Genomic DNA, 55890 nt, shown 5'->3' on the forward strand with positions numbered 1-55890 from the left:
GCACTGGTCATCCTCCACATCGAGCACAACCGAACCACCTGAGCCGAGTACCGGCACTACACCCAGTCGCGAACCGTTACTCGCAAAGGCTCAGTGGCACGACGACACCCGCGCGGTGTGGGAGCGGCCGTCGTGATCCGCTGGTTGTTCGCCGCCGTACCGCTGGGCCGGGTCGCCGCGCTGCGTACGGTCACCTACCTGTTCATCGTGTTCGACCTGCTGGTCTACACCTCGTGGGTACGTACCCGCGGCGACGTACCGGTCGACCTGTACGAGCCGCTGGCGATCGCCCGGGCGTTGCACCTGCCGCCGCCGTCCGGGGTCGTCGTCGACGTCGTCTGGTGGGCGCTGCTGCTGCTCGCCCCGCTGGCGGCGACCGGCCGCCGGCCACGGCTGCTCGGCTGGGCGGTCTTCACCTTCTACTTCGCGTGGATGATCATCGCGATGAGCTACGGCAAGGTCGACCACGACAGGTTCGCGTTCCTCATCGCGCTCGCCGTGCTGCCGACCGTCGGCGCGGCCCGTCACGGCGACCGCCGACCCAGCGAGGCCGCCGGCTGGTCACTGCGTGTCATCCAGATCGCCGTCGTGTGCACCTACTTCCTCGCCGCGTACGCGAAGATTCGCCTCGGCGGCTGGGGCTGGATGACCGGAAGTGTCCTGGCCCGCGCGTTCCTGCGCCGCGGCTCGGAGCTCGCCGACCTGATCGCGGTCGTCCCGTACGCGCTGATCGCCGCCCAGATCGGCATCGTCGTGTTCGAGGCGCTGAGCCCGCTGGTGTTCCTGACCCGGGGTCGGCTGCGGTACGCGGTCATTGGCTTCTTCTACTCGTTCCACCTGTTGTCGTTCGCCACCATCTCGATCTCGTTCGCCCCGCACCTGGTCGCGATGGGCGCGTTCCTGCCGTTGGAGAGGGTCCGGCCGGTCGTCTGGGCGCGGCGGGTGGCCAGCCGCCGCCCACCGGCCGGCGAACCCCCGCCGGGGACTGACCGGTCACATCCGGTGGCGGCGCCGGCCCGCGCCGCAGGACAATGAGCGGATGAGCGGAAACGGCCAGCCGGACGGCACGTTCGTCTACGACGGCGACTGCGCGTTCTGCACCATGTGTGTGCGGTTCATCGAGCGTCGGGTGCCGAACACCGCCACGATCGTGCCGTGGCAGTGGGCCGACCTGCCGGCGCTGGGGCTGACCCGGGAGCAGGGCCTGACGGCGGTCCAGTGGGTGCCGGCCGGCACGGCGGGCTCGGCCGGTGCCGGGCCGACGGCGATCGCCGCGCTGCTGCGGACCAGCAACCCGCCGTGGCGGGCCGCCGGCACCGTGCTGGGTCTGCGTCCGGTGACCGCGCTTGCCTGGCCGGTGTACCGGTGGATCGCCGACAACCGGCACCGGTTGCCCGGCGGCACCGCCGCCTGCGCCGTGCCGCGCCAGCCCACCGGCACCTGACCTGGCGGGTCTCCCGAGGCGCCCACGAACCCTGCGGGCGCCTCGGTACGCGTCCGACTGGGCTACGGGCGGCGGCGGCTGCTGCGGCGCTCACGGTCTGCGCTGCGCTCACGTGCCTGTGTCACCAGTCGCGTCACCTCGGCCGCGGTGGCTGGGCCCGGGTTGACCACGCTCGCCCACCCCTGCACGGCGTAGGCCGGATGTGGCATCAGCCGGTCGGTCTCCGCGAAGTCGAGCCCGTCGCTGTGTGCGGCGAACTCCTGCGGGCCGTAGCCGAACAGGTCGCGGAACTCGGCGCGCCCCACCTCGATGTTGAGCCGGTACCGGCCAGGCTCAGCCAGACGGGACCGTTCGTCGAAGTCCGGGACGTCGTGCCCGACGATCGTGGCGAACGGCCGCATCCGGTCCGCGCCGGCGAAGAAGAACCGGTCGCCCCAGGTGTAGGGCGGTGTGTCGGGGCCCGGCGGGATCCGGGTCTCGCTCACCCCGGGAAGGCCGGCGATCCGGGCCGCGTCGGCGGCGCCAGGCTCGGAGCCGATGTGCAGAACCGCGTCGCAGGTCTCGACCGTGGCTGTGTCCAGCGGGGAGTACCCGAGCAGGTCCGCCACGCGTTCGCGCAGATCGCTGCCGACCGGTGGTGGAAAGATGCCGGTCTGCGGGCCGAGACGTTCCTCGTAGGTGCCGGGCTCCGGCTGCCCGAGGCCGACCGGCCCGCTCGCTCCGAGACTGCCGGCCACGTACACGTACCTGTCCCCGAGCAGCGGCGACACGATCGAACCGGCGCCGTTCCACTGCGCTGCCAGGTCCTGGCCTTCCCAGTGGGTGTCCCACCGACTCGGGTGCCGTTGCAGGTGGGCGTTGTTGGCAGACACCAGGGTCGGCCCGCGGTCCCGCTCGTGGGCGAGAATGTCGAGCAGATTCTGCGCCATCAGCGCGTCCCGCACCGCCAGCAGGCGGCCGATCCGCTGCGACTGGCTGCCCGGTTCGGCCATCGCGGCATGGTAGGTGAGCAGACCGATGGCCGTGGTCGCCAGCACCCTGGCCCGGTGCCAGGACTCCGTGGACGTCTCCTCGATGAGGCGGGGCCCGTCGGCGTACAGCTGCGTCCGTAGGTCTTCGGCGAGGCCGCGCAGCGCGGCAGCCTCCGGTGACCGGCCGGGAGACCGCGTCGCGTCGAACATGATGTCCTGCGCGCTCCAGCGGCTCTCGTCGCCGACCAGACGGTCCAGGTCGGGCGCCGGCATGCCGAGGTATTCGCGCAGCTCCCGCAGGATCGGACCGGGGGCCGGCGCGCCGGTGATCTCGGTGGGGGCGTCGAAGCCGTGGAAGGCGATGCGCTCGCCGGGCGGCAGCTTGCTGTTGTGGGCGCGCAGCCAGTCGACCAGTTCGCCGGTGGCGGGGTGGGTGCCCCAGCCGTGACTGATGCCGGTGGTCAGGTCCACATCGTCGCGCCGGCCCTGCACGTAGTCGTCGACGGCGAGACCGGCGGCCCGGTCCGACTCGATCGCGATCGACCGGAAGCCGTGCCCGGCGAGTGCTTCAAGGATCCGGTTGCGCAGACGAGGGAAAGCCGGCTCGCCGTGGTAGGGCTCGCCGATCGCGAGCAGGTACGGCCGGCGCGCGGCGACGAGGGACTGCAACTCGGTGTCAAAAGCCATGACCTCAACCGTATCGTTGAACAAGCGGTTGAAACTTCGGCCGCGTCGACCTGGAGCAGATCCCGATGAAGTCTAAAAACGGGGTGTACCGGCCGGTGGATCTGGCGCGGGCACATGGGCTGTCCGCGCAGGCGGTCCGCAACTACGAGCGGGCCGGGGTCATCCCGCCGGCGGCCCGGACGGCGAACGGCTACCGGGTCTACACCGACGACCATGCGGGCGCGCTGGACGCCTACGTCGCGCTTGTCCCGGGGTACGGCTACCGCGCGGCCGGCGAGATCATGAGGTCGGTTCTCCGCGGTGACCTCCCGACGGCCCTGGCCGTGCTCGACACCGGCCATGCACAGCGTCAACGCGACCGGGAGACCGTGGACCGGGTCGCTTCGGCGGCTGTCGTGCTGGCGTCGTCCACACCGGCCGCGTCAGGCCCGGACCGGCCTGTCTCGGTCGGCGTCCTCGCCCACCGGCTCGGCGTCACCCCGGCCACACTGCGCAAATGGGAACGCGCCGGGATCCTGGCCCCGGCCCGGTCCCGGACCGCGCGGTCCTACTCACCCGATGACGTGCGCGACGCCGAACTCGCCCATCTGCTGCGGCGCGGCGGTCACCCGCTGGCGCGCATCGCGGCCGTGATCGAGCAGGTTCATGCCGCGGGCGGTCCCGGACCGCTGGCCGGCTCGATCGACCAGTGGCGGGAGCGGCTCACGGCCCGCGGCCGGGCGATGCTCACCGGATCCGCCCGCCTCGCGGACTACCTGGCCTTCCTCGAGCGGACCCACCGTGACAGTCCCGTCTCGCCCGATCCGTAGCCGGGTCCCGGCCCGCTACGCAGACGGTGCCGCGCACTCACCCGGATCTTCCGCTCACCTGGGCGACCAGAACCGGGCCAGGGTGCTGGTGGCCGGGTCGTCGCAGCCGAGCAGCCTCGCCCACAGGTCCGCGGCCGTGGCGTCGACTCCGGCGTAGCCGGCCAACTCGCCCGGGTCCACCGACCCAGGTCGCGACGAGTCACCCGGGGGCGGGCTCTCGGCGGACGGGCCGCCACCGAGCAGGTCCGCGTCCGCCCACGGCCAGCCGTCCACCGGGGTCGGCACCCCGGCCGCGTCCAGCTGCGGCGGGAACACCGCCGCCGGCCACTCGTCGGCGCCGGCCGGCACATCCGGGTCGACGCCCGGCAGCGGGTCGGCCGCACCGAAACCCTGCTCGGCCGGCGGGGCCGCACCGAAACCGTCCTCGGCCACCTCGTCGGTGCCACTGTCAGCCGCGTCGTCGGCATCGTCCGGACCGTCCGCCCAGGACAGGTCGTCACCGTAGTCCAACGCCGCCCCCGCCCCACCGCCGAAGTCGGCACTGTCGTCGTCGGCCGCCAGCTCATCGGCGGCACCGAAGCCCGCCACGTCGTCGGCCGGGCCGAACCCCTCCACCGGCAGCGGGTCGTCGGCGGGCAACCCACCCAGGTCGGCGGTGTCGGCGTCGTCACCGGGATAGTCGTCCCCGGTCCAGTCGGTGAAATCGTCGCTCATCGACCCGCCACCGCCTGCGCCGTCGGTGCCGGGGCCAGCGACCGGGCCCTGGCCAGCACCTCGTCGACCTGCTTGACCCGGGCCCGGATCGCGTCCCGCTGCGCCTGCACCGCCGTCCGCCGCCGCGCCCGGTCCGCCTTGTCGCGCGCCAACGCCTTGTCGATCTCGGCGATGTGCGCGTCCAACTGCGCCAGCCGTCGTTCGATGGCGTCGTCCAGCGCCAACGTCAACGCGTACTGCAGGTCGGTGAACCGCTGCGCCAACTCGTCGGTCAACGCCGCCCGCGCCTCACCGAGGACCTCCCGCAGCCACACCCGGGCCTGCTGCCGGTCGGTGGCGACCCGCCGCCGGTACAGGATGAACGCCCCGGCGGCCAACCCCAGGCCGAGGCCGGCGACCGGGATCAGCAGCCCACCGCCGACGACCGCCCCCGCGCCCAGCGCCGATGCGCCGGCCGCGACACCCCGACCCGCCATGAACGCCATCCCACCGGCCGACATCGCGATCATCACGTTGTCGGCGCCGCCGCCGTCACGCCGCGGCCGGGTCGCCAGGGCGTGCCGCAGCGAGCCGTTGATCCGCGCCAGCACGAACTGCAGCTCGGCCGGCGCGAACACCTGCGCCAGCGTCCGCTCGGCGACCTTGCGGAACCGCAACTCCAGGTCGTGGGAGAACCGCAGCGACAACGCGTGCAACGCCCGGTCCACCTCGGCCGGCAGGTTCTGCAACGCCTCACCCCGGGCGGCGTCGATCCGGGTCAGGAACTGCTCCTGCAACCCGCCGACGGCGCTGCGCAGCCGACCGGTCGCCTCCACCCGGGCCCGCTGCGTCTCGGTGGTCAACGCCAGCGTCCACTGCCGCGACTCGGTCCGCTTACGTGCCGCCAACCCGGCACGTTCCTGTCTGATCCGTTCGGCCGCACCCGACGGTGGATCACAGGCGGCGATCCGTTCACCGGCGGCCAGGTCCAGGCGCACCAGTTCACTGCGGACCGTCCGCAGCACGTTCGCCTGCGCCAACAGGTGCCCCTTGCCGGCCAGCTCGACCAGCGCGTGCTGCAGCGGCGCCACCCGCGACTCGGCGACCAGCTCACCGGCCGCGGCCGGCGGCAGCGTCAACGCCAACTCGGCCAGCCGCGCCGACACCGGGAACCAGGCGGCGGTCGCGAACCGCGGCGCGTACGCCTGCAACTGGGCCTGGTTGTCGGCCAGGATCGTCCGCCACCCCGGATAGGCGTCGACCTTCGTCAACGCGAACACCACCACGTTGACCCGTTTGCTCGCCTCGATCAGGAAGTCCAGTTCGGGCCGGGTGAACGGGCTGGCGGCGTCCACCACGAACAGCAGCGCCGCCGCCTGCGACACCGCGTCCAACGCGATCTCGGTGTGCGCCGGGTCCAGCCCACCGGTGCCCGGCGTGTCGACCAGCGACAGGTACTGCAGCAGCGGCGCCGGATGCGTCACGGCGATCCGCCGCGGCGGGCGCGTCCCGTCCGGCAACGCGCCCAGCACAGTGCCCCAGTCCCGTAGCCGCGCCACCGGCACCGGCACCGGTTCGGCGACGCCCGGCACGAACGCCACCGCGGCCGCCGCCGGCCCGTGACCGAACTCCAGGTACGCCGACGTCGCCACCGCCGCGTCGACCGGCGACAGACCGGGCACCCCGATCAACGCGTTGACCAGAGAACTCTTTCCCCGTTTCGTTTCCCCGACCACCACCACCGACGGCCGGGTCACCTCCCGGCGCCGCTGAGAGTCGATCTCCGCGGCCGCTTCCGGGTCCGCCTTGCGCACGAAACCCAGACAGGTGTCGACCGCCCCGGCGAGCAGGGTCCCCAACGCCGCCGGCGCGCCCGCGCCGCCGCTGCCACCGCCGGCGCTCACCGGGCTGCCGTCCGTACCTGCTGCGACAACAGGTGGAACCCGCGGTGGGCGACCAGCGCCACCCGCGACTGCGCCGGCGACGCCCCGGCGACCGCGAACACCCGCCACCGGGTGGCCGCCTCGACCGCCGCCGCCGCCAACTGCTCAACCGACGCCGCCGGCAGGTCCAAAACCCACCGCGGATCGGTCGACAACGCCAACCGGGTCAACTCCTGCTCCATCGCCTCCGGCAACTCGACACTGCCCGTCGTCACCTGCTGCGCCACCTCCAGCAGCCGCAGCCGGTGATACTCCGGCTGGTGCAGCAGCCGCTCGATCGCGTCCCGCAACATCTCCCGGTCACCCGGATGCGCCGTGTGGCTGGCCAGCCTCGCCAAGCTCGACAACGCCCAGCCCGCCTTGATCGCATCGGTGCGCCACCGGAACGCCTCGTCGAGGGTGTGCCGCAGCCGGGGGAAACCCGACGCCGCGTACAACGCCCGCACCAGATCACCGGACGCCAGCCGCGGCGCCGCCTGCAACTGCGCCACCGCGAACCCGACCCCGTACAGGTCCAGCAACCCCAGCAGCCGCTCCCGCTGCGCCGCCGGCACCGGACAGTCCCGGGACACGAACAGATCCACCGACGCCAGCAGCACCATCCGCTGCGCCGGCGGCAACCCGGCCAGCACCCGCAACGCCTCACAGTCGGCGGCGGTCAACCGGCCCGCCTCCGTCGTCTCCGCCAGCAACCCCACCGCCGGCACCACGTCGGAGACCATCCGCCGCAGCACCCGCGTCTGATCGGCCGCCAGCGGCGCCGCCACCGGCCACGGGTCGGCCCCACCGGCCACCAACTTGTCGACCTTGTTGAACAGACCCACCGAGTTGATCGGGTTGCTCGACAGCCGCGCCGACACCGACCGGAACGCCTCCAACGCCCGTACGTCGTCGTCGCGCACCGACTGGGTGAACACGTACACGATCGCCTCCGCACCGGACACCGCGCCGACGGAGTCGTCGTCGATCCCGGCGTCGAACGGAGCGGTGCTGTCCACGTCCGGCGCGCCGTCGGATGTGGACTCGGCGAACAGGAACCGCCGCGCCGAGTCACTGACCCCGGCGCTGGTCGACGACAACCCCGGCGTGTCGATCACCGTCAACTCCCGCAGATGGTCGCTGGTCAACGTCACGTCGACGAACGAGATCTGCGCCCGTGGCACCCCCAGCCGACGCGGGATCATCCCCGCCGCGTCCAACGGCAGACTCACCCGTACGCCGTCGCGCCGCACCACATCCACCCGGTCGGCGGTGCCGTACCGGAACTGGGTCACGATCCGGGTGCACTCACCGACCTCGGTCGGCGCCACCCGCCGCCCGATCAACGCGTTCACCAGGGTCGACTTGCCCGCCTTGAGCCGGCCGGCGATCGCCACCCGCAGCGGCTCGTCCAACCGCCGCCGTACCCGCAACACCTCACCACCGACCCCCGGACCCACCCGCGGACCCACCTCGTCGCACAACGCCGCGACCCGGCCACTCAACGGACCAGCTCCCATGACTGGTCACCGCGCCGCGCGGTCGGCGACAATGACAGACGCCCCACGGTGGTACACACTCATCTCGCTGGTCGTCCTCCCGACAGCACGGCACGGGGTGGTGCGCCCACCGCCGACATCCACGGTACGAATATCCTCACCGGCGCAGGATCCCATGTTCGTGCCACCTTCGCCCGGCGGGGCGGCGAGTGCGTAGCGGGGAGGACGAGTGCGGCACCCAGTCGGCGGCGGACCCGCCGCCCGTCCCCGACCCGGGGACACCGCCGGACCCGCCGCCGTCGACCTGTTCACCACCGTCACCGGCAGACTCACCCAACCGGGCCTCGTCGTCGTCACCGGCGCCCCCGGCTGCGGCCGCAGCACCCTGCTGCGCCGGGTCGCCGCCGCGTTCGCCGGCCCCGTCCACACCGGCGGTGCCCTCGCCTGCCTGGGCCACGTCCCCGCGTTCCCGCTGAGCCACGCCCTGCGGGTCCGGCTGCCCGTCGACGACCTCGCCCTGCTCGCCGAAGCGGTCCGTTCCCGGGTACGCCACGGCCTGCTCGTCCTCGACGACCTGCAGTGGGCCGACCCGGCCACCGTCGCCGTGCTGCCCGCCATCGCCCGACACTGCCGGGTCGTCGTCGCGGTACGCACCCCGCACCTGCTGCCCGAGGCCGCGTTGGCGCCGGTGCGCAACGCCGCCGCCTGCTGGCTGGCGGTGCCGCCGCTGGAGCTGGCGGCCACCGCCGACCTGATCCACCACACCGCCCCCGCGCTGGCCCCGGCGACCGTCGCGGAGCTGGCCCGCCACGCCGGCGGCAACCCCCTCGCCGCGACCGCCCTGGCCCGCCACGCCACCCGCGGCGGCCCACCGGCCACCGGACGCGACGACCTCGACCAGGTCAGCTACGCGGTCGCCGCGGCCGTCGCCACCCTGACCCGACCGGCCCGCACCGCGTTGGCCGCCCTCGGCCTGCTCGGTCGCGGCGCACCGACCACCCTGCTCGGCGACGGGGTCACCGAACTCGCCGCCGCCGACCTGGTCCACGTCGGTGACGACGCTACGGTCACCCCGGTGTCGCCGTACCAGGCGCAGGTCGCCGCCGGTCTGCTCGACGACACCAGCCGCCGAGCCCTGCACCGGCGACTCGCCGACCTGGTCGACGACCCCCTCGACGCCGCCCGGCACCTGGCGGCGGCCGGCGACCCGGCCGCCGCGTACCAGCGGGCCGTCGCCGCCGCCGACACGGCCACCACCGGCGGTGCCCGCGCCGAACTGCTGCTGTTCGCCTGCGCGCAGCCCGACGCCACCGACACCGTACGGCTGGCCGCCGCCGGCGCCGCGCTGACCGTCGGGCGGCCCCGCCGCGCCGCCGACCTGCTCGCCGGGGTCACCCTCCACCCAGAGGCGAGCGTCGTACGGGCCGAGGCGCTGCTGCAGGCCGGTGATCCGCACGCCGCCCGGGCCTGCGCCAGGTCCGTGCCCGACGACGCCACACCGCCCGTCGTCGCCGCCCGCGACCGGGTTCTGCTGCTGGCCGACCTCACCACCGACCCGGATGCCGCCGCCCGGCAGGCCGCCACCCTCACTGCCCGGCACGGCACCACGCCAGCGCATCCCGGTCTGCGGGCCGCGCTCGCCGCCACCGCCGCTGCCACCCGCGCCCCCGGCTGGGAGCACACCCTCGCCGGCGCCGCTGCCGCGGCGGCGGCCACCGGCGACCTGCTCACCGCCCGCTGCAGCGCCTGGCAGCTGGTACAGACCCTGACCGGCGACGGACGCTTGGCCGAAGCCGCCCACACCGCCGCCGCCGCGGCGAGCGCCTGCGCCGCCGACCTCGCCTACAGCTGGCAGGTCCGGTTCCTCGCCGCCCGGCTCTGGTGCCTGGCGCTACGCGGCGATCCGACCGACACCGGTCCGCCGGTCGACACAGCCGACGACCGGACCGGCGACGCCGGCTCGGACCGGCCGCCGGCCGCCGGCGATCTGCTGCTGCGTGCCGCCGCCGACCTCGCCGACCGCACCCTGCCCACCGCCGCCCACCAGTACGCCACCGCCACCACCAGTCTGCTTGAAGCCGACGCCGGCCTGCTCGCGCCGGCCCGCGCCCGACTCGCCGCAGCCGCACCGCCGACCGCACTGGTCGACTGGGTGGCCCGGGAAGCAGCCTGGCTCGACGGCCAACCCGACAAGGCCACCGCGCCGACCGGCGCACCCGCGCCGCCACTGATCGACGGACTACGGCGGATCACCGCCTTCTGGGTGGCGCACGACAGCCCGGGGCAGACCACACAACCGGCACCGCCGGCACCCGCGCTGCCGGCAGCGGCCGCCGCCACCGTCACCGCCTGGACGAGCGCCGACCCCCGCGACTTCGGCCAGGCCGCCACCGCATGGCGCGACGTCGCCGTGCGCGAACAGGTCCGCTGCCTGCTCGCCCACGGACTACACGAACCCGACCCGGTACGCGCCGTCCCGGCCCTGCTCGCCGCCGAAACCGTCGCCGACCAGGCCGGGCTGGTCGTGCTGCTCGCCCGTACCCGCCGGGCACTGCGCCGCCACGCGGTGCGCCGCGACGAACGCGCCCCACGCGGCGGTGAACTGCTCACCGTCCGCGAACGTGACGTGCTGCGGCTGGTCGCCCACGGCGAACCCACCCGCCGCATCGCCCGGCAGCTCGGCATCTCCACCGAGACCGTGGAAACCCACGTCCGGGCCGGGATGCGTAAACTCGGTGCCCGCACCCGCACCGAAGCCGCGGCCCTGGCCATGGAGGCCGAACGATGAGCGCACCGCCGCGCTACGTCCTGGACACCGTCGCCGACGCCACCACCGTCACCCGTCGGCTGGCCCGCGACGGCTGGACCCCCCGGGAAGGATTCGCCCTCCCCGACGCCAACTGGGACGTCACCACCAGCCGACTGGCGCTGTTCGGCCGGGTCACCGACACCGACACCCTCGCCCTGGTGACCCTGGCCGCCGCGCGTGGAGCCGCCGTCGTCGCCGTCTGCGATCCGGCCAGCGACCTGTGTCACGCCCTCGTCGACGACCTCGGCAGGCTCGGGCCAGTGCTGCGCCGCAGCGAGGTCGACCCGCCGACGATCGCCGACGACACCGTCCTCGTCCCCGAACAGCGGGCACTACTGGAACGGCTCGCCAACGGCGAGACCATCGCCGCGGCGGCGACCGCGGAGTTCCTGTCCCTGCGGACCGCGAACCGCCGTATCGCCCAGGCCCGCGCCGCGTACGGGGTCCGGACCACCCGGGAAGCGGTGCTGGCCTACCTGCGCCAACGACAGCGCTGACCGGCACCCCGGCGAGGGACCGGCTCGTCGGTCACGGCACCTCCGGAGCCGGACCGGCCCGACCGACGTCACCCTCGGCCGGACAGTCCGCCGTGGCACCGTCGGCCGGACAGTCCGCCGTGGCACCGTCGGGCAGCGCGTCCGCGACGCCCCGACGGTGCCGCCGACTGAGGTCCACCGGCCGGGTGACGTCGACGTAGCGGGGCGTGTGTGGCTCGTCCGGCCGCAGCGCCGCCAGTGCGTCCCCGATCGCGTCGATGATCTGGGCGGTGGCCCGCTGCGCGGCGCCGGGCCGGGCGGGGTCGATCCCGGCCAGCTGCACCGGCGGGCCGAAATGCACCCGCACCATGGGCCGGCGCACCACGGCCCGCAGCACCGCCCGGACCAACCCGCGGGGCGCCGCCCAGGGCAGTACCGCGTGCGCGCCCCACTGTGCCACCGGCACCACCGGCGTCGCGGTGGTCAACGCCAACCGGGCCGCACCCGTCTTGCCGCGCTCGGGCCACATCCACGGATCGAGCCCGATGCGCCCCTCCGGGTAGACCAGCACCACCGAACCCTCGTCGACCGCCCGCGCCGCCGAGCCCAGTGCCTCGGCGACGACGCTGGTGCGCCGGTCCACCCGGATGTGTCCGGCGCGGCGCATCACCGCGCCCACCACCGGGGCCCGGAACAGCCCGCCGGTGGCGAGGAACCGAGGGGAGACCCGTCGGGCCCGGCAGGCCGCGGCCAGGACGATCGGGTCGAACGGGCTGAGGTGGTTCGCGGCCAGGATCAGCGGTCCGTCCCGCAGCCGGTCCGGCACGTCGCCGGTGACCTGCAGCCGGGCGAGCAGCGCGACGACAACCCGGGCGGCGGTCTGCATCGCCCGCCACAGCAGCGGCGCGCGCCAGCGGGCGGGGGGAGCGGGGGCGGTGGTGTCCATCAGCCGTTGATGCTCGCACATCCGCGGCCTGACTTCGGTCCCGCCGCAACCGGGTCCGAGGTCCCGCCGGGTCGGGGACCACCGACCCTGGCCTCATCCACGACGGGTTGTAGTATGTACTACGCCTTGTAGTATCTAGATGGGGGAGCCGTGGACGCGCTCGACATAGCCCGCTGGCAGTTCGGTGTCACCACCGTCTACCACTTCCTCTTCGTCCCCCTCACCATCGGACTCAGCCTGCTCGTCGCCATCCTGCAGACCGCCTGGCACCGCACCGGCGACGACCGCTACCTCAAACTCACCAAATTCTACGGAAAACTGTTCCTCATCAACTTCGCCATGGGCATCGTCACCGGCATCGTCCAGGAATTCCAGTTCGGCATGAACTGGAGCGACTACTCCCGATTCGTCGGCGACATCTTCGGCGTACCCCTGGCCATCGAAGCCCTCCTCGCCTTCTTCCTCGAATCCACCTTCCTCGGACTCTGGATATTCGGCTGGGACCGACTCCCCAAAGCCCTCCACCTCACCACCATCTGGCTCGCCTCATTCGGCAGCATCATCAGCGCCTGGTTCATCCTCGCCGCCAACTCCTGGATGCAGAACCCCGTCGGCTACCGCATCAACCCCGACACCGGCCGCGCCGAACTCACCGACTTCATCGCCGTACTCACCAACAAGGTCACCCTCATCACCTTCCCCCACACCCTCGCCGGCTGCTTCATGGTCGCCGGCGCACTCGTCCTCGCCATCGCCCTCTGGCACCTCATCCGCCACCCCGACAGCCCCGACAGCGCAACCTTCCGCACCGCCACCAAACTCGGCGCCTGGACCACCCTGGCCGCCACCGCCGCCGTCATCGGCACCGGCGACATCCAAGGCAAGATCATGACCCAGGTCCAACCCATGAAGATGGCCGCCGCCGAAGGCCTCTACACCACCGAAAGCCCCGCATCGTTCTCCGTCGTCACCGTCGGCACCCTCGACGGCAGCCGCGAAATCTGGGCCCTCAAGATCCCCCACCTGCTGTCCTGGCTCGCCACCGGCGACCCCACCGGACAAGTCCACGGCATCAACGACCTTCAGGCCCAGTACGCCACCCAGTACGGACCCGGCAACTACAGCCCGATCATCCCCGTCACCTACTGGAGCTTCCGCTTCATGATCGGATTCGGGCTCGCCACCGCCGCCATCGCCTTGTGGGCCCTGTGGACCACCCGCCGCGGTCGCACCCCCACCAGCCGCTGGCTGCTCCGCGCCAGCCTCACCCTGCCCATCCTGCCACTGCTCGCCAACACCTTCGGCTGGATCTTCACCGAGATGGGACGCCAACCCTGGATCGTCTTCGGTGAAATGCTCACCCGCGACGGCGTCAGCCGCAGCGTCTCCCTCACCGAAGTCCTCATCTCCTTCACCTCCTTCACCCTCATCTACGCCACCCTCGCCATCATCGAAGTCAAACTCCTCATCCGCTACGCCCGAAACGGCCTCCCCGACACCACACCCGAACCCCCACCGGACAACCACGACGACACCGACCTCCACCGGCCACTCGCCGCCACCCACTGACCAACCCGGAGACCCCTCGTGGAACTCACCACCGTCTGGTTCGGGCTCATCGCCACCCTGTTCACCGGCTACTTCATCCTCGAAGGATTCGACTTCGGCGTCGGCATCCTCGCCCGCCTCATCGGCCGCACCGAAGCCGAGCGCCGCACCGCCATCGCCACCATCGGTCCCGTCTGGGACGGCAACGAAGTCTGGCTCATCACCGCCGGCGGCGCCATGTTCGCCGCCTTCCCCGAGTGGTACGCCACCCTCTTCTCCGGCTTCTACCTACCACTACTGCTCATCCTCATCGCCCTCATCCTGCGCGGCGTCGCCTTCGAATACCGCGACAAACGACCCGAACCCCAATGGCGCAACCGATGGGACAACGCCATCTTCATCGGATCCCTGCTACCCGCCGCACTCTGGGGCATCACCTTCGCCAACATCGTCGCCGGCGTACCCCTCGACGCCGACCACGAATACACCGGCACCGGGCTCACCCTGCTCAACCCCTACGCCCTACTCGGCGGCGCCACCACCACCGCCCTGTTCATCACCCACGGCGCCGTCTTCCTCGCCCTCAAGACCACCGACGACCTACGCCACCGCGCCAACAGAATCGCCGGCACCACCGGCCCGGCCGCCGCCGCCCTCGCCGTCGGATTCCTCACCTGGACCCTCACCATCCGCGCCAACCCCGCCGCCATCGCCCTCGCCGTCACCGCCACACTCGCCCTGCTCGCCGCCCTGGCAGCCAACCGGGTACGCCGCGAAGGCTGGGCCTTCACCGGCACCGCCACCGCCACCGGCCTCGCCGTCGCCGCCCTGTTCGCCGCCCTGTTCCCCAACGTCCTACCCTCCACCACCGACACCGCCGGCACCCTCACCACCACCAACGCCGCCTCCACCACCTACACCCTCACGATCATGACCTGGGTCGCGGCCCTCCTCACCCCCGTCGTCCTGCTCTACCAGAGCTGGACCTACTGGGTGTTCCGCAACCGCGTCAGCGTCGCCGACCAACCCAGCCACTGACCCCACACAGCGGTGCCCCGGCGCGCGGGATTGCACACGCCGGGGCACCACCCACCAACAACCGGTCAACCCACGTCGCGCAACTCCGCCAACCGCGCCTCCACCTCGGCCAACTCCGCCCGCAACTTCTCCGCCTGAGACTGCGCCTCGGCCCGCTCCGCCGACAGGATCTGCTCCACCGCCTCCTGCACCCCCGGCACATCCACCAGCGCCACCATCCGCAACGCCTCCGCCGGCCGGATCACATACGGCTTCGCCAACGCCTTCGCCCCCTGCGACGCCGCCACCGTCCACTCACCCTCGGCGTACGCCAACGTCACCGTCAGCCCCGCCGGCGGCTTCACCTTGGCCGCCTTCGCCGCCCGCCGCACCGGCCGGTCCGCCCCAGCATCCACGGTCGGCTCCTCCACCCGTTGCTCCCGCACCACCGGCGCCACCGGCGGCTCACCCAGCTTGAACTCCGGCTCCACCACCGGATTCTCCTCCACCACCGGCTTCGGCTCCGGCCGACGCCCACCCGTACCCCGCGGCGCCACCACCAGATCGCCGGGGGAGAAGGGCAACTCGTCGCGCCCGAACCGCACCACCACCCACTCGTCGGACACCGCCGGGTCCGCCAACCCCACCACCTGGCCGACCTGACCCGCGATCTGACCAGCCGACTCGGTGAACATCACCCTCGGCTTACGCCCAGCAGCCACCGACTCCCGAATCACCCCCAACTCCTCATCCGACAACCCATCCACAGCAGCACCCGCGGCAACCATCAGCACCCTTTCCGTACACCTGTCTGAGTCCTGCCTTCCTACCAGCCCCCGCCGACAGCATCGAGCTCACCCCACCCCGGCCCACAACCGACCCACCCGGCCCACCACCGACAACCCCTGCCGCCGACCAGCCCGCGCCGCACCCACCCGGCGTGCCGGATCCAGCAACCGCCGCCCGATCACCCGCCGCGCCGCCCGATCCGGCGACACCACCACCACACCCGACCCCAACGCCGCCGCCTGCCGCGACACCGACCGCAGATGTCCCACACCCCAGACGATCGGCGCCAACACCACCACCACCGCGTACCCCACCGCCAGATCGACGTTCGCCGCCGACCGCATCCCACCGTCGATGCACCGCCTGCCACCCACCTCCACCGGCGGCCACACCCCCGGCACCGCGCAACTCGCCGACACCGCATCCACCAGATCGACCCCCGACGACGCGTCGAACACCACGAGATCCCCCGAATCGGCATCCACCGCCGTCACCCACAACGCCCGCCGCGGCCACGACCACACCGGCAACGCCTCCTCGAACACCGGCCGCCGCGACACCCTCGACCCGGCAGCGGCCGCCACCGCGTACCGGCCGATCCGGGCCCGCGCCCGCCGCCCGTCGCGGCTACAAACCGCCGCCCACAACATGCGGGACACCGCCCCCGGCCCCATCCGGTCAGCCGACGGCTCACCCGGCACCAGCTGCCCCGCGTACAACCGCGCCAGATCCGCCCCCGAGCGCACCTGCGCACCCACCACCGCCCCCGCCGACGTGCCCACCACCAGGTCGGCGTCGCCCAGGTCGACCCCGGCCCGGGCCAGCCCGCACAACACCCCGATCTGCCAGGCCACCCCGGTCACCCCGCCACTGCCCAACACCAACGCCCGCGTACCAGTCATGTCCCTGCTATTGCCCGTCACCGCCGCCGGTAACGTCACCATTACGAACAACGGCAACGCGGAGGAGCGCCGAGGCATGGCACCGGTCACCGTGATCACCGGCGGCAGCCGGGGGATAGGGGCGGCCACCGCCCGTCGCCTCGCCCAGGCAGGACACGACATCGTCATCGGCTACCGCCGCGACACCGCGGCCGCCGAGGCGGTCCGCGACGACCTGTACGCACTCGGCCGACGTGCCGTCACCGTCGCCGTCGACACCACCGACCCCGACGCGGTGACGGGCCTGTTCGACGCCGCCGCCGAACTCGGCCCGCTCACCGGACTGGTCAACAACGCCGGCGTCACCAGCCGGATCGGACCCTTCGTCGACCTCACCCTCGAGGACCTGCGCACCGTCGTCGACGTCAACCTTGTCGGCTACATCCTCTGCGCCCAACAGGCCGCCCGCCGAATGGCCAGCGGCGGTGCCATCGTCAACGTGTCGTCCGCCGCGGCCACCCTCGGCAGCCCCGGCGAGTACGTCCACTACGCCGCCGTCAAGTCCGCCATCGACGCGCTCACCGTCGGTCTGGCCAAGGAACTCGGCCCCGGTGGCATCCGCGTCAACGGCGTCGCCCCCGGCACCGTCTGGACCGATATCCACGCCCTGTCCGGCGAACCGGACCGGCCCGCCCGGGTCGCGCCGATGGTGCCGCTGCGCCGTGCCGGGCAACCACCGGAGATCGCCGGAGCCGTCGCCTGGCTGCTCAGCTCCGAAGCCTCCTACACCACCGGTACGGTGATCCGCGTCGCTGGCGGGTTGTAACACCCCAGCCGGGCAGCTCGAGCTGCCCGGCGTCACCGGTACCGGATCTTCCGCCGTCGGCTCACCTGCGGTCCCGACCCCGATTCGATAATTTACATTATGTCAACCAGTCCCGCCGGGGATGCGCGGGGACGCCACCGACGAGGCCGCGGCGACCGATGGCCGGGCCGGTCGGGTCGCCCGCGGCGCGTACCGAGCCGGCGGCCGCCCAGGGTGTACGCCCGTCCGCCGGTCGGCGCGCACCGACCGCCCGGCGACGGTGCGGGACGTGAACCTCGACGTTGACCGCTGACCGGTCGTCCGGGATCCCTGCCGCATCGGCACCGAAGGAACGCGGCGACTCTCCCCCTGGATCTCCGTCCTCGATGTCCGCGCCCCCGGACATCGCGGACCACCCCTACCCCGATCGCGAATATTGGTGCATAATATCCCTTATGCACCACAATGGAGTTACCTTGGCGGGTGAGGCGGTCGAGGGGTTTCTCGTCGACCGGACCACCCGCAAACCCTCCCCCCACACGCTGCAGGCGTACCGCCGGGACCTCGTCGCCGTGCTGCGGCTCATCGGCGACATCATCGACCCCACTCCCCCCACCTGGGCGCAGATCGCACTGTCGGCCATCGGGCAGCGGCACCTGCGGGCGGCGTTCGCGCGCTTCGCCTCACCCCGCTCCCCCACCTCGGTTCACCGGGCCTGGTCGACCTGGAACTCGTTCTTCAATTTCCTGGTCGCCGAGGGCGTGACTGCCGGTAACCCGATGCCGGCGGTGGGTCGCCCCAGGGCTCCCCTGTCGTTGCCGAAGCCGCTGCGCGGCGAGCAGACCCCGGAGGTGCTGCTCGCCGGCACCGCCCGTCGCGACGAGCGCCAGCGTGACCCCTGGCCGGAGCGGGACCTCGCCGTCGTGGCGCTGGCGTTGTGCGCCGGACTGCGATCCGGCGAGATGCTCGCTCTACGTGTCGGTTCGATCGCTGGTCGCCAAGGTGAGCGGCGACTGGAGGTGACCGGCAAGGGCGGACGGCTGCGGACAGTGCCGATCGAACCGGCGCTGGACGCCGTGATCGACGGCTACCTCGACAGCCGTCGGGTACGGTTCGGCGTCCGGTCGGTGCGACCTGACACGACCCTGCTGGTCGACCGGCACGGCGACGGGCTGCGCCGCGGTGGCCTGCAGTACCTGGTACGGGCCTGTTTCCGGCGGGCCGGCGTCACCGAACGGGTGCCGAGTGGTGCCCAGCTGCACGCGTTGCGTCACACGTTCGCGACCCGGCTGGCTGAGGACGGGGCCCACGCTGCCGAGATCATGCGGCTGCTGGGGCACGCCAGCCTGGCGGCGAGCCAGAACTACATCGAGGTGACTGCCGACCAGCAACGGGCCGCGGTCCGCGCCAACCGGTCGAACCGGTCGTTGCAGCAGGTCGTCGACGGGGTCACCGTTACCGCGCCGCGACGGTGACGACCAGGGGGCGGTGGTCGGAGACGTCGAGTGTCGGGGTGTCGACCGAGGTGACGGCGGCCAGTGCCGCGGTCGCGCCGCGCGGGTCGAGCAGGATGTGGTCGAGCTGGACGCGGGGTCGGGGCGCCGGGTAGGTGGCGCGTCGGCCCAGCGGCCGCCAGCCGGTGGCTGCCGCGGCGAGGCCGGCGGGCATGTTCAGGTCGCCGAGGAGCAGCCTCGGTGGCGGGAGGGTCCGCAGGATGCGGATGGCGGCCCGGAGTTGACGCAGGTTCCAGCCGGGGACGAAGGACAGGTGGGTGGCGGCGGCGGTGACCGGTCCGTGTGGGGTGGTGAGGACGGCGGTGAGCAGGACGCGGGGTTCGTCGCGGAGCAGCAGCAGCCGGGGTGTGGGGTCGGCGACGATGACAGGTGAGCGTACGGGGGCCGGGTCCAGCCGGTTGACCTGCCAGTGCGTGGCGGTGTACCGGCTGATCAGGCTGATGCCGTAGCAGGGTTCGTGGTGGCCGTCGTGGCTGTGGCGGGGGACGCGGAAGGTTTCGCCGGGGGTGCCGACGAGTGCGGCGGCGAAGCGGTGGGTGTGGGCGTCTGTTGCGGCGGCGGCGAGCGCGGTGAGGTCGAGGTGGTTGGAGCGCGGTTGGGCGTGGTCGACTTCCTGCAGGGCCAGCAGGTCGGTGTCGAGGTGGCGGATCGCGGCGGTGAGGCGGTCGGCGTCGACGCGGCCGTCGCGCGGTGAGTGCCCGTGCAGCACGTTGAAGGTGGCCATGCGCACGGGAGCACCCTACGGGGTGCGGGTTGTGCGAGGGTGTCGGGATGGTGGTGAAGGCGTTGTGTTGTTCGTCGTTGCTGTTCGTGGCGGTCGGTTGGTGGGGGGTGTGGCTGCGTCGACGCCGGGGGCGGTGACGGTGTGCCGGGTGGGGGCGGAGCTGGTGTGGTCAGTGGATGTGGGGTGTCGGTGGTGCGGTGTCCGGACGTGGCGGCGACGGTGGCGCAGTTGCGGCGGTGGCGGCCGGAGTTGGTGTCGCCGGTGAGTGAGGCGGTGCCGGGGGCGCGGGCGGCGGTGCTGGCCCGGCTGTGGGGGGCGTTGGGTCGGGAGCCGGTGCCGGAGGTGGTGGGTCGGCGGGTGGTCGGTGGGGAGTTGGTGCTGGGGTTGGCCGATGGCCGGCAGGTGCGGGGGCCGGTGGGCGGTGCGGAGTTGTTCGCCGGGGTGGATTCGGGGTTGCGGGTGTCGGTGGCGGGGCGGTCGGTGGCGGACCCGGCGGAGTTGGTGTCGTTGTTGGGGTTGGCCGGTGGTGGTGTGGTGGCCGGTGAGGTGGCGAACAGTGTGGCGAACATGGCGTTGGCGCGGGGTGCCCGGGCGGTTGCGGTGGCGCGGGGGTCTGGGGACGGGTTGGTGCGGTCTGCGGTGGCGTGGGAGCAGGTGGTGGTGGATGGGCATCCGGTGCATCCGGGGTGTCGGACCCGGGTGGGGATGTCGACGCTGGAGGTGTTGCGGTATGGGCCGGAGCATCGGCCGGTGGTGGAGTTGGAGTTGGTGGCGGTGCCGGCGGGTCGGTGGGTGAGTTCGGGGTCGGGGTTGCCGCCGGTGTTGCCGGTGCATCCGTGGCAGCGGGAGCACGTGTTGGGGGCGTACGGGTGGTTGCGGGCGACTGGTCGGGTGGTGCGGGCGTGGCCGTTGTTGTCGTTGCGGACGGTGGTGCCGGTGGCGGATGGGTCGTGGCAGTGGAAGACGGCGGTTGATGTGCAGATGACCAGTGCGGTGCGGACGGTGTCGCTGGCGGCGGTGCGTAACGGTCCGGTGGTGACGGGTCTGTTGGTGGGGTTGGCGCGGCGGCTGCCGGGGTTGCGGGTGTTGCCTGAGGTGGCGGCGGGTGCGGTGGTGGTGGATGGGGTGCCGTGTCGGTCGTTGGCGGTGGTGCGTCGTCGGGTGCCGCGGGTGGCGGCGGGGGTGCAGGTGATGCCGGTGGCGGCGTTGGCGGCGCCGGTGGGGGTGCCGGGTGGGCCGTCGGTGGTGGCGGGGTTGGTGCGGGCGGGCTACGGCGGCGATCCGGTGGTGTTCGCGGGTGAGTTGGCGCGGGTGTTGCTGGGGCCGGTGGTGGTGGCGTTGGGGTTGGGTGTGGGGTTGGAGGCGCATGGGCAGAATGTCATGTTGGTGTGGCGGGGGGTGCGGTTGGTGGGGATGTGGTATCGGGATGTGGGGGGCGTGCGGTTGGATGTGGATCGGTTGGCGGCGGCGGGGGTGGTGGTGCCGCCGGTGCATGGTGATGTGGTGGCTGCGGATTCGGCGGAGGTGGCGGTGACGGCGTTGGCGTCGGTGGGGACGGCGTTGGGTGAGCCGTTGGCGGTGTTGGCGCGGGAGTTCGGGGTGGAGCCGGAGCGGTTGTGGGCGCAGGTGGCGCAGGTGGCGCGGGAGGTGGTGGCGGGGTTGCCGGTGGTGGTGCGTGGCGAGGTTGCGGCGTCGGTGTTCGGCCTGTTGTGGCCGGTGAAGGCGACGTTGTCGATGCGCTTGTCGGCGGAGCCGTTGGTGCCGCGGTGGGCGTGGGTGCCGAATCCGTTGGCGGGTCTGGGATGACCGGGTTGGGGGTGGTGGCGGCTGCTGGTCGTTCGTGCGGGTGTGCGCGGGGGACGGTGGGGTTGGCTGACGCGGTGGCGGTGGCGGTGGCGGAGTTGGGGCGGGTGGCGCCGGAGTTGGTGGCGGGGTTCCGGGCGGCGGTGCCGTGGGCGGCGCGGGTGGTGGCGGTGCGGTTGGTGGATGCGTTGTGCCGGGAGGATGTGTCGGGGGCGCGGTGGTCGTGGCGTGGCCGGGGCCAGTGGCACGGGTTTGACCGGTTCGTGGTTGATGAGGGTGCTGTCGGCGATCCGTTGGCGGTGCTCGTGGCGGGTTTGCTGCGGGACCGGCGGGGGTGGGCGCTGGCGGGTGAGCTGGCCGACGCGGTGGTGAATCTGGCGGTGGCGGTGGCGCGGCCTGGGCCTGGGCCGGTGGTGGATGGGCCGGACGGGTGGGCGGTGGCGGCGGAGCGGCGGGCGGTGACGGGTCACAATCTGCATCCGTGTGGCCGTACCCGGTTGGGGTGGTCGGTGGCGGACGTGTTGGCGCATGACGTGGAGTCGCCGTCGACCGGGGTGGGGTTCGTGGCGGTGCGCCGCGAGGTGCATGTGGGTGAGGATGTGGCTGCGGAGTTGGCGCGGTGGTATCCGCAGGTTCCGGTGGTCGGGCCGGGGTGGGTGGTGCAGCCGGTGCATGTGTGGCAGCGGGGGGTGGTGGCTCGGCGGTACGCCGATCTGTTCGATGCCGGGGTGGTGCGGTTGCTGCCGGGGGTGGTGCCGGCGGTGCCGACGGCGGCGGTGCGCACGGTGTTGTTGCCGCCGGGGGTGGATGGGCGGCGGCGGTATCTGAAGGTGTCGGTGGATATTCAGGTGACGTCGACGCGGCGGACGATTTCGGTGGCGAGTACCCGTAACGGTCCGGTGTTGTCGCGGGTGTTGGCGTCGTTGGTGGCCGGTGACGAGTTGGTGGCGGCGCGGTTGGTGTTGTTGCCGGAGGTGGCCGGGTCGGCGGTGACGGTGGGGTCGGGGCGGGACATGTCGGTGATCGTGCGGGACGGGTTGGTGGGTCGGTTGGTGGCCGGTGAGGTGGCGGTGCCGGGGGTGGCGTTGGTGACGGGGCGGGAGTTGGCGCACCGGGTGGCGGATTTCGCTCGGGCTCGGGGGGTGGTGGACGGTTCGGCGGCGGCGTTGGGGTTCGTGGACGCGTACGCGCGGGTGGTGTTGCCGCCGTTGTTGCGGTTGGCGACGCGGTTCGGGGTGGCGTTGGAGGCGCATCTGCAGAACTGTTTGCCGACGTTCCGTCATGGGGTGCCGTTCCGGCTGGTTGTGCGGGATTTCGCGGGGTTGCGGGTGTTGGTGCCGCGGTTGGCGGCGGCGGGGGTGTCGGTGCGGTTGGCGCCGGGTTCGGTGGTGGGCACCGGTGATGCGGCGGTGATGCGGGCGAAGTTGGGGTACACGGCGTTGCAGGCGCATCTGGGTGAGGTGGTGTTGGGGTTGGTGTCGTCGCATGGGGTGGATGAGGCGGCGGCGTGGCGGGTGGTGCGGTCGGTGGTGGACGAGACGTACGAGGGTCTGCGGGGGGTGGCGGGTTGTGCCGGTGCGGCGGCGGCGGATCACGCGGCGTGGACGGCGCCGGTGGTGGCGCACAAGGCGTTGGTGCGGATGCGGTTGGCGGGTGCGGGTGATCTTTATGTGCCGGTGCGTAACCCGCTGGGTGCTGGTGGGTTCGTCGGCGGGCCGCCGGTGGGGATCCGGTGATGGCGGTGGGTGTGGTCGGGGTGCCGCCGCGGGTGGCGGGTGCGGTGGCAGGTCTGGTGGGTGGTGCCGAGCCGGTGTGTGCGTACGTGTATGACCGGGTGGTGTTGCGGGAGGTGGCGGGTGCGGTGCGGGCGGCGTTGCCGACGGGTGCGGTGTTGTTGTACGCGATGAAGGCCAACGGGCATCCGGATGTGGTGGCGGAGTTGGCGGGGGTGGTGGACGGGGTGGAGGTGGCGTCGGGGGGTGAGTTGGCGGCGGCGGTGGCGGCGGGTGCCGGGCAGGTGGTGTTCGGTGGGCCGGCGAAGACCGATGGGCAGTTGGCGGCGGCGGTGGCGGCGGGCGCGTTGGTGCACGTGGAGAGTGTGTTGGAGCTGCGGCGGTTGGATCTGGTGGCGCGGGCGGCGGGGGTGCGGGTGGAGGTGGCGGTGCGGGTGAACCGGCCGGCGGGTGGGTTGGCGGGTAGTCATGCGATGGCGGGGGTGGCGACGCAGTTCGGGGTGGACGAGGCGCGGTTGGGTGAGGTGGTGGCGGTCGCGGCGGGGTTGCCGGGGGTGCGGCTGGTGGGGTTCAGTCTGCATGCGGTGTCGAACAATCTGGACGCGGCGGCGCATGCGCGGTTCGTGGTGGACGCGGTGGCGTGGGCGGTGGCGGCCGGTGTGCGGTTCGGGGTGGCGGTGGAGTACCTGAACGTGGGTGGCGGGTTCGGGGTGGACCATGCTGGTGGCCGGCGGTTCGATCTGGCGGTGTTGCGGGCGGGTCTGGCCGGGTTGGTGGTGCCGGCGGGGATGCGGCTGGTGTTCGAGCCGGGGCGGTTGCTGGTGGCGGACGCGGGCTGGTACGCGGCGCAGGTGGTGGATGTGAAGTGCACGCAGGGCCGGTGGTTTGCGGTGCTGCGGGGCGGGACGCATCACTTTCGGTTGCCGGCGGCGTGGGGTTACGACCATCCGTTCGTGGTGTTGCCGGTGTCGGGGTGGCCGTATCCGTTCGCGCGCCCGCAGGTGCGGGCGGCTGCGGTGGATGTGGTGGGTGAGTTGTGTACGCCGCGTGACGTGCTGTGCCGGGGGCAGGTGGTGGACCGGTTGCGGGCCGGTGACGTGGTGGTGTTCGGCCGGGCGGGGGCGTACGGCTGGGACATCTCGCACCACGATTTTCTGCGGCATCCGTATCCGCGGATGCTGGTGGTGTGACCGGTGGTTCAGTGGCGGGTCCGGTGGGCGGCGCGGATTGCGCGTAGTGCCTGGCGGCGGGGGTCGCCGCGGAGGGCGTCGACGTAGAGGCGGCCGTCGAGGTGGTCGGTTTCGTGTTGCAGGGCGCGGGCGAGGAAACCGGTGCCGGTGACGGTGACGGGTTCGCCGTGTTGGTCGACGCCGTTGACGCTGGCGTGTCGGGCGCGCCGGGTCGGGAAGTACAGGCCGGGGATGGACAGGCAGCCTTCGTCGTCGGTGTCGGTGTCGTCGCCGTGCAGGTGCAGGGTGGGGTTGACGATGTGGCCGCGGTGGCCGTCGGCGTCGTAGGCGAACACGCGGGCGCTCACGCCGATCTGGGGGGCGGCGACGCCGGCGCGGCCGGGTGCGCCGAGCAGGGTGTCCATCAGGTCGGTGACCAGGTCCCGCAGGGTGCGGTCGAAGTCGGTGACCGGTTCGGCGGGGGTGCGTAGTACGGCGTCGCCGATGATTCGGATCGGACGCATGGTCATGGCGGTCAGGTTACTGGCGGTGGTCGGTGGCGGGGTGGGGCGGGGTCGGTGGTGGCGTGCCGGTCGTAGACTCATGGGAGCGTTTCCACGCCGACCGGTTGGTTGTGCCTCGGCCGAAGGGGGGATTCTTCGGTCCGAAAGCCGTTTCCTGCTCGGAAGGGTGTCGCTCGGCTTGGTAACGTTCATCACTGGTCATGTGAACCATGACACAGCACCCCCACAGTCCGGAGATCCCGATGTGCCAGCACCAACCACACTGTCCGACGGCTGACGCCACCGACAGGGAAGCGGCCCGCGTGATCGCCTGCTTCCCTGAGCAGGGCTGGAGCCTGCTCTGCAACGGTGTCATCGTCTTCGAGGACACCGGCGAGTTGCTCCCCGACGGCAGCAGCGTCGCCCCGCACCGCGGCCCGGCCCGGCACGCCCTCGCTGCCTGACCCGGCACCGCGGTCCGCAGGCTCACCGTCGAGCCGACTCTCCCTGTACCGGCACCGGCCGGCGACAAAGCCGCCCGGTGCCCCGACGCGCCCGCCGGCCCACGCCCGGTCAGTCGGCGTACTCCCCCACCGGTGGGCACGCGCACACCAGATTGCGGTCCCCGTACGCGCTGTCGACCCGACGCACCGGCGGCCAGTACTTGCCGCCAGCGGGCCGGCCCGCCGGGAACGCCGCCACCGAACGCGGATACGGCAACGACCACTCGTCCCCGGTAACCAGCGCCGCCGTGTGCGGCGCCTGCCGCAGCGGGCTGTCCGCCACCGGCCACACGCCCCGTGCGACCTGGTCGACCTCCTCCCGGATCGCGATCATCGCCGTGCAGAACCGGTCGATTTCCGCCAGGTCCTCGCTCTCGGTCGGTTCCACCATCAACGTGCCCGACACCGGAAACGACATCGTGGGCGCGTGGAACCCGTAGTCGATCAGCCGCTTCGCCACGTCCTCCACCGTCACCCCGGTCGCCCTGGTCAACGGCCGCAGGTCCAGCACACACTCGTGCGCCACCAGGCCCTTGTTGCCGGAGTACAGCACCGGATAGAACGGCCGCAGCCGGGCGGCCACATAGTTGGCCGCCAACACCGCCGCGCCGGTCGCCCGCACCAGCCCGTCAGCACCCATCAACCGCAGATACGCCCACGGGATCGGCAGAATCCCCGCCGACCCGTACCGGGCCGCCGAGATCACCGGCCCGTCGCCGCCAGCCACCGGGTCCGCCGGCAGGAACGGCGCCAGATGCTCCCGCACCGCCACCGGCCCCACCCCCGGGCCCCCGCCGCCATGCGGAATGCAGAACGTCTTGTGCAGGTTCAGATGCGACACGTCGGCGCCGAAACGACCAGGCCGGGCATAGCCGAGCAACGCGTTCAGGTTCGCCCCGTCGACGTACACCTGACCGCCGGCGTCGTGCACCCGGGCACACAGATCCGCGATGCCGTCCTCGTACACCCCGTGCGTCGACGGATAAGTGACCATCATTGCCGCGAGGGCGTCGCGGTGCACGTCGATCAGCCGCTGGGCGTCGGCCACGTCGACGTTGCCGTCAACGTCGCAGCCGACCACCACCACCCGCATCCCCGCCATCACCGCGCTCGCCGCGTTCGTGCCATGCGCCGACGACGGAATCAGACACACGTCGCGGCCGGCCTGCCCACGTGACCGGTGGAAACCCCGTATCGCCAGCAGACCGGCCAACTCGCCCTGGGAACCCGCGTTGGGTTGCACACTGACCGCGTCGTAGCCGGTCACCTCCGCCAGCCAGCCTTCCAGCTGCCCGATCAGCTCCCGGTAGCCGGCGGTCTGCGCGGCCGGCGCCAACGGATGCACATCGGCGAACTCCGGCCAGCTGACCGGCTCCATCTGCACCGCCGCGTTCAACTTCATCGTGCACGACCCCAACGGGATCATGCCGCGGTCCAGAGCGTAGTCGGAATCGGCGAGCCGACGCAGATACCGCAGCATCGCCGTCTCACTGCGGTAGGAGTGGAAAACCTCGTGGCTCAGGATCTCATCGGTACGCCGCAACCCGGCCGGTATCACCCGCGGCACGTCACCGGCGAACGCCGCCACCCCGAACGCCGCCCACACCGCCGCCAGATGCTCCCCCGTCGTCGTCTCGTCGCACGCCACCGCGACCGTGTCGGCGTCCACCAACCGCAGGTTGACACCGCCGCGAGCCGCGTCGGCCACCACCTGCCCGGCACCACCGGGAACCGTCGCCGTCACCGTGTCGAACAGCGGCCCGTCGGCCACCCGTACCCCGCCGGCGGCGAGCCCGGCCCGCAACCTGGCCGCCGCCGCATGCGTCCGCTGCGCGATCGCCCGCAGCCCCTGCGGCCCGTGGTACACCGCGTACATGGCGGCCATCACCGCCAACAGCACCTGCGCGGTGCAGATGTTGCTGGTCGCCTTCTCCCGACGGATGTGCTGCTCCCGGGTCTGCAACGCCAACCGGTACGCGCGGTCGCCGGCCGTGTCCCGTGACGCCCCGACCAGCCGGCCCGGCAGCATCCGCTCCAACCCGGCCCGCACCGCCAGGTATCCCGCGTGTGGCCCGCCGAAACCCATCGGCACCCCGAACCGCTGCGTCGTTCCGACCGCCACATCGGCGCCGATCGCACCCGGCGCCCGCAGCAGGGTCAACGCCAACAGGTCGGCGGCCACCGTCACCACCGCGCCGACCGCATGCGCCGCCGCCACCACCGCCGTGTCGTCACGCAGCCGCCCCGACGCGCCCGGGAACTGCAGGTGCGCCCCGAAGAACTCCGCTGGCAGGTCGTCGGTGACGTCACACACCTGCACATCGATACCGAGCGGCTGCGCCCGGGTCCGCAGCACCGCGACCGTCTGCGGCAACGCGTCAGCGTCCACCACGTACACGTCACTGCCCGACTTCGACACCCGCCGCGCCAAGGTCATCGCCTCCGCCGCGGCCGTCGCCTCATCCAACATCGACGCGTTCGCCGTGGCCAGTCCGGTCAGATCCGATACCATCGTCTGGAACGTCAGCAACGCCTCCAGCCGGCCCTGGCTGATCTCCGGCTGGTACGGCGTGTACGCCGTGTACCAGGCCGGGTTCTCCAGCACGTTGCGGCGGATCACCGCCGGTGTGTGCGTGCTGTGATAGCCCAGGCCGATCATCGACACCGCGGACACGTTACGCGACGCCAACCGCCGCAACGCCGCCGTCACCTGCGGTTCACTGGCCGGCACCGGCAGATCCAACCGGTCCCGCAACCGGATGACCTCAGGGATCGCCGCGTCCATCAGATCGTCGACGCTGGCGTAACCGACCACCTCGAGCATCCGCCGCTGCGCGGCCGGATCAGCACCGATGTGACGATCAGCGAACGTGGCGTCGGCAGACGCAGAAACAGAGGTATCCACCAGGCGGCTCCCGGGGTGAGGTCGGCAGGCAACCTCCCCCTCTGTCGGCACCGCTGCCTCCAGAGTCGCCAACCCGTGTGGTCCTTCTGCCTGAGAGGTTCCGGGGAGGATTTGCCCCTTCGGCGCCGCCCACGAACAACAGGCGATCTCTCCCACACGGATACGTGGCGTCCCCTACGCTACCGGCTGCGCGGCCCCGCTGCGCCGGTGACGTCGATCACCGAGGTGCAGCGGCCACTGATACCGGGTCGGGCGCCGTCAGCCGGCCCGCCGCCGGGCCCGGCGCGCCGCCAACTCGTCACCGGCGACCATCGGCGACGCGTCAGGCTCGGTCACCACGGCCGGCTCCGCCGGCAGCTGCGACAACGAACCCTGGATCTCCTTGAACGCCCCACCGATCGCGATACCGAACACGCCCTGACCGCCTTGCAGAAGGTCGACGACCTCCTCCGGTGAACGGCACTCGTACACCGTCGTCCCATCGGAGATCAACGTGATTCCCGCGAGATCAGCCACCCCCCGCGACCGCAACGTCTCGATCGCTCTACGGATGTTCTGCAACGACACCCCGGCGTCCAACAGACGTTTGACCACCTTCAACACGACCAGATCGCGGAACGAGTACAGCCGCGCAGACCCCGAACCCGCGGCGTCGCGCACACTCGGCACCACCAGCGCCGTCCGCGCCCAGTAGTCCAACTGCCGGTAGCTGATCCCCACCGCATGGCACGCAGTCACCCCGCGGTAGCCGACCAGATCCTCCTCGGCGGCGACACCGTCCACATGATCGGACGAACCGGGCTCTGGATCATGCTGTGCGGGCATAACGGAAACCTCCCCGTCAGGCGGCCCACACCCCGGACAGAACGTGAGCCAATCGACAAGGCCAGCCTAACGCCAGCTGGGAGTCACACCGGGCAACCCGGTCCACGACACGCCGCGAGCAGGTGGCCACGCCACACGTACGCGCGTGGTCATCCGCCGGACCGCGCCGGTCAACCCGCGAAATCCTCCGGCCGTACCTGATCCAGGAACTCCCGGAACTTCTCGACCTCGTCCTCCTGCTCATCGGGAATGACGATGCCCGCCTCAGAGAGCACCTGCTCAGCACAACGAATCGGAGCGCCTACACGCAACGCCAACGCGATCGAATCACTGGGCCGCGCCGACACCCGCACACTGTCACCAATGAGTAGATCCGCGTAGAAGACATTGTCCTTCAACTCGGTGATCTCCACCGCCCGCAGCGGAGCCTGCAACGCCGCCAGAATGTCGCGCAACAGATCATGCGTCAACGGACGGGCCGGCTTGACGCCCTGCTGCTCGTACGCGATAGCCGTGGCCTCCACCGCACCGATCCAAATCGGCAGATAACGGTCCCCGTCAACCTCGCGCAGCAGCACGATCGGCTGGTTGGTGGGCAACTCCACCCGCACCCCGACCACGCTCAGCTCACGCACCGCCGCCTCCGTGTCGTCGTCACCAAACCCGCTCCGGCCTTCCCTGCACGGTACACGGACCACCACGCAGCCGTCCGGTCACGCCAACCACCTCACCGGCCGAGCGTCCCCCGCAACCCTGTCCGCACCAACGCCGCATGCAACCGCTGCGACAGACCGATCAACTCCCGCGCCGTCTCCGCCGCCCGCGCCCGCGCCGCCGGATCCCGCTGCCGCACCAACGGCGCCACCAACTGCGCGAACAACCCGACATCCCGATCCGCCGCAGCCCGAACCGCCCGCAGATGACGCACCTCGAGCCCGTGATCCAGCAGCCCCGCCACCGCGGCGGCGATCACCAACGCGTCCGAGTCGTACCAACCCGGGGCCACCGCCACCACCAGGCCAAGCCGCTCCACCTCGGCCAACGTCGACGATTCGAGACCACTACCCGCCAACAGATCCGACCGACTCAACCGGACCTGCTGCGCATGATCCGGCTGATCCGGCTGATCCGACACCGTGGAACGCCCCGGCACCTCACCGGACGGACCAACCGCGACCAACGCCGGCCGCGGCCAGCCCGCACCGGCAGCCGCCTCCGCGTCCCGCCGCGCCAACTGCTCCCGGATCACCCGCAGCGGAAGGTACTGGTCCCGCTGCGCCGTCAACACGAACCGCAGCCGGTCCACATCCTCCCGGCTGTACTTGCGGTAACCCGACGGTGTCCGCTCCGGCTCCACCAGGCCCTCGGCCTCCAGGAACCGCAACTTGGAGATAGTGGTATCCGGAAAATCCGGACGCAGCTGCGCCAACACCTCGCCGATGCTCAGCAACGGCGCCGCAGGCACACCCTGACGGGCCGCCGCCTGATCACTCACCACGACACCCCCGGCTCACCCGCCGACGTCAGCCACGCACCCGTGCACGACAACCCCGCACACGTGCCCCTAGGCGTCAGCCGCGGCCGACCTCCTCGTCCGGCCGCGGACCGGCGATGAAGACCAGCCGGAACTTACCGATCTGGACCTCGTCACCGTTGCTCAGGGTCGCCGCCTCCACCCGCTCCCGATTGACATAGGTGCCGTTCAGGCTACCCACATCGCGCACGGTGAAGGTACCGCCGTCACGGTGGAACTCCGCATGACGCCGCGACACCGTCACGTCATCCAGGAAGATGTCACTGTCCGGATGCCGGCCACTGGTCGTCACATCATGATCGAGCAAGAACCGGGCCCCCGCGTTCGGGCCCCGCCGCACGACCAGCAACGCCATCCCCGGCGGCAACGAACCCGACATACGGCTCGGCACCACATCGGCGTCCGGCCCCTCCAACACTTCGTCGAGCGAACCGAGATTCAACGTCGACGTGACGTCGAGTGGGGGGAACTCGTCGTCTGGGCGCGTCATGGACCACCTCACGGATCTGTTCGGTTGGCGCTGGGTGTGTCGGGCAAGCCACCAACCCTTGATGGATCGCAAGGTACAAGCTCCCCCGTGCCTGGACGGCAATTTCCGCAACACTCAACTGTTGTTGGCTTCTCGGTCGACTGGGCGAGCCTAGCCAGCGCCGAAAACTAGGGTCAACAAGACTCGCGGGCACACGATACAACGCGCCCCGACACCGGTCAGCGCTCGGTGAGCTCACGGTACGCCGCGGCGTCGAGCAACCCGCCCAACGCCGCCGGATCCGCCAGCTCCAACTGCACCAACCAACCCGCCCCGTACGGATCAGAATTGACCGTCTCCGGCGCGTCCACCAGCGCGTCGTTACGCGCCACCACCCTGCCGCCGAGCGGCGCGTAGATCTCCGACACACTCTTCGTCGACTCGATCTCGCCACACGGCTCACCAGCCGTCACCACGGCCCCGACCTCAGGCAACTCGACGAACACGATGTCGCCCAACGCATCCTGCGCGAAGTAGGTGACGCCGACCCGCACCGATCCGGTCGCGTCGCCTGCCACCCACTCATGCTCCGCGGTATACCGCAGATCCTCTGGAATCACGGCCGGTCCTTCGATCCTGTGCACGACTGACAAACCCCACCAGGCGGGGCACCCGTCCGGTCAGGAGACCGGACGCGCGTAACGCAACTGCATCGGCTCGCTCAGGGCCGACACGTCGACCACGTCGAGCTCCTCTACGATCACCGTACCGCCGTCACCTGACACCGACGCGACCACCCCACCCGGAATGTTCAACGCGGTCCGCATCGTCGACGCGTCACCGATCACCAACACCTCGTAGGGGCCGGTCAACCGCAGGCCACCCACATCGACCCCGCCATCGGCATCGAGGAAATAGGTACCCGCCACGATCCGCACCGCCCGGCCGTCGCCCCCGCTGATCTGCATCGCCTCAGCACCCGCCCCACGCAACTCCTGCACGGCGTCGAGCAGATCCGACGACCGCAACGGCTTGCCACCCGCCACGAACCGCAACCGCAACCCCGGCCCCTGCGCCGGCAGACCACCGCCCAGCACACCCAGCTCGTCCGCCCGCCGGGACGCCTCCGCCAACGCCGCCGCCCGGCCCTCAGCGCCCGACGTCAGCTGCCGCTGGCTCTCCTCCAACTCCGCAATCTCCAACCGCAACCGATCCTCACGGGCCTCCAGATCCGACAGGATCCGTACGAGATCCTCCTGACGGGCGACGCTCAACGCCGGATCGGTCGAGTTGCTCCGCACCTGCACCACCAGGGTGAACCCCAGCAGCACCAACAGGGCCACGATGATCAACGCCGCCGGCGACATCGCCGTCCGGGACACACCCCGTGCACCCGTACCATCACCGGCCGGCCGCGGCCCGCCGACATCCGCCCCGCCACCCGGCACCACGTCCACCGGCGAAGCGACACCCTCCGTCACCGACGACGAAGACGGCTCCGGCTCCTGCGGCCAACCGGTACCGGTCTGCCTGCGCTGCGTCATACCCCCGCCTCAGGCCCGGAACAGATGCCGACGAATCGCCGCGACATTGCCGAAGATCCGCACGCCGAGCACGACCACCACACCGGTGGACAACTGCCCGCCCACCCCCAACTGGTCACCGAGGTACACGATCAGGCCTGCCACCAGCACATTCGAGACGAACGAGATGACGAACTGCTTGTCGTCGAAGATCCCGTCCAACTTGGCCCGCACCCCGCCGAACACCGCGTCCAGCGCCGCCACCACGGCGATCGGCAGATACGGCTGCAGCACCGCCGGCACCACCGGGTCGAAATAGACCCCCAGCAGCATCCCGGCGAGCAACGCCACCACGGCGATCATCGAGTCCCTCCCGAGGCAGTCACGGACGGATCGGACGACGACGGCGCGCGGGCGTACCGCAGCTGCGGGTCCCCCGCCGCCGGCAACAACAGATCATCAGCTGAACGCACATCGAAGGACAACCCGTGGTCGGCCGACACCAACCGCAGCAGCGCCGCCGCCTGGCTCGCGTCGAAGTCCTCGGCCAACTGCCGCGGCCCGACAGCCGACACCTCGTACGGACCGGTCACCGGACGGAAGTCCACCAGGATCGCACTACCCGCCGCCCGGATCGTCGACGTCCCCGTCAATCGCTGACCATTGATCGCCACGGCCTCCGCGCCGACGCTCCACAGCGCGTTCGCCACCGCCTGCAGATCCCGGTCCAGAACCCGGCCGAGTTCGTTGACGGTACTGGCCCCCGACACCGGATCCACCGACTCGGCGGCGTCCGCCAACCGCACGACCACCCCGTCGCCGCTGACCCGGGCCAGCCCCGTCGCCGCCTCCAGATCACGCAGATCCGCAGCCTGCGCCCCTTCCAGTACCGCGTCGCGCTGACGTGCCACCTCGTCACGCAATGCCTCGGCTCGACCCTGTAGTTCGTCCGTCTCCGCCTGTCGCTGGGTGACCTGGGCCACCAGACCGGCCCGGGCCTGTGAACGGCTCGGCTCCTCCGCCACCGTCTTCTGGTAGGCCAGCACGAGAAGCAGGCCGACCGCCGCCATCGACAGGGCCATCAGCGTCCGCGAGGCCAGCAGCCGCCAGCCCTGAGGTGGGCCCACCTCCGATCGGCGCCGCGCCGCATCGGCATAGCCGGGATCGAGCGGAGCCCGAAACAGCTCCGTCAGGAAGTCGGGTGCGTAGCCACGATTCGGCCCGGACCCACCCCGGTCCCTCTCGCTCATGCCCCGTCCGCTCCCATCACCCGACTCGTCCGTACCAACGCGCCGGTCTGCCGTACGTAGAGCAGGCCGGCCAGCCAGTACAGGACCAGCCCCCACCAGGCCAGCGCCCACCCGATCGCAGCAGCAGTGGACGCCGCCGCCGAAAAGCCGAGAACGGCAGAGAGTAGCAGAATTGGGAAAGCCGCCAACAACACGAAAGTGGCCGTCTTGCCTACATAGTGCACCTGCGGCGGGCCGTAGCCAAACCGTCGCAGCACCAGCAGACAACCCGCCAGCAGCACCTCCCGGCTCAACAGCGCCACCGTGAACTGCCACGGCATCACCCCGCGCACCGTGAACGCCACCAGCGTGGCCAGGATGTACAGACGATCGGCCAACGGATCGAGCAGCTCACCCAGCCGGGAAACCTGCCGCAACCGTCGGGCGACGAAACCGTCGACCCAGTCACTCGTACCGCCGACGGCCAGCACCACCAGGGCCGCGACGTCCGCGTGATGCACCAGAAAAAGGTACAAAAACAGCGGAACGCCCAGCAAGCGAATAAAACTGATCAGATTCGGAACGGTGCCGACGCGGGACATCACATCAGCCCGCATCGACGCGGACTGCGCAGACGACCGCGACCGCGACACCGACACTCCCTCTCCCCCGCCCAGACACCCTGCCCCGCCGGGAGCGGACACACCACAGCGGCGGTGAGCGGGCCGGCAGTCCCCCAAGGGTCCCTGTCACCTGGCGAGCGCCACTATAACGCGGCACTCACACTCCGCCTGCCGACTCACCGCCGCCGTCGGCCCCGGCCACCGACATCAGTCGCCGCCGCATGAACGACTGCCAGTAGCCGACCATCCGACCCACCCCGTCCACCGCGCCCACCACCTCGACCAACCACCGCACCTGCTCCGGATTCCACAGTCCGTCACTGACCAGCCACCCCTGACCACCGAGCTCGTTGAGCACCTCCAACCGTCGACCAGCCAGCACCGCACACCGATGCCCCGCCCCGTCGGCCACCACCGTCACCGTCGGTCCGGCCGACTGCTGCCCGGAACCCTCCACCGGTGCGAGCGTCTGCACGAAGTACAGGTACCCGTACTCCCACCGCTCCCCCGTGGGCGTCCCCACCCCGGCCGGCGGTGCCACCGCATGTCCATCCTCAGCCATCCGGTGCGGGCTTCCCCAAGCACACGGCCCGCAAACCTCCACGAACGCCGGCACCTCGCACACCGGGCCCGATACCCGCGACCTGCGACCCCTTGCCGCGAAAGCACAGTCGATCATGCTTGGATGGTGGGCATGCCGGCCCACCTCGAACCACCCGCCCGGCGCGGCCGACCAGCGAACGCCCCACGCACCCGCTGGTGTCCCGTCAGTGACCTGAGCCCACTGGCGCGGGCACTGCTCAGCGACGATCTCGGCGGCCGGGACGTGGTGCCGCAGCATGTCGCCGACCGGGTAAAGGCAGAAGCCGACGAGTGGGCCAGCCATGGCTTCACCGAGCACACCGTCCGACCCTGGCGTGATCTCCCGCCCGCCGCCGCCGGCCACCTGGCCGGTCACCAGGTCGACCCCAGGGTGCTGGACCTTCCCGTCGACCTCGTCGCGGGAAGCCCGCCCCTGCCGCTGCGGATCGCTATCGTGACCGGCCGGCTACCCGCCGACCGGGCCTACGAGCTCCTCGTTCTCACCGGCGAGCACGTCCCGAGGTCGAAACCGGGAGCGGCACCGGACCAGCAGCCAGCAGCCCCCGGTACCTCTCGTCCGGTCATACCGGTGACGTTTTCCCACGCACAGTCCGACTAGTGTCGCGTTTCTGAGTTCATCCGACGGTCGTCCCGCTCGTCATCGAGGATGCGTTCGACCGCCGCCGACGGTACCCAAACCGCCCTTCCCGTCCTGGCAGGTCAGCGCCGTCGTCGTGGAACTTCGGGGTCACGACGGTTCCGTCATTCTTTGGTCGGCTGCCGGTCGGACCGATCGCCGCTGACACACCCTCTACGCCATCCTAGGATGATAGGTGGACCCGGAACCCGGATCACGGACGGCGTCCGTGGCGCGCCGCATTCGTGCCTCGTTCCGGTGACGGCGTCGCCAGGCTCAGAAACCACCCCGACTTGCCCTGCCGCGTCCGCTCGACCACCATCCATGCCGGCGACCGACCGCGACAACCCGCGGCGACCGCCCATGGCCGCATACTCGTGAAACCCCCGCCCGAGCGCCGGAGTTTCCACCCACTAGGGATCCGATGTGCTGAACCATTCACCTGCCCGCGCCGAACTACCTGAGGTGGGACATGCGGCGACGCGACGACGGATCGGCCAATGGGCACGGCTCGGTCCGGCGGCGGTGATGGTGTTGCTACTGAGTGGCGCGATGGTGCTCGCCGGGCCGGCACAGCCGGCCGCCGCGCACGCCGTCCTGGTCACCGCCGACCCGGCCCCCGGCTCGGTGCTGGGCGGGTCGCCCCGACAGGTCGTGCTGACCTTCAGTGAACCCGTCCGACCGGTCACCGGGCGACTGCAGGTCCTCGCGCCGGACGGGAAACGGATCACCGACGGGACGCCCGAATCCGACGGCAACACCGTCGTCATCCCGATCCGGGTACCCGACCAGCCGCTCGGCACCTACCTCGTCAGCTACCGGATCATCTCGGCCGACAGTCATCCGGTCGGCAGCGGCTACACCTTCTCGGTGGGTGCACCGTCGGCGACGGTGCCGCAGGTCGACAGCGACGGCCAACGCGCGTCGGTCACGGCGGCGGTGCTGGCGACCAAGTACGTCGGCTACCTCGGCGTCGTCTTGGCGCTCGGACCGACGCTGCTGCTGGCGCTGCTGTGGCCGACTCGGGTGTCCCGGCGGCCCGGCGAACTGATGGTCCGCACCGGACTACTGCTGATCGGGGCAGCGGCCGCCGCCGGGCTGTGGGTGCAGGCACCGTACTCCACCGGCAGCCAACTGTGGCAGGTCTCATTTGCTGATCTGCGCGCCGTGCTGACCAGCGAGTACGGACTGGCGCTGCTCGCCCGGCTGGTGATCCTCGCCGCCGTGGCCGCCGCAGTGCCGCCGGTGCTGGCAGGGACGGGCGGCAAGCGGCGAGGGCTGGCCCTGATCGCCCTCGCGCTGGCCGGGCTGAGTACCTGGCCGCTGACCGGACACGCGATGGCCGCACCGGTGCCGCCGGTCAGCATCGTCGCGGACACGGTACATGTCGCGGCGATGGGCGTCTGGATCGGAGGCCTGCTCCTGCTCGGCACGGTGCTGCTCCGCAGAGCCCACCCCCGGGTGCTCGGCCGAATCCTCCCGGCCTGGTCGCGGTGGGCGGCTGTCTCGGTCTGCTGGCTGGTCCTGACTGGCGTGGTCCAGGCATTGATGGAAGCCGGCAACGTGGCGGCGATGATCACCACCGCGTACGGGCGGCTGGTGCTCCTGAAGGTCACCCTGGTGCTGGTGTTGCTGGTCGCCGCCGGGTACGCCAGGCGGCTGGTGAACCGGTGGCCGACGGTCCGGACCCGGCGGCTCGGCGGAACGGTCGGAGTCGAGGTGGCCCTCGCGGCGGTCACGCTCGGGGTCAGCGCCGTATTGGTGCAGACGACTCCGGCCCGCACCGCAGCGGTCGAAGCGCAGGCCCTGGGCCAGGACAGCTTCGCGCAGACGTTGACCAGTTCCCTGTACACGCTGCAGTTCGACATCTACCCGGTCCAGCTGGGCGAGTACAACACCGTGCACGCCTACGTGTACACGCCGGAGGGCGCTCCGGTGCGGGTCGAGGAATGGTCGATGACGACCGCACTGCCGACACAGGAGGTGGAGCCAGTCACCGCTCCGCTGCTGTCCATCGACGACAACCACGCGGCCGGATCGGTGGCCTTTCCGGTACCCGGGGAGTGGGAGGTGCGGTTCACCATCAGGCTGTCCGACATCGACCAGGCCACCGTGACCACGACAGTCACGGTGCGCTGAGCCGGCAGCGGGTCACCGCTCGGTCAGCCGCCACTGCTTCCCGCTGCTCGCCGAGCCGGCCCCGACCAGCGGACCAGGCTCGGCGGCGTCGGCCGGCTCCACCGTCGCGCCTGCCCGGCGGCGGGCCTGCCACCACACCGCCGCGGCGCCCAGCAACGCTCCGCCGGCCAGCCCGGCGAGCAGCAGTCCCATCCCGGTGCCGGCGTTGTCCGCGCTGGCCGCCGCCGGCCCGGACGTACCCTGGTCCCCACTGGCCTGGCCCCCGCCGGAATGGGCACCGTGTCCCGCAGCGGCGGCCGCCGGATCCGCCGCCGACAGAACCAGCGACGGCGCGGGGCGCTGCGCGTCCAGACCGCCCCAGCGGACCTCGGTGCCATCGGAGTAGGCCTGAGTCACGGCGAAGTCGACCCGGTCCGCGTCGGGCAGCGGGCCGACCGACACCGACAGCCGCACCGGCGGGGCGCTCGCCGGTGCGGCTGTCACCCGCTGCCAGACGATGCTCTCGGTCGCCTCGGTCATGACGCCGCCGTGCAGACCGGGCAGCGGCTCGGCGAGCGGCCGGCTCGCGATCCGTGGTGCCCAGTCGTCGACGGACATGGGATAGACCTCGGCGATCGGCAGATCCGCCGGCAGGTCCAACCGGACCTGCGTGGTGTACGCGCCGGGTCGTTCCTCGGGTAGCTGGAAGGTGAGCATGATGCCCGAGCCCCGAGGAGCCTGCGGCGGCTCCAACACGATATCGGCCGCCGCCGCGGGTGCCGCGGCCAGCGTGAGCGCCATCACCGCACCGAACAGCACGGTGCCGACTCGCAGGGCACCCGTGCCCAGACCACTGACCATGTGCCTCGCCTCCCGCGCGACGGCGGCAGTCGCCGCCGAACCTGGTTCACCGCTAGGTGGTTCGGTCGCCTGCGCCGAACGGTTCAATCTGACCACGAACTTTCTTCACCGGTGACGTCGGACCCACCGGTGGCGGCTCCGCGGGTGGGCGCGGCCACACGTACGGCAGTGCCGGCAGGTCGCCGAACCAGCGGCGGTAGTACTCCGGTTGCTTGTGCAGCAGGGCACTGCGGTGGCTCAGATGCAGGTCGGGGCGGCCGAGCCAGGACGGCAGGTCCCCGGCGGCGGCCAGCAGGGCCTGCTCCCGGACCTGGCGCACGCCCCGGGCTGCAGCCAACTCACGACGCAGCGAGCTGGCGACGGTGTCCGCCCGCCCGCCCGAGGTCCAGGCCTGGCAGATGGCCAGGCCGTAGCAGACCAGTGCCTCTTCGTGGCCACGCCACATCAGGACGGCGGGGTGGTGCCGCCAACCGTACCCAGGCACGGTCAGACCGCGCAGCACCTGCAACGCTTCGACCCGCTGTTTGCCCAGCCGCCGGGGATCCAGGACCGCGGCGCAGTCGGCGAAGTCCGGGTACGGCAGAAACGTCTGCATAGACCGCAGGACTACCCGCGGTGGCCGTGCGCATGCGGTCGCCCCGGGGTTAGGCCCGGTGGGCCCGTTGTCACCCGAGGCGGGCGTCGCCGCTCATCCCATCCGCGGGGAATGTCGCTTCCGGCGCCGGGTACCTCCGTGCCCCGACGAGCCCTTGAGCAAGGAGGAGCGAGATGAGAAGGTCCGCAGTCACCCGGCTGGGCCTACTGGCGGCGCTGACCGTCGTCGCGCTGCTGCCGGCGACGGCGCATGCCGCCGCACCATCCGAGCAGGACACCCAGTACCTGCGCACGATCCACCAGGTCAATCTGGCCGCGATCCAGATCGGCCAGCTGGCCGAGGACACACCGGACGCCGACCAGTCGGTGCGGGATCTGGGCGGCCGGATGGTCACCGACCACACCCAGCTCGACGAGGAGGTCCACCGAGTGGCCGGCGAGGTCGACGTGACCCTGCCTGATTCGCCGACCGACGAACAGCAGGACGTCATCTCCAGGCTGGACGGGCTGGACGGCGCCGAGTTCGACGCCGCCTTCGTGGAGAGCCAGCTGGTCGGCTACGCACAGGCCGTCGAGGTCGACAACGCCGAGATCGCACAGGGCTCCGACGAGCGGGTGGTCAGCCTGGCGCAGGAGGCCGGGCCGGTGCTCGACGACCTGTACGCCGCGCTGCAGAACCTGGCGGCCCAACTCGGACTGCCCACCTCGCCGGACCCCACGGTGAGCCCGACCGCATCTGGTGGCGCGACACCGGACCCCGGGACACCTGCGCCGACGGTCAGCCCGACGCTGCCCGCACCGACGGTCAGCCCGCAGACGCCACTGCCTGCACAGAGCTGAGCAGCCGCTGGCGTCGTCCTGGCGGGGTGGACTCGACTCGTTCCACCGCCGCCAGGACGCACCGGCCGTATCGAACGGAGATCGGAGGGGGCCATGGGTACCGACGACGAGGACGGCGGCGGGGACACCGTGGGTGGACCGGACGACAACGTCACGTCCGGCGAGGACGACGGCGGAGCCGTCGAGCCGGCGGCCACCGGCGACACCGACAGTGGCGTCGCGCAGACCGGTGACGAACTCGCCGAGGAACCGACCGAGCCCTGGTGACCTGCTCGCTCACCGTGGTCGGCCTGGTTCCCGCACAGTCCGAAATGGGGCTGGCACAAGGCGCGGACATACCGTAACGTGACGGCTCACGCACCGCACGCATCAGCGTATATGGACTGATGTGGATGACTCGGCTTTCCTCCCCAGCACCCGGCGTCACCCGACCGGAGGCACGACGTGGACTTCGTCATCACCAAGAGCTACCAGGGTCCCACCGTACGACTGGCGCTGCACGGCGAGCTCGACGTCGCGACCGCCGGCGAGGTACGGGACACGGTCACCGCGATCCTGTCCCGGTCGACGCCGGCCAGGATCGTGCTGGATCTCAAACTCGTCAGTTTCATCGACTCGACCGGCATCGGCAGCCTGGTCGCCTGCCACCAGGCGGCGGCGGTCAGTGGGAGCCGACTCGACCTGGAAAATCTCGGCGCGTTCGCCCGACGGCAACTGTGGGCGACCGGTCTGCTCGGCCTGTTCGGGTTCCCGGCGACGTACACGACAGATGAGTCGGTCGCGTACTGAGCGCGCCGGTCAGAGGACCTGGCCGAGTTGGGTGTGGCGGTGCCGCATCTCGCGCTTCGACCAGCGGGTCTCCACCGCCAGCAGATAGCAGGCGGTGACCGGGCCGGGGTGGTAGCTGGTGGCGGCGAAGCCCCACTGCTGCGCCAGGCCCTCCGCCCGGCGGAGCAGGTTGTCCACATCGTGCAGGGTGAACTTCAGTCTCCGTACCGCGGTGCCGATCACGGCGCGACGAACCGGCACCGCCCGTCGGGACTCGATGTCCGCCACGGTGACGGCTTCGCCGAACTCGTAGCGGACGATCCGGCTGACCTCGTCGGCGGTCACCGGTTCCCGGCCGGAGGAGGTGAGGCGGGCGGCGGCGTCAGCGAAACACCGCAGTTCGGTGGGCTGGAAGTCGCTGCGGGCGAGTTGGTCAAGGACCGTGACGAAGGCGCCTTCGACGACGCCGAACAACGCGCTCGAGTCCAGACCCGCGCCTCGGCGCTCGAGGCGGCGGGTGAGCCAGGAATGGCCGAGCACCGCTGCCCGCAGGTGATGTCCTTCAAGCGTGGTCAGCAAACTCGTGCCCTCCCCGGTCGACGTCCGCCCGAGAAAACCCGGCGGACCACTCATACCGAACAGCGATGGGCGATCCGCCGTCCGTCTCTCAAACCCACCCAAACGTTACCTTGAACCAGATATTTGACGGAACCCCTAGGGTCGGCGGGCAACCAACCACTTGGTTGATTAGGCACCGGCGGCCCTGTCCGTCGGACAGCGTAGCGAGATCCACGACACAGCCCGGCGGGGGATCTCAGCCTTGGAACGCCAGCTGTAGGGCAACGACGACGCGCGGCTGGCCGTCGTCAACTGGGCGACCCCCGGTCGGTCTGGCAGGATGGGTACGCATGTGCGGACTTGCGGGAGAGCTTCGCCGCGACGGATCCCGCGCCGACACCGGCGCGGTGGAACGGATGGCGGCGACAATGAGTGACCGCGGACCTGACGAGGGCGGTTCCTGGTCACGCGGACCGGTAGCTTTCGGCCACCGGCGACTCAAGATCATCGACTTGTCGGCGGCGAGCAGCCAGCCCATCGTCGACTCGGCGGCCGGCCTCGCCGGGGTCTTCAACGGATGTGTCTACAACTACCGGGAGTTGCGCGAACAACTCCAGGCACGGGGCCACCGGTTCTTCTCCCAGGGTGACAGCGAAGTCGTCGTCAAGGCGTACGCCGAATGGGGGGTCGACTTCGTCGACCACCTGATCGGCATGTTCGCCGTGGCCATCACCGAACGGGACACCGGACGGCTGGTCCTGGCCCGCGACCGGCTGGGCATCAAACCGCTGTACGTCACCGAGACACCCGGCGTCGTCCGCTTCGCCAGCACCTTGCCCGCGCTCCTGGCCGGCGGCGGCGTCGACACCAGTATCGACCCGGTCGCACTGGCCCACTACCTCAGCTTCCACAGCGTCGTGCCGCCACCGCGCACCATCCTGACCGGGATCCGCAAGCTGCCGCCCGCGACCGTACGGGTCTACCAACCCGACGGTCGGGTCGACGAGCACGTCTACTGGAATCCACCGTTCGCCCGCGACCCGCGGCACGCCGACTGGTCGGCGACCGACTGGCAGGACGCCCTGCTCGAGTCGTTGACCACGGCGGTGCAGCGTCGGATGGTCGCCGACGTGCCGGTCGGCGTCCTGCTCTCCGGCGGGCTGGACTCCAGCCTCGTGGTGGCGCTGCTGGCCGAGCAGGGCCAGCGCGGACTCGCCACCTTCTCCATCGGCTTCGACGCCGTCGGCGGCCGGGAAGGCGACGAGTTCGTCTACTCCGATCTCGTCGCGCAGCGCTTCGGCACCGATCACCACCAGATCCGCGTCGCCGCCCGGGATCTGGTGCCGCCGTTGGAAGCGGCGGTCGCCGCGATGAGCGAGCCGATGGTCAGTCACGACTGCGTCGCGTTCTACCTGCTCAGCCAGGTCGTCTCCGAGCACCTCAAGGTGGTGCAGTCGGGTCAGGGCGCCGACGAGATCCTCGGCGGCTACCACTGGTACCCGCCGCTGGCGCAGGTCGGCCGCGACCAGGCACTCGACACCTACGCCACGGCGTTCTTCGACCGGGACGCCGCCGGCCTCGCCCAGGTACTCGACCCGGCGTACCTGACCGGCGGGGATCCCGCCCGCGACTACGTCGCCGCGCATCTGGCCGCGCCCGGAGCCGAGCAGGCGGTCGACGCCGGACTGCGCATCGACACCACCGTGATGCTCACCGACGACCCCGTGAAGCGGGTCGACAACATGACGATGGCGCACGGGCTGGAGGCCCGGGTGCCGTTCCTCGACCACGAGTTCGTGGAACTGGCCGCCGCCTGCCCGCCGCAGCTGAAGCTGGCGCAGGGTGGCAAGGGGGTACTCAAGGAGATCGGTCGGCGGGTGCTGCCCTGGGAGGTGATCGACCGGCCGAAGGGGTACTTCCCCGTGCCGGGTCTGACCCACCTCGAAGGCAAACTCCTCGACCGGGTCCGCGACGCCCTGCACGCCCCTCAGGCCCGCCGCCGCGGGCTGTTCCGCGACGACTACGTCAACACGTTGCTGCGGAACCCGAACGCCGAACTGACCCCACTTCGGGGCAACAAATTGTGGCAACTCGGACTGCTGGAGATGTGGCTGCAGAGTCATGGCATTGACTGACGACACGAGCGTCCCCCGCCCCGACTCCCCCCCACCCCGCCGGGAACGCATCGGCCCCGGCGGCGACCCGATCGTCCCTGGCGACCCACCGGCCAGAACCGTCGACAGCGCCGACATCATTCTGGAATGCGGCTGGGGCCGGCTGGTCTTCGGCCAGACCTTCGCCGACCCGTCGGACGTCGCCGACGTCCTGCGTTCGGAAGCCGCCGGCTCCCGCGACATCTGCATCTATCTTCCCGACCCACACGTGCTGGTGTCCCGGCTGCCGGACGAGCTGTTCATCGACCCGTCGCTGACCTTCCGGCTCGCGCTGAGCCGGGTCGACGCACCCGACACGGAGGAACCCGGACTACGGATCCGCCCGCTACGCGACGAAGCCGACGCCGACGCCGTCAACCGGATCTATGCCCACAACGGCATGGTCACCGCACCGGTACAGACCCTGGTCGACAACGCGGCCACCGAACAGTTCGTACACCTGGTCGCCGAATCGGTCACCGGACAGGTCGTCGGCACCGTCACCGGGGTCGACCACGTCGCGGTCTTCGACGACCCGGACAACGGAGCCAGCCTGTGGTGCCTCACCGTCGACCCGCTGCACGCCCCACCAGGCACCGGGCAGGCGCTGCTGCTCGCCCTCGCCAACCGGCTCGCCGACCGGGGCCGGATCTACGTCGACCTGTCGGTCCTCGCCGAGAACGACGGCGCGGTCCGGCTCTACGAGCGGCTCGGCTTCGAGCGCACCCCGACGTTGTGCGTCAAGCGCAAGAACCCGATCAACGAGCGGCTCTTCCTGGCCAGCATGCCCGACGGCTACGACGACCTGAACCCGTACGCGCGGATCGTCGCCGACGAGGCGATGCGGCGCGGCATCCGGGTCGAGGTGATCGACGCGGCATGGGGCGAGCTGCGGCTGACCCACGGCGCCCGCACCCTCGTCACCCGGGAATCGCTGTCCGAGCTGACCTCGGCGGTGGCGATGAGCCGCTGCGACGACAAACGGGTCACCCGCCGGGTACTGGCCGACGCCGGATTGTCGGTACCTCGCGGCCGCACCGCCACCGGCGACGCCGCCGACGAGGCGTTTCTCGCCGAGGTCGGCGAGGCGGTGGTCAAACCCACCCGCGGCGAGCAGGGCACCGGAATCACCGTCGGGGTCACCGAACCCGACGCGCTGCGTACCGCGGTGGCCCTGGCCCGCCAACACTGCCCCGAGGTGCTGATCGAACAGCGGCACCAGGGCGAGGACCTGCGGGTGCTGGTGATCGACCATGAGGTGGTGGCCGCGGCGGTACGCCGACCGGCGGCGGTCACCGGTGACGGCGTACACACCATCACCGAGCTGATCCGGCGGCAGAGCCGGCGGCGGGCCGCGGCCACCGGCGGCGAGTCGAAGATCCCGCTGGACGACCTGACCCGGGAGGTGGTCGCCGAGGCCGGGTACGCGTTGGACGACGTCCTGCCACCCGGGCAGCTGCTGACCGTGCGGCGTACCGCGAACCTGCACACCGGGGGCACGATCCACGACGTGACCGACCGGCTGCATCCCGACCTGGCCGCGGCGTGCGTCGCGGCCAGCCGGGCACTCGCCATCCCGGTGACCGGAATGGATCTGCTGGTGTCCGCTCCCGATCAGCCGGAGCACGTGTTCATCGAGGCGAACGAGCGACCCGGGCTCGCCAACCACGAACCGCAGCCGACCGCCGAACGCTTCATCGACCTGTTGTTCCCGGGCACCAACGCGCAGCAGCGGCGGTGGACACCAGCCGGTCCCGGCGGGGCGGCGACAGCGTCGTGAGCGGCGACGGTACGGTCTTCGCATGCCGGCCGACCCGAACCTTCCCGCCCCACTGAAACTGGACCTGGACTACCTGCAGCAGGTGCTGCTGGAACTGCTGGACATCCCCAGCCCATCCGGCCGGACAGACCATGTCCAGCAGTACGTCGGGGAGCGGCTGTCCGCGCTCGGCATGCCGTTCACGGTCACCCGGCGGGGTGCGCTCAGCGCCTCGCTGTGTGGCCCCCGGATCACCGGCGCGGACCGGGCCATCGTGGTGCACACCGACACGATCGGCGGAATGGTCAAGCGACTCAAGGAGAACGGCCGGCTCGAACTCAAGCAGATCGGCACTCACAGCGCCCGGTTCGCCGAAGGCGCCCACGTACGGATCTTCACCGACGACCTCGACCGGGTCGTCACCGGGCAGGTGCTGCCGTTGAAGGCGAGCGGACACCGCTACAACGACGCCGTCGACCTGCAGGGCGTCGGCTGGGAGCAGGTCGAGGTCCGCGTCGACGAACAGGTCACCGACATCGCCGGGCTGCGCGCACTCGGTATCGACGTCGGCGACTTCGCCGCGATGCTGCCGGCACCCACCATCACCCCCAGCGGATACGTCAAGTCCCGTCACCTCGACGACAAGGCCGGGGTGGCCGCGGTGCTGACCGCAGTCAAGGCGATGGTCGACGCCGGTCGGCAGCCGCCAGTGACCGCACATCTGCTGATCACCTGCACCGAGGAGATCGGCCACGGCGCCAGCCACGGCCTCGACCCTGACGTCGCGGAGATCGTCTCGGTCGACGCGGCCGTGGTCGCCCCCGGGCAGCAGTCCCGCGAGGACGCCGCGACCCTGGCGATGGGTGACGGCGTCGGGCCGTTCGACTACCACCTGACCCGCAAGCTGGCCGCACTCGCCACCGAACACGACGTCGACCTGGTCCGCGACGTGTTCGACTACTACCGCTCGGATGTGGCGGCCGCCGTGGAGGCCGGCGCCCACGCCCGGATCGCGTTGCTCGGCTTCGGGGTGGACGCCACCCACGGACACGAACGCACCCACCTCGAAGGTCTGCGACATCTCACCCAGCTGCTCTGCCTCTACCTGCAGAGTGACCTCGTCTTTCCCGAATGGGACGCCGAACCCGACGGGGACCTGGCGGACTTCCCGTCCCTCGCGGTGCAGCCGGCGCAGGAGGCCGGCCCACGGGAAGGCCCGATCGGCGTGGTGTGACAGCGCGTCAGCGTCGGCGGCCGAGCAGGGTCGCCAGCACCGCCGGATCGCTGGCGGACGAGGCCTGGGCCCATGCCTCGTACTGCAGTGACGGGTCCAGGCCAGCCGTCGCGGCGATCCGAACGCTCTGCTTGATGTGCCGCACCAGGTGCGGATCGAGGTCGGCGTAGCGGCCGGCGGCGGCAAGCGCCACGGCGAGCGGATCGTCGACCACCTCCAGCACCAGACCGAGTTCATGAGCCCGGACAGCGTCGAGCATCTCGCCGTCGAGCAGGATCTGCATGGCCCGCTGCGGGCCGAGCGCGTCGACCAGGAAGTAGGTACAGCCACCACCGGGGTGCAGCCCGATGCGGGTGAACGTCGCCCCGAACCGGGCGTTGGGGCCGGCGTACCGCTGATCGCAGCACATCGCCAGGTTGAGTCCGGCACCGACCGCCGGCCCCTGCACCGCCGCGATGGTCAGCAGGTCCAGGTCACGCACCGCGAGAAAGCTGCGGTAGATGTCCTCCAGGTCACGTCGGGTCTGGCTGACCGGACGGACCGGTCCGCCGAAGATCTCGTCGAGGTGTGCGCCGGCACAGAACGCGCTACCGGCACCGGTGACGACCAGAACCCGAGCGTCCCGATCGGCCGCGACCGCCGCCACCGCATCGGTGAGTTCCCGCATCATCCGCGTACCGATCGCGTTGCGCCGGTCAGGATCGTCGAGGGTCAGCAACCGCACCCCGCAATGGTCGGCGGTACGCAGCGAAACGGTCTGCACGGGTCAACTCCCTGTCCGGTCGGTGACGGTCCACGCCCACAGGTCGCCACCACCAGTGACGATCACGCCCAGGATATGCGCGGCGGTCCGGGCCCTGTCCGCCTCGTCGCGCAGCGTGCGGCCCGAACCGCCACTGGTCAGGTGGGAACCACCGGGCCGGTTCCACGCCGGCCCCGACGGCGGTAGGTTCGGAACCTGCGTGAGACGACGAGGTTTCAGGAGGGGTCCGATGAGCCAGCAGGTCAGAGGGGTGATCTCCCGCAGCACCGGTACGCCGGTCGAGGTCACCACGATCGTCGTACCGGATCCCGGTCCGGGCGAGGCGGTGGTCCGCGTCCAGGCGTGCGGCGTCTGCCACACCGACCTGCACTACCGCGACGGCGGCATCAGCGACGACCACCCGTTCCTGCTCGGCCACGAAGCGGCCGGCGTCGTCGAACAGATCGGCCCCGGCGTCACCGACATCTCCCCCGGTGACTTCGTGGTGCTCAACTGGCGGGCGGTCTGCGGCACCTGCCGGGCCTGCGTCCGTGGCCGACCATGGTACTGCTTCGCCACCCACAACGCCGCCCAGAAGATGACCCTGACCGACGGCACCACGCTCTCCCCCGCCCTGGGCATCGGTGCCTTCGCCGAGAAGACGTTGGTACATGCCGGGCAGTGCACCAAGGTCGACCCGGCGGCCCGACCAGCCGCCGTCGGGCTGCTCGGCTGCGGCGTGATGGCCGGCCTCGGCGCCGCGATCAACACCGGCGGCGTCGGTCGAGGTGACTCCGTCGCGGTGATCGGCTGCGGCGGGGTCGGCGACGGGGCGATCGCCGGCGCCGCGATCGCCGGCGCGACGACGATCATCGCGGTGGACACCGACCCACGGAAGCTGGACTGGGCCCGTGGCTTCGGCGCCACCCACACCGTCGACGCCCGCGCCGGCGACGTCGTCGAGGCGATCCAGGCACTCACCGACGGGCACGGCGCCGACGTCGTCATCGACGCAGTGGGCCGCCCGGAGACGTGGCGGCAGGCGTTCTACGCCCGTGACCTCGCCGGCACCGTGGTCCTGGTCGGCGTGCCCACCCCCGACATGCGGGTCGAGCTGCCGTTGCTGGACGTCTTCGGCCGCGGCGGCGCGCTCAAGTCCAGCTGGTACGGCGACTGCCTGCCGTCACGCGACTTCCCCATGCTCACCGAGCTGTACCGTCAGGGTCGACTCGACCTGGACGCGTTCGTCACCGAGGAAATCGGCATCGACCAGGTCGAGGAGGCGTTCACCAAGATGCACCACGGTGACGTGCTGCGTTCGGTGGTGGTGTTCTGATGGCGGCCCGGATCGACCACGCCGTCACCTCCGGGTCGTTCTCGCTGGACGGGCAGACCTTCGACGTCGACAACAACGTCTGGGTGATCGGCGACGACGCCGAGTGTGTGGTGCTCGACGCACCACACGACGTCGACGTCATCCGTACCGTCATCGGTGGGCGCAGCGTGCGGGCCGTCATCGCGACCCACGCCCACGACGACCACGTCCGGGTCGCACCGGCGTTGGCCGCCGCCACCGACGCGCCGGTCCTGCTGCACCCGGCCGACCGGGTGCTGTGGGACCAGGTCCATCCGCAACGGCCGCCGGACGGTGAACTCACCGACGGCCAGCAGCTGAGGGTCGCCGGCACCGTGCTGCGGGTACTGCACACCCCCGGGCACAGCCCCGGAGCCTGCAGCCTGCACGCCCCCGACCTCGGGGTGGTCTTTACCGGCGACACCCTGTTCGCTGGCGGGCCCGGTGCCACCGGGCGTTCGTACAGCGACTTCGACACGATCATCGCCTCGATCCGGGACCGACTGCTGACCCTGCCCGCCGCCACCGTGGTGCACACCGGGCACGGAGACAGCACCACGATCGGCGCCGAAGCACCGCAGCTCGCCGAATGGATCAGCCGCGGCCACTGACGACAACCGGTCGCTGACAGCGGCGGGCGGACCGGTTGGTCGGAAGATCAGCTGATCGCGCGCAGCCGCTGCCCGGGGGTCCGATCCGGCTCGGCCATCGCCGCCACCAGGTCCTGGCGGGCGCGCGCGACCCGCGAACGGATCGTGCCGATCGGGCAGTCGCACACCTCAGCAGCCTCGGCATAGCTCAGTCCGAGGACCTGGGTGGCGACGAAGGCCTCCCGCCGGTCCGCGTCGAGGCCACCGAGCAACTGCCGCAGCACGAGAGCGTCCTCGAACCGGGGGCCGGTACTGGTCGACTCCGCGACGGCCTGCCAATCGTCCAGGTCAGCGACTCGTGGGCGGACAACGAGGGCCCGGATGTGGTCCACGGCGACCCGGCGGGCGATCGCCAGGAGCCAGGTACGCGCCGTGGACCGGCCGGCGAAGCCCCGGATCGAACGCATCGCCCGTAGGTAGGTCTCCTGGGTGAGGTCCTCAGCTTCTGCGGCATCCACCAGATGGGTGAGGAACCGCTGCACATGATGCTGGGTCGCCTGGATGAAGGCGGTGGCCGCAGCCCGATCACCGGCCCCGGCCGCCATCGCCCACGAGGTGATCTGTTCATCGTCCGGTCCGGCATGCGGCATGGCCAGAAGACTATCCTTCACATCCCCCGCTGGAACAGCCTGGCCGGCGCGTCGGGTTCGGCGATCGGACCGACCACCCGGGCGGAGAGAATGAGCCCACCCCGACGGGAACCGTCCTGGCCGGTGGACCGACTATTGAGCTGTGGGCTGTGCGGAATTTCGAGAGATGTTGTCGGCGGAACTCGATGGCGAGACCAGCGCGGCGGAATCGGCGACCGCCCGGGAGCACCTGAGTGGCTGCGCCGGGTGCCGCGCCTGGTACGCCACCGCCGAGGCGGTGACCGCGCTTGCCGGCCGCACCCCGCCACAGTCCGCGGTCACGGTCGACGAGTCCGTCCTCGACGCGCTGCCTGGACCCCGCAAGTTGACCGCGGTCCGCATCACCACCATCCTGCGGTACGCGCTCGGGCTGCTCGGCGTCGCCCAGTTCCTGCTCGGCACGGCCCAGATCGGTGGCGTGGCCGACGGTCACCTGCACGTGGCCGACGCGATCGGTGGGACAGCGCCCAACCATCTCTGGCATGAATCCGCCGCGTGGAACGTCGCGCTCGGTGCCGGCTTCGCGTGGATCGCCGTACGCCGAACCCGTCCGTCCGGCATTCTGCCTACTTTGACCGCCTTCGTGGCTGTTCTGGCGCTGCTGTCGGTCAACGACGTGATCACTGGCAGGGTCGACTACCCCCGCCTGCTCAGCCACGGCCTGGTGGTCGTGGGCTACCTGCTGTTGCTGGCCCTGGGGCGACGCGACACCGAACCCGACTCGCCGGAAGGCGAGCAGCGGCGGGCCGGATCCCGATGGCGCGTCGAGCTGGACGAGGCGCCTCCGACGCCGAATCGCACACCACTGCGTCTGATCACCGGTGGAGCGTCGGTCCGTGTCGGTCGGGCCCGGGACCGCTGGCTGAACCAGGACCGCGCGGCCTGACCGCAATCTGGTCGGCCGACCGCAGCCGGTCGACCTCAGCCGGCGGTCTGGTTTGCCGTTGATCCGACACCCTGGCAGGTCAACCTGGCTGGCCCCGTAGGCGACGCAGTCACAGCGGTCCGGATCCACCCGTTCCCGGACCAGCGACGGACCGTCAGCCAGATGCAGGGAGCAGTCATGCCGGCCACCCCGCGAGCCGATCGCCCTACGACTGCACAGATCGTCGCACGCTACCTGGCCGGACAGCCGATCCGCCGGATCGCCGCAGAACTCGATGTCTCCTACAGCTACGTGCACCGCCGGCTGCACTACTCGGGGGTCACCGTCCGGGGCCGTGGTGGCCGCCGCCCGGCCGGCCACGTCCCTGCCCTTGACCTTGATACTGAGCCGACGGACAGCGTGACGGGGCAGGCACCAAACACACTGGACTGAGGGGCAATACGCCATACTCCGGTGTCCGTGCCAGGTCCTACACTGGCTACGTACCTTCTCCGCTCTCGATGTGGCCTACCCCGGCCACTGATCACATAGGTCAGACTGCCACGATGGTTGACTGCCGGATCCGGCGAAACCGCGTCGTTGGCTGCCCGTCGCGGAAGGTGCCAAGCAAATGTTCGCTCATTCGACACGCCATCTGGGAGACAAGGTTGACTTCCCGCAGCCGCCGAGACCAAATACTCCACCGAGCCGGCATACTCTTCGCCAGCCGAGGTGTCGCCGGCACCACGGTGCGCGAGATCGCCGACGACGTCGGGATCCTGTCCGGCAGTCTCTACCACCACTTCGAGTCCAAAGAGGCCATGGTCGACGAGATCCTCTCGGTCTACCTGGCCGACCTGCGCAGCCGCTACCAACAGGTACTCACCGAGTCTTCCGAACCGCAACAACAGTTGCGGCAGTTGATCCGGGCATCGCTGGAGGTCGCCGCCGCACACCCGCACGCCACCGAGATCCATCAAAAGGACGCGAACTACCTGCGTGCGCTTCCGCGCTTCGGGTACCTCAAGGCTGTCGCGAGGGAACTCGACGGAGTCTGGCTGAGCGTCATCGACGCCGGGCGGCGGGACGGATCACTTCGTTCTGATGTAGATCCAAGGACGTTCCACCGGCTGACCAGGGATGCGATCTGGCTGACCGTGCGCTGGTTCAAGCCCGGCAGCAAGTACTCCCTCAACCGGCTCGTCGCAGACTGCACGGCCGTTTTCCTCGACGGCGTGTCCACTCGGCTCTGACCCTCCGGTCCAGGCCTCTCCCCCAACCGGGGTCTTGATCATCTAGGTAGGCGGTCGAGCCGGCTCCCGCCCACCTAGGCGTTCGGAGATTCATCGAACGCGACATGGCAATCCACTTAAGACGTACGGCGGCTTTGGTTCCTCGTGGACTGAATGGTGTGAGCGGCGGCACAGCCCGGAGAGCGTCCTAGGAAGCTGGTCTGATCTTTCGCTGCGATCGCCCGATCCCGCGTACCCGGTTTGAATCATGGAAGCCCCTGGGTACTTGGGGACGTCCCCCCGAACACCTCTCGGAACGGAGCCTCAGATGCTCTTGCTCGGACTGATCCTGCTGGTTCTCGGCCTGGTGCTGAACATTTCCATCCTCTACACCCTCGGTATCATCCTGCTCCTCGTCGGTGCGGTTCTGTTCATCCTCGGCGCGGTCGGCCGACCGGTCGGTGGACGCAAACACTATTGGTGAACGGGCTGCGGCCTGGTGGCCTGCGAGTTCTCGCAGGCCACCAGGCCGCAGTCGGGCCACCCGGTGCACTTCGCGGAAGACAATCGGACACGCGGCACCGCGTACCACGGTGACTGGTCCGCAATATCCAAATAGGCACCTGGCAATCACATCTGCCGCCGGAGTCAATAGGCAAGTATCGTCGTCAGGCGGCACATCACCAGTCCCGGCGATCAGAGGCAGCTCACGACAATGTGGTACGTCCCCCTGGTCGCACGGCCATGAGCAGCGGCTCACCCTCAGCCGAGGGCGGGCGCCCAGGCGCATCTGCGGACTACCAGCCGGGCGATCTGATTTGGATCCACCGGGCGGGAGCGTGGCGATCCGGAGTGGTACTGACCAGATCCTCCACGGCGGCGACGATCCGCTACCGCGTCACCGGCGCCGAGGGCACCGGCGTCGACACCGTCGTACTGGGCCGCCCCGAACTGATGCACCGGGTAGGCCCGCAGCCCCCACCGGGGCCGCCCATCCCCGTCCGAACGGACTCGCCGACCGGGCCCTTCGGCAGACAGGGCACCGCAGCACCTGCCCGCCCGCTACGCCGGCCAGCGGGTCGGCCGGGGGCCGGTACTGGCCGAAACGATCCGGCGCACCCCGGCCAACGTCCGGCCGCCACGGCCGGCCGCGCTGACACCATCAACGGCAGCCGGCCCAAGGGCCGAGAGGACCTCGGCCAACCAACGGCGGCGGCACCCCCGGCCCGGACCGCCCGGCAGCGCACGACCGACCGACTTGTCGAGCTGCGGATCTTCGTACGGACGGCTGGCGGGCGCCCCACCGAGCTGCCACTCGGTTGTGCCGTGGACCGCCGCACCGGAACCGTCCACCTTCGCTTGCCGGACGGACGCACCAGCCAACTCGACCTGGTCCTCGCCCGGGCCGCCAGCATGATCCTGCACGAAGCGGTGCTCACCTGCCTCGATCCACGCGAGTTACGCTTCTGGATTAAGCGCTGAGGCTCCGCTCGGGCGCCGCAGCCCCTTGTCGCCACCACGCTGGTCCGCAGTGATGGAGAGCTCCGCCCGGCCGGGTTCGGCGATTGCCACCGTCACCGTCATCGGGCCCACGGTCGCCGTCTGCCCGGCTGCGATCGGATGCCGCTCGCCGGCATACCCGACCGTCACCCGACCGGCGACCAGATCCTCGAACGTCACCTGGTATCCGAGAATCTCGGCACTCGTCGAACTGGTGGTCTTGACCGCCACGGTGCACCGGGTGTTGCGGCACTTGGCGCTGGTCGCGGTGCAGGCGGTGACACACAGCAGCAGCAGCAGGACGAGTACGGCGCGAAGAACAAACTGGGTCTGGCGCATACCACTGACGATCCGGCCAACTGATCGTTTGTGGATCCGTACACCGTGAAGGTGGCACGTTGTCGGGATCAGCGGTTGCGGGTGCCCTACGGGCGGGACGGGTCAGGCGACGGTGAGCAGCAGGGCGACGACCGCCACCGACAACACCACAGCCAGTACACCGATGCCGGTGGCAGCCAGCGCCTGGGCCCGCCGCTGCGGCGAACGCCGGCCGGCCCCGGCCAGCGCGACCGCCACCAGGCCGGGTAGCGCGCCGAGTCCGTAGCAGGCCGCCAACGGCAACGCGCTGATCGCGCAGACCAATGCCAGGGTGGTCCGGGTCGCCACCGAACGGTCGGCGGCAGAAGGCACGGGGACCGCCGGCGTACGCGGATCCCAGTGGAACCGCGCCGGCAGGTCCGCCAGCTGCCCCACCAGCTCGCCCGTCGTCTGGGCGGCGGTCGTATCCGTCAGCCGCCGCTCGTACTCGGCGAGGTCGAGGTACCCGCCGCCCAGCGCCTCGTTGAGCAGCTCGACGACCTGATTGCGCTGGTCGTTGCCGACCCGTTCGTCCATTCGACTCGCACCTCCCGGAGTGCGCCCGAGGCTACCCCACCAGGGTCGACACGGATCACCGGACACAGGTCTGGACCTACGGGGCCTGATACCCCATGATGACTAACGTTGCGCACCTATTTAGCTACTCTAGGTAATCAATCTGAGGAGTTCCACCGACCATGGCTCGTAGGCGGGACAGCGCGTGGCCGGTCCTGACCATCGGAACCTGCCTGGCCTCACTCGGCACGGCGGTCGGCGGATTCCTGGCCTCGGCCTACCGACCCACCGGTCTTGCCTACACGGACGCCCTGGTGCTGTGCGGCCCGGACAGGGGCGACGCTACGGCGTGCCTGGCCGAAGCTACCCGATCGGTCGGGCTGCTGATGGTCGCCGGAGCCGCTGTCGCACTCGGCCTCGGCCTGGCCTGCCTGACACTCGCCGGCCTGGTTGACACCGCGAGGTCGGCCCGGCATGGCCGGGCGCATCCGCTGGTGGACGTCCGCTTCGCGGAACTCTGTCGGCAGTACGGATTGCGTGCCGCTGACCTGCCGACACTGCGCATCGGCGGCCAACGGGTGGAAAGCGTGCGCAGCATCGCAGGACAGGCCACGGTCGTGGTCCCGGCCGCGCTCGGCCGGGCTCCGCTACGGCCGGCCGCCTTCGACCCCGTGGTCCGCGTCGAACTGAACCGGATCGTCACCGGTCGGACCGGTTGGGCATCGGGACTGCGTGGTTGGCCCTGGCTGATCACGCCGGTGTGCGCCGGGCTGGCCGGCGTCGTGAAGCTGGCCGGTTCCACACTCGCCGTACCGCTGTCGGCCAGCGTCCGGTTCGTGCTGCTGGCCGCCGTCGTCGCCGGCCTGCCGATCGGGCTCCGCAGCCTTGGCCGTGGCCGGCCCGGCCTGCGGCGGATCGCCAGCTGGTACGCCGGTGGGGCGACCGGCGTGGCAGCGAGTATCGGCGCGACAAGTACCGCGTCCGTCGTCTGGCATCTCGACCCATGGGCCGGACCACCGCCGATCGTCACCGCCGCGACAGCCGCCATGGTGGTCACGGTCGGCCTACTGGGCATACTGCTCGCCGGCCGGTCCGGTCTTCTCGGTGCCCGGCCCCGGCCCGGCAACGCCGTGCTCGGCGCCCTTGCCGGGCTGACCGTCGGCGCGATCGTGTTCCCGGTCGGGTTCGGGGCCGATCCAGGCACCACCGCGACGATGCTGGCCCGGCCACCGGCCGGCGTCGTCGACGCGCCGGCGGGGCACCGGACACCCGCAGCAGGACCGGCGGACGCCGGCTCGGATGAGCCCGCCGGACCGGCCGGTCCGCCGGGTGCGTCGGCCCCGGCGGCTTCCGCTTCCCGACACCCGCCCGCCTCGCCCGCGACCGCGGGTGTGGACACCGGCGTGGCGAACCGGGTGGCTCGGGTGATCGAGCAGGTGCTCGATCCGACGTGGCGGGCCGACCCGTTGCCGGACCCGCCGCCGAGCCGGGCGAGGCAGGCCGGCTGTCATCCGTCGATCATCGAGGACTATCTGCGCAGCGGCATGGCCCACCGGACCGGGCACGGAGTCGCGCGGTACGCCACGTC

56 protein-coding genes and 1 riboswitch are annotated in these 55890 nt (G+C 71.1%); of the genes, 28 read left to right on the forward strand and 28 right to left on the reverse strand.

What is annotated here, in order from left to right:
* Positions 1–132: 132 nt before the first annotated feature.
* Entirely contained in the window at positions 133–1035 is a 903-nt protein-coding gene (locus tag ACFHVL_RS20045) for an MFS transporter permease (RefSeq protein WP_416629757.1), read from the forward strand.
* 4 nt (positions 1036–1039) lie between these two features.
* Positions 1040–1444, forward strand: coding sequence for a thiol-disulfide oxidoreductase DCC family protein (locus ACFHVL_RS20050; RefSeq protein ID WP_416629758.1), 405 nt, complete (start codon positions 1040–1042; stop codon positions 1442–1444).
* Positions 1445–1506: 62 nt separating this feature from the next.
* On the opposite strand, the gene ACFHVL_RS20055 is transcribed toward ACFHVL_RS20050, so the two are convergent.
* Positions 1507–3102, reverse strand: coding sequence for a DUF6194 family protein (locus ACFHVL_RS20055; protein WP_416629759.1), 1596 nt, complete (start codon positions 3100–3102; stop codon positions 1507–1509).
* Positions 3103–3185: 83 nt separating this feature from the next.
* Here ACFHVL_RS20055 and ACFHVL_RS20060 point away from each other — a divergent pair, with 83 nt between their 5' ends.
* Positions 3186–3911 carry a MerR family transcriptional regulator gene (locus ACFHVL_RS20060; protein WP_416629846.1) on the forward strand — a complete coding sequence of 242 codons (726 nt, stop codon included), beginning with the start codon at positions 3186–3188 and terminating at the stop codon, positions 3909–3911.
* Positions 3912–3965: 54 nt separating this feature from the next.
* On the opposite strand, the gene ACFHVL_RS20065 is transcribed toward ACFHVL_RS20060, so the two are convergent.
* The 3 genes from ACFHVL_RS20065 to ACFHVL_RS20075 are packed head-to-tail and all read right to left on the reverse strand — an operon-like array spanning position 3966 to position 8046.
* Complete coding sequence (locus ACFHVL_RS20065) at positions 3966–4625, reverse strand: hypothetical protein (protein ID WP_416629760.1); 660 nt, start codon at positions 4623–4625, stop codon at positions 3966–3968.
* A complete protein-coding gene (locus tag ACFHVL_RS20070) occupies positions 4622–6508 on the reverse strand; it encodes a dynamin family protein (protein ID WP_416629761.1) in 1887 nt (628 codons plus the stop codon). Before ACFHVL_RS20070 ends, ACFHVL_RS20065 begins: the two co-directional genes overlap by 4 nt.
* Positions 6505–8046, reverse strand: a complete 1542-nt coding sequence (locus ACFHVL_RS20075) for a dynamin family protein (RefSeq protein WP_416629763.1) — start codon at positions 8044–8046, stop codon at positions 6505–6507. Before ACFHVL_RS20075 ends, ACFHVL_RS20070 begins: the two co-directional genes overlap by 4 nt.
* Positions 8047–8254: 208 nt before the next feature.
* Here ACFHVL_RS20075 and ACFHVL_RS20080 point away from each other — a divergent pair, with 208 nt between their 5' ends.
* Both ACFHVL_RS20080 and ACFHVL_RS20085 read left to right on the forward strand, forming a co-directional pair.
* Positions 8255–10813: a helix-turn-helix transcriptional regulator gene (locus ACFHVL_RS20080; RefSeq protein WP_416629765.1), complete on the forward strand. Its 2559-nt coding sequence runs from the start codon at positions 8255–8257 to the stop codon at positions 10811–10813.
* Entirely contained in the window at positions 10810–11331 is a 522-nt protein-coding gene (locus ACFHVL_RS20085; RefSeq protein ID WP_416629766.1) for a LuxR family transcriptional regulator, read from the forward strand. The genes ACFHVL_RS20080 and ACFHVL_RS20085 overlap by 4 nt, the downstream gene beginning before the upstream one ends.
* Positions 11332–11362: 31 nt before the next feature.
* Here ACFHVL_RS20085 and ACFHVL_RS20090 read toward each other — a convergent pair whose 3' ends face one another.
* Positions 11363–12256 carry a lysophospholipid acyltransferase family protein gene (locus ACFHVL_RS20090; RefSeq protein WP_416629767.1) on the reverse strand — a complete coding sequence of 298 codons (894 nt, stop codon included), beginning with the start codon at positions 12254–12256 and terminating at the stop codon, positions 11363–11365.
* Between the two features lie 150 nt (positions 12257–12406).
* Here ACFHVL_RS20090 and ACFHVL_RS20095 point away from each other — a divergent pair, with 150 nt between their 5' ends.
* A complete protein-coding gene (locus ACFHVL_RS20095; protein WP_416629768.1) occupies positions 12407–13825 on the forward strand; it encodes a cytochrome ubiquinol oxidase subunit I in 1419 nt (472 codons plus the stop codon).
* An 18-nt stretch (positions 13826–13843) separates the two neighbouring features.
* On the forward strand, positions 13844–14842 hold the full coding sequence (gene cydB, locus ACFHVL_RS20100) for a cytochrome d ubiquinol oxidase subunit II (protein WP_416629770.1): 999 nt from the start codon (positions 13844–13846) through the stop codon (positions 14840–14842).
* 65 nt (positions 14843–14907) lie between these two features.
* Here cydB and ACFHVL_RS20105 read toward each other — a convergent pair whose 3' ends face one another.
* Both ACFHVL_RS20105 and ACFHVL_RS20110 read right to left on the reverse strand, forming a co-directional pair.
* Positions 14908–15609 (reverse strand): hypothetical protein, encoded by a 702-nt coding sequence (locus tag ACFHVL_RS20105; protein WP_416629847.1) that lies wholly within the window; start codon positions 15607–15609, stop codon positions 14908–14910.
* 66 nt (positions 15610–15675) lie between these two features.
* A complete protein-coding gene (locus tag ACFHVL_RS20110) occupies positions 15676–16512 on the reverse strand; it encodes a patatin-like phospholipase family protein (RefSeq protein WP_416629772.1) in 837 nt (278 codons plus the stop codon).
* Positions 16513–16588: 76 nt separating this feature from the next.
* Here ACFHVL_RS20110 and ACFHVL_RS20115 point away from each other — a divergent pair, with 76 nt between their 5' ends.
* On the forward strand, positions 16589–17317 hold the full coding sequence (locus tag ACFHVL_RS20115) for an SDR family NAD(P)-dependent oxidoreductase (RefSeq protein WP_416629848.1): 729 nt from the start codon (positions 16589–16591) through the stop codon (positions 17315–17317).
* 97 nt (positions 17318–17414) lie between these two features.
* Here the strand turns inward: ACFHVL_RS20115 and ACFHVL_RS20120 are convergent, their stop codons facing one another.
* Positions 17415–17702, reverse strand: coding sequence for a hypothetical protein (locus tag ACFHVL_RS20120; protein WP_416629774.1), 288 nt, complete (start codon positions 17700–17702; stop codon positions 17415–17417).
* Between the two features lie 49 nt (positions 17703–17751).
* On the opposite strand from ACFHVL_RS20120, the gene ACFHVL_RS20125 reads away from it, so the two are divergent.
* Positions 17752–18771, forward strand: coding sequence for a tyrosine-type recombinase/integrase (locus ACFHVL_RS20125; protein WP_416629776.1), 1020 nt, complete (start codon positions 17752–17754; stop codon positions 18769–18771).
* Here the strand turns inward: ACFHVL_RS20125 and ACFHVL_RS20130 are convergent.
* Positions 18752–19540: an endonuclease/exonuclease/phosphatase family protein gene (locus ACFHVL_RS20130; protein WP_416629777.1), complete on the reverse strand. Its 789-nt coding sequence runs from the start codon at positions 19538–19540 to the stop codon at positions 18752–18754. The two genes, ACFHVL_RS20125 and ACFHVL_RS20130, sit on opposite strands and share 20 nt — an antisense overlap.
* A 159-nt stretch (positions 19541–19699) precedes the next feature.
* Here ACFHVL_RS20130 and ACFHVL_RS20135 point away from each other — a divergent pair, with 159 nt between their 5' ends.
* From ACFHVL_RS20135 to ACFHVL_RS20145, 3 genes are all read left to right on the forward strand, one after another.
* On the forward strand, positions 19700–21340 hold the full coding sequence (locus ACFHVL_RS20135) for an IucA/IucC family protein (protein ID WP_416629779.1): 1641 nt from the start codon (positions 19700–19702) through the stop codon (positions 21338–21340).
* Between the two features lie 62 nt (positions 21341–21402).
* Entirely contained in the window at positions 21403–23073 is a 1671-nt protein-coding gene (locus ACFHVL_RS20140; protein ID WP_416629781.1) for an IucA/IucC family protein, read from the forward strand.
* Positions 23073–24260 (forward strand): type III PLP-dependent enzyme, encoded by a 1188-nt coding sequence (locus ACFHVL_RS20145; protein ID WP_416629783.1) that lies wholly within the window; start codon positions 23073–23075, stop codon positions 24258–24260. The genes ACFHVL_RS20140 and ACFHVL_RS20145 overlap by 1 nt, the downstream gene beginning before the upstream one ends.
* An 8-nt stretch (positions 24261–24268) precedes the next feature.
* Here ACFHVL_RS20145 and def read toward each other — a convergent pair whose 3' ends face one another.
* Entirely contained in the window at positions 24269–24769 is a 501-nt protein-coding gene (def, locus tag ACFHVL_RS20150) for a peptide deformylase (protein WP_416629785.1), read from the reverse strand.
* A 236-nt stretch (positions 24770–25005) separates the two neighbouring features.
* Between def and ACFHVL_RS20155 the strand changes: the two genes are divergently transcribed.
* Positions 25006–25206 carry a DUF5999 family protein gene (locus ACFHVL_RS20155; protein WP_416629849.1) on the forward strand — a complete coding sequence of 67 codons (201 nt, stop codon included), beginning with the start codon at positions 25006–25008 and terminating at the stop codon, positions 25204–25206.
* Between the two features lie 109 nt (positions 25207–25315).
* Here the strand turns inward: ACFHVL_RS20155 and gcvP are convergent, their stop codons facing one another.
* From gcvP to ACFHVL_RS20210, 11 genes are all read right to left on the reverse strand, one after another.
* Positions 25316–28150, reverse strand: coding sequence for an aminomethyl-transferring glycine dehydrogenase (gcvP, locus tag ACFHVL_RS20160; RefSeq protein WP_416629787.1), 2835 nt, complete (start codon positions 28148–28150; stop codon positions 25316–25318).
* Between the two features lie 68 nt (positions 28151–28218).
* A riboswitch (glycine riboswitch) is annotated at positions 28219–28315 on the reverse strand.
* Between the two features lie 93 nt (positions 28316–28408).
* Positions 28409–28975 carry a MerR family transcriptional regulator gene (locus ACFHVL_RS20165; protein ID WP_416629788.1) on the reverse strand — a complete coding sequence of 189 codons (567 nt, stop codon included), beginning with the start codon at positions 28973–28975 and terminating at the stop codon, positions 28409–28411.
* Positions 28976–29145: 170 nt separating this feature from the next.
* Positions 29146–29610, reverse strand: coding sequence for a bifunctional nuclease family protein (locus tag ACFHVL_RS20170; RefSeq protein WP_326553583.1), 465 nt, complete (start codon positions 29608–29610; stop codon positions 29146–29148).
* A 92-nt stretch (positions 29611–29702) separates the two neighbouring features.
* Complete coding sequence (locus ACFHVL_RS20175; RefSeq protein ID WP_416629850.1) at positions 29703–30422, reverse strand: MerR family transcriptional regulator; 720 nt, start codon at positions 30420–30422, stop codon at positions 29703–29705.
* Positions 30423–30546: 124 nt separating this feature from the next.
* Complete coding sequence (locus tag ACFHVL_RS20180) at positions 30547–30999, reverse strand: FHA domain-containing protein (protein ID WP_282227311.1); 453 nt, start codon at positions 30997–30999, stop codon at positions 30547–30549.
* A gap of 218 nt (positions 31000–31217) precedes the next feature.
* Entirely contained in the window at positions 31218–31598 is a 381-nt protein-coding gene (gcvH, locus tag ACFHVL_RS20185) for a glycine cleavage system protein GcvH (RefSeq protein WP_416629790.1), read from the reverse strand.
* 60 nt (positions 31599–31658) lie between these two features.
* Entirely contained in the window at positions 31659–32522 is an 864-nt protein-coding gene (locus ACFHVL_RS20190) for a DUF881 domain-containing protein (protein WP_416629791.1), read from the reverse strand.
* A 9-nt stretch (positions 32523–32531) separates the two neighbouring features.
* Entirely contained in the window at positions 32532–32864 is a 333-nt protein-coding gene (locus ACFHVL_RS20195; RefSeq protein WP_416629792.1) for a small basic family protein, read from the reverse strand.
* Positions 32861–33751, reverse strand: a complete 891-nt coding sequence (locus ACFHVL_RS20200) for a DUF881 domain-containing protein (RefSeq protein ID WP_416629793.1) — start codon at positions 33749–33751, stop codon at positions 32861–32863. Before ACFHVL_RS20200 ends, ACFHVL_RS20195 begins: the two co-directional genes overlap by 4 nt.
* Positions 33748–34347 carry a CDP-alcohol phosphatidyltransferase family protein gene (locus ACFHVL_RS20205; protein WP_416629794.1) on the reverse strand — a complete coding sequence of 200 codons (600 nt, stop codon included), beginning with the start codon at positions 34345–34347 and terminating at the stop codon, positions 33748–33750. The genes ACFHVL_RS20200 and ACFHVL_RS20205 overlap by 4 nt, the downstream gene beginning before the upstream one ends.
* A gap of 163 nt (positions 34348–34510) precedes the next feature.
* Positions 34511–34915, reverse strand: coding sequence for a hypothetical protein (locus tag ACFHVL_RS20210; RefSeq protein WP_416629795.1), 405 nt, complete (start codon positions 34913–34915; stop codon positions 34511–34513).
* 123 nt (positions 34916–35038) lie between these two features.
* On the opposite strand from ACFHVL_RS20210, the gene ACFHVL_RS20215 reads away from it, so the two are divergent.
* Both ACFHVL_RS20215 and ACFHVL_RS20220 read left to right on the forward strand, forming a co-directional pair.
* The gene (locus ACFHVL_RS20215) at positions 35039–35554 is read left to right on the forward strand and encodes a hypothetical protein (protein WP_416629796.1); all 516 of its coding nucleotides are present in this window, start codon (positions 35039–35041) and stop codon (positions 35552–35554) included.
* 444 nt (positions 35555–35998) lie between these two features.
* The gene (locus ACFHVL_RS20220) at positions 35999–37711 is read left to right on the forward strand and encodes a copper resistance CopC/CopD family protein (RefSeq protein WP_416629798.1); all 1713 of its coding nucleotides are present in this window, start codon (positions 35999–36001) and stop codon (positions 37709–37711) included.
* 12 nt (positions 37712–37723) lie between these two features.
* Here the strand turns inward: ACFHVL_RS20220 and ACFHVL_RS20225 are convergent, their stop codons facing one another.
* Entirely contained in the window at positions 37724–38551 is an 828-nt protein-coding gene (locus ACFHVL_RS20225; protein WP_416629799.1) for a DUF1775 domain-containing protein, read from the reverse strand.
* Between the two features lie 52 nt (positions 38552–38603).
* A complete protein-coding gene (locus ACFHVL_RS20230) occupies positions 38604–39146 on the reverse strand; it encodes an MSMEG_6728 family protein (protein ID WP_416629801.1) in 543 nt (180 codons plus the stop codon).
* Between the two features lie 173 nt (positions 39147–39319).
* On the opposite strand from ACFHVL_RS20230, the gene ACFHVL_RS20235 reads away from it, so the two are divergent.
* From ACFHVL_RS20235 to ACFHVL_RS20245, 3 genes are all read left to right on the forward strand, one after another.
* Entirely contained in the window at positions 39320–39985 is a 666-nt protein-coding gene (locus ACFHVL_RS20235) for a DUF4142 domain-containing protein (RefSeq protein WP_416629802.1), read from the forward strand.
* 93 nt (positions 39986–40078) lie between these two features.
* A complete protein-coding gene (locus ACFHVL_RS20240) occupies positions 40079–40252 on the forward strand; it encodes a hypothetical protein (RefSeq protein WP_416629803.1) in 174 nt (57 codons plus the stop codon).
* Positions 40253–40429: 177 nt separating this feature from the next.
* Entirely contained in the window at positions 40430–40774 is a 345-nt protein-coding gene (locus tag ACFHVL_RS20245; protein ID WP_416629804.1) for an STAS domain-containing protein, read from the forward strand.
* A 9-nt stretch (positions 40775–40783) separates the two neighbouring features.
* On the opposite strand, the gene ACFHVL_RS20250 is transcribed toward ACFHVL_RS20245, so the two are convergent.
* Positions 40784–41332: a hypothetical protein gene (locus ACFHVL_RS20250; RefSeq protein ID WP_326553569.1), complete on the reverse strand. Its 549-nt coding sequence runs from the start codon at positions 41330–41332 to the stop codon at positions 40784–40786.
* 329 nt (positions 41333–41661) lie between these two features.
* Between ACFHVL_RS20250 and ACFHVL_RS20255 the strand changes: the two genes are divergently transcribed.
* Genes ACFHVL_RS20255 through ACFHVL_RS20265 form a run of 3 tightly spaced genes read left to right on the forward strand, consistent with a single transcriptional unit; the run spans position 41662 to position 46457 of the window.
* The gene (locus tag ACFHVL_RS20255) at positions 41662–43446 is read left to right on the forward strand and encodes an N-acetylglutaminylglutamine amidotransferase (RefSeq protein ID WP_416629806.1); all 1785 of its coding nucleotides are present in this window, start codon (positions 41662–41664) and stop codon (positions 43444–43446) included.
* Entirely contained in the window at positions 43433–45244 is a 1812-nt protein-coding gene (ngg, locus tag ACFHVL_RS20260; protein ID WP_416629807.1) for an N-acetylglutaminylglutamine synthetase, read from the forward strand. The genes ACFHVL_RS20255 and ngg overlap by 14 nt, the downstream gene beginning before the upstream one ends.
* Before the next feature lie 22 nt (positions 45245–45266).
* A complete protein-coding gene (locus ACFHVL_RS20265) occupies positions 45267–46457 on the forward strand; it encodes an osmoprotectant NAGGN system M42 family peptidase (RefSeq protein ID WP_416629809.1) in 1191 nt (396 codons plus the stop codon).
* Between the two features lie 7 nt (positions 46458–46464).
* On the opposite strand, the gene ACFHVL_RS20270 is transcribed toward ACFHVL_RS20265, so the two are convergent.
* Complete coding sequence (locus ACFHVL_RS20270; RefSeq protein ID WP_416629810.1) at positions 46465–47220, reverse strand: enoyl-CoA hydratase; 756 nt, start codon at positions 47218–47220, stop codon at positions 46465–46467.
* A 229-nt stretch (positions 47221–47449) separates the two neighbouring features.
* On the opposite strand from ACFHVL_RS20270, the gene ACFHVL_RS20275 reads away from it, so the two are divergent.
* Together ACFHVL_RS20275 and ACFHVL_RS20280 are read left to right on the forward strand one after the other, a co-directional pair.
* Complete coding sequence (locus tag ACFHVL_RS20275) at positions 47450–48535, forward strand: S-(hydroxymethyl)mycothiol dehydrogenase (RefSeq protein WP_416629811.1); 1086 nt, start codon at positions 47450–47452, stop codon at positions 48533–48535.
* Positions 48535–49164, forward strand: a complete 630-nt coding sequence (locus tag ACFHVL_RS20280; RefSeq protein ID WP_416629813.1) for an MBL fold metallo-hydrolase — start codon at positions 48535–48537, stop codon at positions 49162–49164. Before ACFHVL_RS20275 ends, ACFHVL_RS20280 begins: the two co-directional genes overlap by 1 nt.
* Before the next feature lie 47 nt (positions 49165–49211).
* Here ACFHVL_RS20280 and ACFHVL_RS20285 read toward each other — a convergent pair whose 3' ends face one another.
* The gene (locus ACFHVL_RS20285; protein WP_416629815.1) at positions 49212–49793 is read right to left on the reverse strand and encodes a sigma-70 family RNA polymerase sigma factor; all 582 of its coding nucleotides are present in this window, start codon (positions 49791–49793) and stop codon (positions 49212–49214) included.
* A 142-nt stretch (positions 49794–49935) separates the two neighbouring features.
* On the opposite strand from ACFHVL_RS20285, the gene ACFHVL_RS20290 reads away from it, so the two are divergent.
* The 5 genes from ACFHVL_RS20290 (at position 49936) to ACFHVL_RS20310 (ending at position 53411) form a co-directional block, all read left to right on the forward strand.
* Positions 49936–50718, forward strand: a complete 783-nt coding sequence (locus ACFHVL_RS20290; RefSeq protein ID WP_416629817.1) for a zf-HC2 domain-containing protein — start codon at positions 49936–49938, stop codon at positions 50716–50718.
* 162 nt (positions 50719–50880) lie between these two features.
* Positions 50881–51150, forward strand: a complete 270-nt coding sequence (locus ACFHVL_RS20295) for a helix-turn-helix domain-containing protein (protein WP_416629818.1) — start codon at positions 50881–50883, stop codon at positions 51148–51150.
* A gap of 113 nt (positions 51151–51263) precedes the next feature.
* Positions 51264–51950, forward strand: a complete 687-nt coding sequence (locus tag ACFHVL_RS20300; RefSeq protein ID WP_416629819.1) for a TetR/AcrR family transcriptional regulator — start codon at positions 51264–51266, stop codon at positions 51948–51950.
* 307 nt (positions 51951–52257) lie between these two features.
* Positions 52258–52413, forward strand: a complete 156-nt coding sequence (locus tag ACFHVL_RS20305) for a DUF6131 family protein (RefSeq protein ID WP_282227283.1) — start codon at positions 52258–52260, stop codon at positions 52411–52413.
* Between the two features lie 368 nt (positions 52414–52781).
* Positions 52782–53411 (forward strand): hypothetical protein, encoded by a 630-nt coding sequence (locus ACFHVL_RS20310; RefSeq protein ID WP_416629820.1) that lies wholly within the window; start codon positions 52782–52784, stop codon positions 53409–53411.
* Here ACFHVL_RS20310 and ACFHVL_RS20315 read toward each other — a convergent pair.
* Both ACFHVL_RS20315 and ACFHVL_RS20320 read right to left on the reverse strand, forming a co-directional pair.
* Positions 53388–53768, reverse strand: a complete 381-nt coding sequence (locus ACFHVL_RS20315) for a hypothetical protein (protein ID WP_416629821.1) — start codon at positions 53766–53768, stop codon at positions 53388–53390. The two genes, ACFHVL_RS20310 and ACFHVL_RS20315, sit on opposite strands and share 24 nt — an antisense overlap.
* Positions 53769–53870: 102 nt before the next feature.
* A complete protein-coding gene (locus tag ACFHVL_RS20320; RefSeq protein WP_416629822.1) occupies positions 53871–54323 on the reverse strand; it encodes a DUF1707 SHOCT-like domain-containing protein in 453 nt (150 codons plus the stop codon).
* Between the last annotated feature and the right edge of the window lie 1567 nt (positions 54324–55890).

The organism is Micromonospora sp. LOL_023, from assembly GCF_048060115.1.
Lineage (GTDB): Bacteria > Actinomycetota > Actinomycetes > Mycobacteriales > Micromonosporaceae > Micromonospora_E.

Bases quoted from the DNA above. Each gene is read 5' to 3' on its own strand.
- ACFHVL_RS20050 (WP_416629758.1), top strand. From the start codon at position 1,040: ATGAGCGGAAACGGCCAGCCGGACGGCACGTTCGTCTACGACGGCGAC.
- ACFHVL_RS20055 (WP_416629759.1), bottom strand. From the start codon at position 3,102: ATGGCTTTTGACACCGAGTTGCAGTCCCTCGTCGCCGCGCGCCGGCCG.
- ACFHVL_RS20065 (WP_416629760.1), bottom strand. From the start codon at position 4,625: ATGAGCGACGATTTCACCGACTGGACCGGGGACGACTATCCCGGTGAC.
- ACFHVL_RS20075 (WP_416629763.1), bottom strand. From the start codon at position 8,046: ATGGGAGCTGGTCCGTTGAGTGGCCGGGTCGCGGCGTTGTGCGACGAG.
- ACFHVL_RS20085 (WP_416629766.1), top strand. From the start codon at position 10,810: ATGAGCGCACCGCCGCGCTACGTCCTGGACACCGTCGCCGACGCCACC.
- ACFHVL_RS20090 (WP_416629767.1), bottom strand. From the start codon at position 12,256: ATGGACACCACCGCCCCCGCTCCCCCCGCCCGCTGGCGCGCGCCGCTG.
- ACFHVL_RS20105 (WP_416629847.1), bottom strand. From the start codon at position 15,609: ATGGTTGCCGCGGGTGCTGCTGTGGATGGGTTGTCGGATGAGGAGTTG.
- ACFHVL_RS20110 (WP_416629772.1), bottom strand. From the start codon at position 16,512: ATGACTGGTACGCGGGCGTTGGTGTTGGGCAGTGGCGGGGTGACCGGG.
- ACFHVL_RS20115 (WP_416629848.1), top strand. From the start codon at position 16,589: ATGGCACCGGTCACCGTGATCACCGGCGGCAGCCGGGGGATAGGGGCG.
- ACFHVL_RS20120 (WP_416629774.1), bottom strand. From the start codon at position 17,702: ATGTCCGGGGGCGCGGACATCGAGGACGGAGATCCAGGGGGAGAGTCG.
- ACFHVL_RS20125 (WP_416629776.1), top strand. From the start codon at position 17,752: ATGCACCACAATGGAGTTACCTTGGCGGGTGAGGCGGTCGAGGGGTTT.
- ACFHVL_RS20145 (WP_416629783.1), top strand. From the start codon at position 23,073: ATGGCGGTGGGTGTGGTCGGGGTGCCGCCGCGGGTGGCGGGTGCGGTG.
- def (WP_416629785.1), bottom strand. From the start codon at position 24,769: ATGACCATGCGTCCGATCCGAATCATCGGCGACGCCGTACTACGCACC.
- ACFHVL_RS20155 (WP_416629849.1), top strand. From the start codon at position 25,006: ATGTGCCAGCACCAACCACACTGTCCGACGGCTGACGCCACCGACAGG.
- ACFHVL_RS20165 (WP_416629788.1), bottom strand. From the start codon at position 28,975: ATGCCCGCACAGCATGATCCAGAGCCCGGTTCGTCCGATCATGTGGAC.
- ACFHVL_RS20180 (WP_282227311.1), bottom strand. From the start codon at position 30,999: ATGACGCGCCCAGACGACGAGTTCCCCCCACTCGACGTCACGTCGACG.
- ACFHVL_RS20190 (WP_416629791.1), bottom strand. From the start codon at position 32,522: ATGACGCAGCGCAGGCAGACCGGTACCGGTTGGCCGCAGGAGCCGGAG.
- ACFHVL_RS20195 (WP_416629792.1), bottom strand. From the start codon at position 32,864: ATGATCGCCGTGGTGGCGTTGCTCGCCGGGATGCTGCTGGGGGTCTAT.
- ACFHVL_RS20200 (WP_416629793.1), bottom strand. From the start codon at position 33,751: ATGAGCGAGAGGGACCGGGGTGGGTCCGGGCCGAATCGTGGCTACGCA.
- ACFHVL_RS20205 (WP_416629794.1), bottom strand. From the start codon at position 34,347: ATGCGGGCTGATGTGATGTCCCGCGTCGGCACCGTTCCGAATCTGATC.
- ACFHVL_RS20210 (WP_416629795.1), bottom strand. From the start codon at position 34,915: ATGGCTGAGGATGGACATGCGGTGGCACCGCCGGCCGGGGTGGGGACG.
- ACFHVL_RS20215 (WP_416629796.1), top strand. From the start codon at position 35,039: ATGGTGGGCATGCCGGCCCACCTCGAACCACCCGCCCGGCGCGGCCGA.
- ACFHVL_RS20225 (WP_416629799.1), bottom strand. From the start codon at position 38,551: ATGGTCAGTGGTCTGGGCACGGGTGCCCTGCGAGTCGGCACCGTGCTG.
- ACFHVL_RS20230 (WP_416629801.1), bottom strand. From the start codon at position 39,146: ATGCAGACGTTTCTGCCGTACCCGGACTTCGCCGACTGCGCCGCGGTC.
- ACFHVL_RS20235 (WP_416629802.1), top strand. From the start codon at position 39,320: ATGAGAAGGTCCGCAGTCACCCGGCTGGGCCTACTGGCGGCGCTGACC.
- ACFHVL_RS20240 (WP_416629803.1), top strand. From the start codon at position 40,079: ATGGGTACCGACGACGAGGACGGCGGCGGGGACACCGTGGGTGGACCG.
- ACFHVL_RS20255 (WP_416629806.1), top strand. From the start codon at position 41,662: ATGTGCGGACTTGCGGGAGAGCTTCGCCGCGACGGATCCCGCGCCGAC.
- ngg (WP_416629807.1), top strand. From the start codon at position 43,433: ATGGCATTGACTGACGACACGAGCGTCCCCCGCCCCGACTCCCCCCCA.
- ACFHVL_RS20265 (WP_416629809.1), top strand. From the start codon at position 45,267: ATGCCGGCCGACCCGAACCTTCCCGCCCCACTGAAACTGGACCTGGAC.
- ACFHVL_RS20275 (WP_416629811.1), top strand. From the start codon at position 47,450: ATGAGCCAGCAGGTCAGAGGGGTGATCTCCCGCAGCACCGGTACGCCG.
- ACFHVL_RS20280 (WP_416629813.1), top strand. From the start codon at position 48,535: ATGGCGGCCCGGATCGACCACGCCGTCACCTCCGGGTCGTTCTCGCTG.
- ACFHVL_RS20285 (WP_416629815.1), bottom strand. From the start codon at position 49,793: ATGCCGCATGCCGGACCGGACGATGAACAGATCACCTCGTGGGCGATG.
- ACFHVL_RS20295 (WP_416629818.1), top strand. From the start codon at position 50,881: ATGCAGGGAGCAGTCATGCCGGCCACCCCGCGAGCCGATCGCCCTACG.
- ACFHVL_RS20300 (WP_416629819.1), top strand. From the start codon at position 51,264: ATGGTTGACTGCCGGATCCGGCGAAACCGCGTCGTTGGCTGCCCGTCG.
- ACFHVL_RS20305 (WP_282227283.1), top strand. From the start codon at position 52,258: ATGCTCTTGCTCGGACTGATCCTGCTGGTTCTCGGCCTGGTGCTGAAC.
- ACFHVL_RS20315 (WP_416629821.1), bottom strand. From the start codon at position 53,768: ATGCGCCAGACCCAGTTTGTTCTTCGCGCCGTACTCGTCCTGCTGCTG.
- ACFHVL_RS20320 (WP_416629822.1), bottom strand. From the start codon at position 54,323: ATGGACGAACGGGTCGGCAACGACCAGCGCAATCAGGTCGTCGAGCTG.